Source organism: Streptomyces sp. NPDC007162, assembly GCF_040634175.1.
Classification (GTDB): domain Bacteria; phylum Actinomycetota; class Actinomycetes; order Streptomycetales; family Streptomycetaceae; genus Streptomyces.
This window is the reverse complement of sequence record NZ_JBEYFC010000012.1, coordinates 1-42282: the sequence shown is the minus strand read 5'-3', so window position 1 is coordinate 42282 and position 42282 is coordinate 1. Positions and strand designations below refer to the sequence as shown.

Annotated in this window: 38 protein-coding genes and 2 pseudogenes; 18 read left to right on the top strand and 22 right to left on the bottom strand. The window is 72.1% G+C overall.

Annotated features, from left to right (window positions below; genetic code table 11):
* The coding region (locus ABZ646_RS02955) for a lysophospholipid acyltransferase family protein (protein ID WP_360512303.1) at positions 1-1043 on the top strand (1043 nt) is incomplete at its 5' end.
* 58 nt (positions 1044-1101) lie between these two features.
* Here ABZ646_RS02955 and ABZ646_RS02950 read toward each other — a convergent pair.
* The 3 genes from ABZ646_RS02950 to ABZ646_RS02940 form a co-directional block, all read right to left on the bottom strand.
* Entirely contained in the window at positions 1102-2349 is a 1248-nt protein-coding gene (locus tag ABZ646_RS02950; RefSeq protein WP_360512301.1) for a DUF5667 domain-containing protein, read from the bottom strand.
* Between the two features lie 234 nt (positions 2350-2583).
* Complete coding sequence (locus ABZ646_RS02945) at positions 2584-3363, bottom strand: ECF subfamily RNA polymerase sigma factor, BldN family (protein ID WP_360512299.1); 780 nt, start codon at positions 3361-3363, stop codon at positions 2584-2586.
* A gap of 525 nt (positions 3364-3888) precedes the next feature.
* The gene (locus ABZ646_RS02940) at positions 3889-4812 is read right to left on the bottom strand and encodes an HAD-IB family hydrolase (protein WP_360512297.1); all 924 of its coding nucleotides are present in this window, start codon (positions 4810-4812) and stop codon (positions 3889-3891) included.
* A 139-nt stretch (positions 4813-4951) separates the two neighbouring features.
* Here ABZ646_RS02940 and ABZ646_RS02935 point away from each other — a divergent pair, with 139 nt between their 5' ends.
* From ABZ646_RS02935 to ABZ646_RS02895, 9 genes are all read left to right on the top strand, one after another.
* Entirely contained in the window at positions 4952-5236 is a 285-nt protein-coding gene (locus ABZ646_RS02935; protein WP_360512295.1) for a glutaredoxin family protein, read from the top strand.
* A gap of 281 nt (positions 5237-5517) precedes the next feature.
* Positions 5518-6273 (top strand): redox-sensing transcriptional repressor Rex, encoded by a 756-nt coding sequence (locus tag ABZ646_RS02930; RefSeq protein ID WP_360512293.1) that lies wholly within the window; start codon positions 5518-5520, stop codon positions 6271-6273.
* Positions 6270-7970 (top strand): glutamyl-tRNA reductase, encoded by a 1701-nt coding sequence (locus tag ABZ646_RS02925; RefSeq protein WP_360512291.1) that lies wholly within the window; start codon positions 6270-6272, stop codon positions 7968-7970. Before ABZ646_RS02930 ends, ABZ646_RS02925 begins: the two co-directional genes overlap by 4 nt.
* Positions 7967-8926 carry a hydroxymethylbilane synthase gene (gene hemC / locus ABZ646_RS02920; protein WP_360512289.1) on the top strand — a complete coding sequence of 320 codons (960 nt, stop codon included), beginning with the start codon at positions 7967-7969 and terminating at the stop codon, positions 8924-8926. The genes ABZ646_RS02925 and hemC overlap by 4 nt, the downstream gene beginning before the upstream one ends.
* A complete protein-coding gene (locus ABZ646_RS02915; protein WP_132890427.1) occupies positions 8923-10629 on the top strand; it encodes a bifunctional uroporphyrinogen-III C-methyltransferase/uroporphyrinogen-III synthase in 1707 nt (568 codons plus the stop codon). Before hemC ends, ABZ646_RS02915 begins: the two co-directional genes overlap by 4 nt.
* 286 nt (positions 10630-10915) lie before the next feature.
* Entirely contained in the window at positions 10916-15142 is a 4227-nt protein-coding gene (locus tag ABZ646_RS02910) for a hypothetical protein (protein WP_360512287.1), read from the top strand.
* A gap of 469 nt (positions 15143-15611) precedes the next feature.
* The gene (locus tag ABZ646_RS02905; RefSeq protein ID WP_360512286.1) at positions 15612-16265 is read left to right on the top strand and encodes a hypothetical protein; all 654 of its coding nucleotides are present in this window, start codon (positions 15612-15614) and stop codon (positions 16263-16265) included.
* A 78-nt stretch (positions 16266-16343) separates the two neighbouring features.
* Positions 16344-17246, top strand: coding sequence for a glycine betaine ABC transporter substrate-binding protein (locus ABZ646_RS02900; RefSeq protein ID WP_360512284.1), 903 nt, complete (start codon positions 16344-16346; stop codon positions 17244-17246).
* Between the two features lie 34 nt (positions 17247-17280).
* On the top strand, positions 17281-17640 hold the full coding sequence (locus ABZ646_RS02895; RefSeq protein ID WP_360512282.1) for a hypothetical protein: 360 nt from the start codon (positions 17281-17283) through the stop codon (positions 17638-17640).
* Between the two features lie 65 nt (positions 17641-17705).
* On the opposite strand, the gene ABZ646_RS02890 is transcribed toward ABZ646_RS02895, so the two are convergent.
* From ABZ646_RS02890 to ABZ646_RS02880, 3 genes are read right to left on the bottom strand one after another with little or no spacing between them, the layout of a single operon-like run.
* A complete protein-coding gene (locus tag ABZ646_RS02890) occupies positions 17706-18077 on the bottom strand; it encodes a roadblock/LC7 domain-containing protein (RefSeq protein WP_360512280.1) in 372 nt (123 codons plus the stop codon).
* A gap of 40 nt (positions 18078-18117) precedes the next feature.
* The gene (locus tag ABZ646_RS02885; RefSeq protein WP_360512278.1) at positions 18118-18912 is read right to left on the bottom strand and encodes a hypothetical protein; all 795 of its coding nucleotides are present in this window, start codon (positions 18910-18912) and stop codon (positions 18118-18120) included.
* Positions 18909-19271 (bottom strand): hypothetical protein, encoded by a 363-nt coding sequence (locus ABZ646_RS02880; protein WP_360512276.1) that lies wholly within the window; start codon positions 19269-19271, stop codon positions 18909-18911. Before ABZ646_RS02880 ends, ABZ646_RS02885 begins: the two co-directional genes overlap by 4 nt.
* 163 nt (positions 19272-19434) lie before the next feature.
* Here ABZ646_RS02880 and ABZ646_RS02875 point away from each other — a divergent pair, with 163 nt between their 5' ends.
* Positions 19435-19800: a hypothetical protein gene (locus tag ABZ646_RS02875; RefSeq protein ID WP_360512274.1), complete on the top strand. Its 366-nt coding sequence runs from the start codon at positions 19435-19437 to the stop codon at positions 19798-19800.
* Between the two features lie 72 nt (positions 19801-19872).
* Entirely contained in the window at positions 19873-20865 is a 993-nt protein-coding gene (gene hemB / locus ABZ646_RS02870; RefSeq protein ID WP_360512272.1) for a porphobilinogen synthase, read from the top strand.
* Positions 20866-20967: 102 nt separating this feature from the next.
* On the opposite strand, the gene ABZ646_RS02865 is transcribed toward hemB, so the two are convergent.
* Positions 20968-21237, bottom strand: coding sequence for a hypothetical protein (locus ABZ646_RS02865; protein WP_360512270.1), 270 nt, complete (start codon positions 21235-21237; stop codon positions 20968-20970).
* A gap of 263 nt (positions 21238-21500) precedes the next feature.
* On the opposite strand from ABZ646_RS02865, the pseudogene ABZ646_RS02860 reads away from it, so the two are divergent.
* Positions 21501-22699: pseudogene (locus tag ABZ646_RS02860) on the top strand (PLP-dependent aminotransferase family protein).
* A gap of 9 nt (positions 22700-22708) precedes the next feature.
* Here ABZ646_RS02860 and ABZ646_RS02855 read toward each other — a convergent pair.
* From ABZ646_RS02855 to ABZ646_RS02845, 3 genes are read right to left on the bottom strand one after another with little or no spacing between them, the layout of a single operon-like run.
* Entirely contained in the window at positions 22709-23482 is a 774-nt protein-coding gene (locus tag ABZ646_RS02855; protein ID WP_360512268.1) for a DUF4253 domain-containing protein, read from the bottom strand.
* Between the two features lie 46 nt (positions 23483-23528).
* A complete protein-coding gene (locus tag ABZ646_RS02850) occupies positions 23529-23777 on the bottom strand; it encodes a DUF397 domain-containing protein (RefSeq protein ID WP_360512266.1) in 249 nt (82 codons plus the stop codon).
* Entirely contained in the window at positions 23774-24601 is an 828-nt protein-coding gene (locus ABZ646_RS02845) for a helix-turn-helix transcriptional regulator (RefSeq protein WP_360512264.1), read from the bottom strand. The genes ABZ646_RS02850 and ABZ646_RS02845 overlap by 4 nt, the downstream gene beginning before the upstream one ends.
* 112 nt (positions 24602-24713) lie before the next feature.
* Between ABZ646_RS02845 and ABZ646_RS02840 the strand changes: the two are divergent.
* Positions 24714-25112 (top strand): annotated as a pseudogene (locus ABZ646_RS02840) (ATP-binding protein); the annotation flags it as partial.
* A 158-nt stretch (positions 25113-25270) separates the two neighbouring features.
* Positions 25271-25543 (top strand): hypothetical protein, encoded by a 273-nt coding sequence (locus tag ABZ646_RS02835; RefSeq protein ID WP_360512262.1) that lies wholly within the window; start codon positions 25271-25273, stop codon positions 25541-25543.
* Between the two features lie 50 nt (positions 25544-25593).
* On the opposite strand, the gene ABZ646_RS02830 is transcribed toward ABZ646_RS02835, so the two are convergent.
* The 6 genes from ABZ646_RS02830 to ABZ646_RS02805 form a co-directional block, all read right to left on the bottom strand.
* On the bottom strand, positions 25594-26796 hold the full coding sequence (locus ABZ646_RS02830; RefSeq protein WP_360512260.1) for an acetylhydrolase: 1203 nt from the start codon (positions 26794-26796) through the stop codon (positions 25594-25596).
* A gap of 30 nt (positions 26797-26826) precedes the next feature.
* Positions 26827-29079, bottom strand: coding sequence for an FtsX-like permease family protein (locus ABZ646_RS02825; protein ID WP_360512258.1), 2253 nt, complete (start codon positions 29077-29079; stop codon positions 26827-26829).
* On the bottom strand, positions 29076-29762 hold the full coding sequence (locus tag ABZ646_RS02820; RefSeq protein WP_360512256.1) for an ABC transporter ATP-binding protein: 687 nt from the start codon (positions 29760-29762) through the stop codon (positions 29076-29078). Before ABZ646_RS02820 ends, ABZ646_RS02825 begins: the two co-directional genes overlap by 4 nt.
* Positions 29759-30283 (bottom strand): PadR family transcriptional regulator, encoded by a 525-nt coding sequence (locus ABZ646_RS02815; protein WP_360512254.1) that lies wholly within the window; start codon positions 30281-30283, stop codon positions 29759-29761. Before ABZ646_RS02815 ends, ABZ646_RS02820 begins: the two co-directional genes overlap by 4 nt.
* Positions 30284-30361: 78 nt before the next feature.
* Positions 30362-31186, bottom strand: a complete 825-nt coding sequence (locus ABZ646_RS02810; protein WP_360512252.1) for a DUF2690 domain-containing protein — start codon at positions 31184-31186, stop codon at positions 30362-30364.
* A complete protein-coding gene (locus ABZ646_RS02805; protein ID WP_360512250.1) occupies positions 31183-31980 on the bottom strand; it encodes a peptidoglycan-binding protein in 798 nt (265 codons plus the stop codon). The genes ABZ646_RS02810 and ABZ646_RS02805 overlap by 4 nt, the downstream gene beginning before the upstream one ends.
* Positions 31981-32240: 260 nt before the next feature.
* Between ABZ646_RS02805 and ABZ646_RS02800 the strand changes: the two genes are divergently transcribed.
* On the top strand, positions 32241-32681 hold the full coding sequence (locus ABZ646_RS02800; RefSeq protein WP_360512248.1) for a peptidoglycan-binding protein: 441 nt from the start codon (positions 32241-32243) through the stop codon (positions 32679-32681).
* Between the two features lie 32 nt (positions 32682-32713).
* Here ABZ646_RS02800 and argS read toward each other — a convergent pair whose 3' ends face one another.
* Positions 32714-34474, bottom strand: coding sequence for an arginine--tRNA ligase (gene argS, locus ABZ646_RS02795; protein ID WP_360512246.1), 1761 nt, complete (start codon positions 34472-34474; stop codon positions 32714-32716).
* Between the two features lie 369 nt (positions 34475-34843).
* On the opposite strand from argS, the gene lysS reads away from it, so the two are divergent.
* Positions 34844-36577: a lysine--tRNA ligase gene (gene lysS, locus ABZ646_RS02790; RefSeq protein ID WP_360512244.1), complete on the top strand. Its 1734-nt coding sequence runs from the start codon at positions 34844-34846 to the stop codon at positions 36575-36577.
* Positions 36578-36649: 72 nt separating this feature from the next.
* Here lysS and ABZ646_RS02785 read toward each other — a convergent pair whose 3' ends face one another.
* The 3 genes from ABZ646_RS02785 to ABZ646_RS02775 form a co-directional block, all read right to left on the bottom strand.
* Positions 36650-37948, bottom strand: a complete 1299-nt coding sequence (locus tag ABZ646_RS02785) for a DUF2637 domain-containing protein (RefSeq protein ID WP_360512242.1) — start codon at positions 37946-37948, stop codon at positions 36650-36652.
* A 99-nt stretch (positions 37949-38047) separates the two neighbouring features.
* Positions 38048-38938, bottom strand: a complete 891-nt coding sequence (locus ABZ646_RS02780; protein ID WP_360512240.1) for a DUF3558 domain-containing protein — start codon at positions 38936-38938, stop codon at positions 38048-38050.
* Between the two features lie 132 nt (positions 38939-39070).
* The gene (locus tag ABZ646_RS02775) at positions 39071-39928 is read right to left on the bottom strand and encodes a DUF3558 domain-containing protein (RefSeq protein WP_360512238.1); all 858 of its coding nucleotides are present in this window, start codon (positions 39926-39928) and stop codon (positions 39071-39073) included.
* A gap of 228 nt (positions 39929-40156) precedes the next feature.
* On the opposite strand from ABZ646_RS02775, the gene ABZ646_RS02770 reads away from it, so the two are divergent.
* Positions 40157-41350: an RtcB family protein gene (locus ABZ646_RS02770; RefSeq protein ID WP_360512236.1), complete on the top strand. Its 1194-nt coding sequence runs from the start codon at positions 40157-40159 to the stop codon at positions 41348-41350.
* Between the two features lie 12 nt (positions 41351-41362).
* Here ABZ646_RS02770 and ABZ646_RS02765 read toward each other — a convergent pair whose 3' ends face one another.
* Together ABZ646_RS02765 and ABZ646_RS02760 are read right to left on the bottom strand one after the other, a co-directional pair.
* Positions 41363-41545 (bottom strand): hypothetical protein, encoded by a 183-nt coding sequence (locus ABZ646_RS02765; RefSeq protein ID WP_360512305.1) that lies wholly within the window; start codon positions 41543-41545, stop codon positions 41363-41365.
* Positions 41542-42282, bottom strand: a 741-nt coding sequence (locus ABZ646_RS02760) for an SDR family NAD(P)-dependent oxidoreductase (RefSeq protein ID WP_360512235.1), incomplete at its 5' end; no start/stop codon positions are given. The genes ABZ646_RS02760 and ABZ646_RS02765, both read right to left, overlap by 4 nt.

The window sequence follows — 42282 nt, the reverse complement described above, 5'->3', positions numbered from 1 at the left end:
AGCGGCCGGCCCGGCGCCGGGGCGCGGGAGGCCGGCGCAAGGGCGGCGGTGAGCAGCCGGCGGCGCGTGAGTCCGGGGCGGGACGCGCGCCGGGTGCGGTACGTGAGGTCCAGCCCCTCGCGGGGCGGATCCCCGCGCAGGAGGATGTGCAGGTGACCCGGGAGAACCCTGAGACGGGTGCGGAGCAGCCGCCGCACGACGAGGCCGGCCTGGAGCGGCGTGTCGCGCGCGGACTGGCGTTTCTGCGGCGGCGGCTGACCGGGGACTACGAGGTCGACGACTTCGGCTACGACGAGGAGCTGACCGACCAGGTCCTGATGTCCCTGCTGCGGCCGGTGTACGAGAAGTACTTCCGCGTCGACGTGAAGGGCATGGAGAACATCCCGGCCGAGGGCGGTGCGCTGATCGTCGCCAACCATTCGGGGACGCTGCCGCTGGACGGCCTGATGATGCAGGTGGCCGTGCACGATCACCATCCGGCGAATCGTCACCTCAGGCTGCTCGCGGCGGATCTGGTGTTCGTGCTGCCGGTGGTGAACGAACTGGCGCGCAAGCTCGGGCACACGCTCGCGTGCGCGGAGGACGCCGGGCGGCTGCTGGGGCAGGGAGAGCTGGTCGGGGTGATGCCGGAGGGGTTCAAGGGCATCGGGAAGCCGTTCAGCGAGCGGTACAAGCTCCAGCGGTTCGGGCGGGGCGGCTTCGTGTCGACCGCGTTGCGGCAGGGGGTGCCGATCATTCCCTGCTCGATCGTGGGGGCGGAGGAGATCTACCCGATGATCGGCAACGCGAAGACGCTGGCTCGGGTGCTGGGGATTCCGTACTTCCCGCTGACGCCGACGTTTCCCTGGCTGGGGCCGGTGGGGGCGGTGCCGTTGCCGACGAAGTGGACGATTCAGTTCGGGGAGCCGATTCGGACCGACGGGTATCCGCCGGAGGCGGCGGAGGATCCGATGCTGATGTTCAACCTGACGGATCAGGTGCGGGAGCAGATTCAGCACACGCTGTACAAGTTGCTCGTGCAGCGGAGGTCGGTGTTCTTCTGAGGCGTTGCGACAAAACCCCGCGCCCCCGAACGGGGACGCGGGGAGGGTGCGGCGTTGGTCAGTTGCCGGTGTTCTCGCCGTCGATGCCCAGGCCCGGGAGCAGGCCGGGCAGGAGTGGCGGCAGGGTGACGTCCGGGGCGCTGGACGCGGTCTTCGACGGGGACGGGGTGCTCGTGCCCGTCTTCGGGGGGTCCAGGAGGCCGCCCGTCGCACCGCCGATCAGCCCGTCGTCGGTGCTGCTGCCGGAGGCCGAGCCGCTGGGGGTGCCGGTGCTGGACTCGCGGCCCGTGGACGAGCTGCCGGAGGACGACGGGGCCGTCGACCGGTGGCGGCCGGGGGAGCCGGTGGACGCCGTGCCCGAGCCCTGGCTGCCGGTGCTGCCGCCGGCGTGCCGGGGCGGCTGGGGGAGCAGGGACTGCAGCGGGCCGACCTCTTCGTCTATGGCGGCGAAGACCGACGTCACCTGCTGGCTGACGTCGCCGAGCTGGACCGGGAGCCGCTCGCGCAGGGCGCCCCAGGCCTGACGGTGGGACTGGGCGAAGGCGGACAGGGCCTGGATGGGTCCCAGCGAGTCCGGGTCGCGTTCGTAGGCCTCGTGGAGCAGGCGGTGGCCCTCGGTGACGTCGTGCTGCATGCCGGACAGCGTGCGCCGGATCTCGCCGATCGACTCGTGGTCGAGATGGCCGCCGCGGTCCCGCTCCATCAGCCGGCGGGCCTCCATCAGCCGGGTCGAGGCCTGGTCGAGGTAGGTCTGACCGCGCTGGTCGTCACCGTCGGACAGGTAGTTGAGCTTGAAGTCCTCGATGCCGCGTTTGAGGCCGTACAGCGAGTCGCCGGGCAGGGCGTCGGAACTGGCCGCGGCCACCCCGCCGAAGGCTCCGGCGGCCACGCCGACGCTCAGGCCGCCCGCGGCGAGCCCCTTGGTGAGCCGGGAACGCGGTCGCAACCTGCCCAGCGGACTGGCCCGGTGTGCTCCCTTCGCACTGTCGGAGCGCTGCCCGGGCACCGCCGCGTCCGCCGCCCCGCCCAGGGTGCCCTCCGCCAGCATGGCCTCCATCGCGGCCACCAGCCGGGCCCGCTGCACGACCTTGACCTCGGGGTCGAGCTCCGGTTTGGGCAGCGCGGTGAGCCCTGTCGCCAGGGCCAGCAGTTCGCCGTGCTCGGTCGGTTCAGCCCGGTCCGGTGTGGCCGGTGCGTCGCCCACCGGTCCCTCGGACCGCTCGGCCGCCGGGTCCCGGTCGGGCTGCTCCTCCAGGGCCTGGGCGAAGGCGTTCGCCCGCCGGTGTGCCGATACGTTCGCGATCACTGGCGGCACCTCCTCTCGTCATGACGGTCGACTCCCCAGGGGGTCCTGAGGGTTGCACGCCCTCGACCGGACCACACGATCGTGTGATCAGGGACTTGCTGGACGTGACCACAGGGAGCCTGTATCCCGCACAACGAGCGGCTCGGCACTTGGGTTACGGACGAGCGGAGATCGGCTGAGAAAGACAACGGGCTTTGACGGAACGTGAGTTGACCGTCGCCCGGGGTGGCCGTCTCAGCGCGCGTCCTCCGGGAGGAGGCGGGCGAGAGTGCGCACGGCCCGGTACTGGAGGGTCTTGATGGCGCCCTCGTTCTTGCCCATCACCCGGGCGGTCTCGGCCACCGAGAGACCCTGGAGGAAGCGGAGCGTCACGCACTCCTGCTGCTGGGGGTTGAGGCGTCGTACGGCGTCGAGCAGCGCGGCGTTGGAGAGGGACTCCAGGACGGAGTCCTCCGGGGAGCGCTCGACCTCGTTGGCGTCGAGCATCTCGCCGGTGGTGACCTCCAGGCGGAAGCGGCTCGACTTGAAGTGGTCGGCGACCAGGTTGCGGGCGATGGTGACCAGCCAGGCGCCGAAGTCGCGGCCCTGCCAGGTGAAGGTGCCGATGCGCCTGAGCGCGCGCAGGAACGTCTCGCTGGTGAGGTCCTCGGCGGTCGCCTTGCCGCCCACGCGGTAGTAGATGTAGCGGTAGACGGTGTCGCTGTACTGGTCGTAGAGGCGGCCGAAGGCGTCGGACTCGCCGGCCTGGGCGCGCTCCACGAGGTCCATCATCCGGGCACTGTCGCTGTCCGCGGCCGGACGGCGGGCGGGGGCGGTGGTGCCGGTCGAACGGCCGCGTCTGCCGACCGCGGCGCCGCCGTCGGCCAGTGCGTAGCACGGGCCCACGGGGGCGGCGGCGAAGGCGGGGACGGCAGACGCGGTGGGGACGAGGCCGCGCAGCGTCTCTTTGACCGTCGCGACCGTTGCGCGCAGCGTAGCCAGGCCCGAGGCGTCAACCCCGACGTGTGGGTACACGGGACTCCCAGAGGCAGAGCTTTCATCACGTGCAGTGCGGAACCGTTCACCCGTCGTGGCGACGGAGGGGTACCGGTTTGCGTCTGAGGAGAATAACGCTTCGTACAGGCCCTGCTACACCGAGTTGCTCAAATCATCGATTGCGTCGCTTCTCTTACCGATTTGAGCCGGTTCAAGTGCCGCAGAGTGACTGTTTGTTGATCAGAAAGGTGCGTGTTCCGGCGGAGTCGAGGGCGTGTGGGGGCAGCCGCGCGATAATTCGGGCGCGCGAGGTTTGGCGCCCTGTCAGGGCCACGGGAAACGGCGCGAGCAACACGTGCCGCCGCGTCCGGGGCGGCGTCCGCCCCCACCACGGGGCCGCCTCGCACCGCGCCTGTCCCGGCGCCCGCCCGGGGGAGCATGGGGATGTTCCCGCTTCGGGTGGCGGTGCTCCTGCGCCGCCCGGGGGTGTGCCTGCCTCGTGCGGCGATGGTGGGGCCGGTCCCGGGCCCCGCTGCCGGCGTCGTCGGCTCGGTGCTGTCGGTGCTAGCGGCGTCGTCGGCTCAGGGCGATCGCTGCCGCTGTGCCGCCCGCGACCGCGCCCACGCCGGCCGCTGCCGGGATGCCCACCTTCGCCGCCTTGCGGCCCGTCCGGTAGTCGCGCAGGCGCCAGTCCATCTCGCGGGCGTGCTTGCGCAGCTTCGTGTCCGGGTTGATGGCATACGGGTGACCGACCAGGGACAGCATCGGGATGTCGTTGTGGGAGTCGCTGTAGGCCGCGCACCGGGAGAGGTCGAGGCCCTCGGCCGCGGCCAGCGCGCGTACCGCCTCCGCCTTGGCCGGCCCGTGCAGGGGCTCGCCGACCAGTTTGCCGGTGTAGACGCCGCCGACCGACTCGGCCACCGTGCCCAGGGCGCCGGTCAGCCCCAGGCGGCGGGCGATCACGCCGGCGATCTCCACCGGCGCCGCCGTGACGAGCCACACCTTCTGGCCCGCGTCCAGGTGGGCCTGGGCGAGGGCGCGGGTGCCGGGCCAGATGCGCTCGGCCATGTACTCGTCGTAGATCTCCTCGCCGATGGTCTGGAGCTCCGCGACCCGGTGGCCCTTGACGATCGACAGGGCCGAGTCGCGGGCGTCCTGCATGTGCTCGGGGTCCTCGACGCCGGCCAGCCGGAACCACGCCTGCTGCCAGGCGAACCTGGCGAGGTCGCGGGTCTCGAAGAACTTTCTTTTGTACAGGCCGCGGCCGAAGTGGAAGATGGCGGCGCCCTGCATCACCGTGTTGTCCAGGTCGAAGAACGCGGCGGCCTTGTCGTCGCCGAGCACCGGGAACTGCGGTTCCGCGGCCTCTTCGACGGGCGCCGGCGCTTCCTGGTTCTTGCGCGCGGCCTCTGCCGAGGCCTCGCCTGCCAACACGCTCCGCGCCGTGGCGGAGCGCCTACGGGGAGTGAGCCATCCGAGAGCGGCCATGTCGTGAGCATAGCCAGTCTGTTCGGTGGTTCCGGAGTCACGGGAGTTGGATGGGTGTGAACTCTCCGCGACCTGGCCGTTAAGCAAGGCGAGGAAGGCGTGCAGGAGGCGGCGGACATGCCCTGCCAGGGGCGGGACAATGGACGTCATGAGTCCCCTCTTCGGCCGGAAGGCGCCCGCGCCCCGTGTGCGGCTGGTCACCCTCATCCGTAAGCCCGGCTGCCATCTGTGTGATGACGCACAGGCCGTGGTCGAGAAGGTGTGCGGCGACCTCGACGTGCCCTGGGAGCACCAGGACATCACCCAGGATCAGCGGCTGCACGACCTGTACTGGGAGCAGATTCCGGTGGTCCTCGTCGACGGCGAACAGCACACCTTCTGGCGCGTGAACGAAGAACGGCTCCGCAAGGCACTGACCGACTAGTCCAAACCGGCTGCGAAGTCGCTTAGGATCGACGGCGGCGTGGTCTCGGGGGGCGGGATTCGTAAGGAGTGTGTGCGATTTTGCCCCCAACGGAGAGGGAGCGTGCGCGAGTGTGCGCCGGTTCCGTACGACCGCGCCGGGGGCGCGTGACCCCGGTCACGTTGGCCGGGCAAATCGGACACCATCTTTGTGCACGCGTTCACAAAGACATAGCCTGCTGTCGACGGGGCGGTCTGGGTAGGAGTGACCGTCCGCAGCCCCGCTCAACCCGTTGGAGCACCGTGGCAACTGGCCGAACTCACCGACCGGCGACCCGCAGCCGAGGGATCCCCGAGGCCACCGTCGCCAGGCTTCCGCTGTACCTCCGGGCGCTGACCGCACTGTCGGAGCGCTCGGTCCCCACGGTCTCCTCCGAGGAACTGGCCGCCGCCGCGGGGGTCAACTCCGCGAAGCTGCGCAAGGACTTCTCCTACCTGGGCTCGTACGGAACGCGCGGTGTCGGCTACGACGTCGAGTATCTCGTCTATCAGATCTCCCGTGAGCTGGGCCTGACCCAGGACTGGCCGGTAGTGATCGTCGGTATCGGTAACCTCGGCGCCGCTCTCGCCAACTACGGCGGGTTCGCCTCCCGCGGCTTCCGGGTCGCCGCCCTGATAGACGCCGACCCGGCGATGGCCGGGAAGCCGGTGGCCGGTATCCCCGTGCAGCACACCGACGACCTGGAGAAGATCATCCAGGACAACGGCGTCAGCATCGGCGTGATCGCCACCCCCGCGGGCGCCGCCCAGCAGGTCTGCGACCGGCTGGTGGCCGCCGGGGTCACCTCCATCCTGAACTTCGCGCCGACCGTGCTGACCGTCCCGGACGGCGTCGACGTGCGCAAGGTCGACCTCTCCATCGAGCTGCAGATCCTCGCCTTCCACGAGCAGCGCAAGGCCGGCGAGGAGCACGAGGGCACGGTGCCGCCCGTGACCGCCCACCAGGAGCCCGGCGAGCAGGGACCCGACGGGGACGTACCCGCCGTGATGCCGGCATGAGTCTCCTCGTCGTCGGGCTGAGCCACCGCAGCGCCCCGGTCAGCGTCCTGGAACGGGCCGCGCTCTCCGCGGACGCCCAGGTCAAGCTGGTCCAGGACACGGTCGCCGCCGAGCCGGCCACCGAGGCCGCGGTACTCGCCACCTGCAACCGCATCGAGCTGTACGCCGACGTCGACAAGTTCCACGCCGGAGTCGCCGAGCTGTCCACGCTGCTCGCCCAGCACAGCGGGGTCGGGCTGGACGAGCTCACTCCTTATCTCTACGTGCACTACGAGGACCGGGCCGTCCACCACCTGTTCTCGGTGGCCTGCGGGCTCGACTCGATGGTCGTCGGCGAGGGGCAGATCCTCGGCCAGATAAAGGACTCGCTGGCCCGCGCGCAGGAGCTGCACAGCGCCGGCCGGCTGATGAACGACCTGTTCCAGCAGGGCCTGAGGGTGGGCAAGCGCGCCCACTCCGAGACCGGCATCGACCGGGCCGGGCAGTCGCTGGTCACCTTCGGTCTTGAGCAGCTGGCCGCCGGTGCGGATGTGGAGACCTGGGCCACCGGCAAGAAGGCGCTGGTCATCGGCGCGGGCTCGATGTCCTCGCTGGCCGCCGCCACGCTGGCGCGGGCCGGGGTCGCCGAGATCGTGGTGGCCAACCGGACGTTCGACCGCGCGGAGCGGCTCGCGCAGATCCTCTCCGAGGGCGACGACACGGACGTGGCCGCCCGCGCGGTACCGATGGACGCGGTGCCGGGCGAGCTGACACGTGCCGACGTCGTGGTGTCGTGCACCGGGGCGACGGGGCTGGTGCTGACGGCGGAGGCGGTTGCCGCCGCCGTCGAGGGCCGGACCGGTGAGCCGGTCACCGAGATCGACGTACCGTCCGCGCCGAAGCAGCCGCTCGCCGGCCCGAGCCTCGGCGCCGACGAGAACTGCCCCCTCGACCTCGCCGCCGAGCAGAGTGGTTTCTCCGTGCTGGGCGAGGCCGCCGTCGCCGGCATGGCCGCCGCCGAGCTGGAGCAGCACGCGGCCTGGGTGGACAACGGGACGGTGGACATCCGGGAGACCGGGCGCCGTACCCCGCAGGCCGAGATCGAGGCGGAGGCCGAGCTGATCGGCGCGCTCGCCGCGACCGCGGCCCGGATCGGCCGGATCCCCGAGCGGCGCAGGCCGGAGCCGGTCGCCGGGTTCGTCCGGCCCGCGCCCGCGCTGTTCCTCCTCGACCTTGCCATGCCCCGGGACATCGACGCCGCCGCGCACCGGCTGGCCGGGGTGCGGCTGGTGGACATCGAGTCGCTGGCCGAGGCGTCGGCGGACGCCCCGATGGCCGCCGACGTGGACCAGGTCCGCCGTATCGTCTCCGACGAGGTGGCCGCGTTCGGCGCCGCGCAGCGGGCCGCGCACATCACGCCCACCGTGGTGGCGCTGCGGACCATGGCCGCCGACGTCGTCGCGGGCGAGATCGCCCGCCTCGACGGGCGCCTGCCCGACCTGGACGAACGCCAGCGCGGGGAGATCCGCCAGGCGGTGCACCGGGTCGTCGACAAGCTGCTGCACGCGCCGACCGTACGGGTCAAGCAACTCGCGGCCGAGCCCGGCGGCGCCGGGTACGCGGACGCGCTGCGGACCCTGTTCGACCTCGACCCGGAGACGGTGGCTGCCGTCTCCCGGGCCGTGGACAGCACGACCGAGAAGGACCGACCGGTATGAGTGACATTCCACTGCGACTGGGGACCAGGCGATCCAGACTCGCCATGGCCCAGTCCGGGCAAGTGGCCGAGGCCGTGAGCCAGGTGACCGGACGGCCCGTCGAGCTCGTCGAGATCACCACCTACGGCGACACCTCCCGCGAGCACCTGGCGCAGATCGGCGGCACGGGTGTCTTCGTGACCGCCCTGCGGGACGCGCTGCTGCGCGGCGAGGTCGACTTCGCGGTTCACTCGCTGAAGGACCTCCCGACCACCCAGCCGGCCGACCTGGTGCTGGCCGCCGTACCGGTGCGCGAGGACCCCCGGGACGTGATCGTCGCCCGGGACGCGCTGAAGTTCACCGACCTGCCGCGCGGGGCGCGCATCGGCACCGGTTCGCCGCGCCGTACGGCCCAGCTCAACGCGTACGCCCGCGCGCACGCGCTGGACATAGCGACCGTCCCGATCCGGGGGAACGTCGACACCCGGATCGGATACGTGCACGCCGGCGAGCTCGACGCCGTGGTGCTGGCCGCGGCCGGACTCAGCCGCATCGGCCGCATCGACGAGGTGACCGACTTCCTGTCGGTCGACACGGTTCTGCCCGCCCCCGGCCAGGGGGCACTGGCGATCGAGTGCGCCGCGGACAACGCGTCGCTGATCGCCGCGCTCGGGGAACTCGACGACCCGTTCACGCGGGTCGCCGTGACCGCCGAGCGATCACTGCTCGCCGCCCTGGAGGCCGGCTGCTCCGCCCCTGTGGGCGCGCTGGCCGACCTTCTGGCCGACGGGCAGATTGTCAAGGAAATGCGCCTGCGGGCAGTCGTCGGCACGACCGACGGCACCCGGACGGTGCAGTTGTCCACCACCGGTCCCGTGCCCGAGACATACGACCAGGCGACGGCGCTCGGTCGCGAACTCGCCTCCGAGATGCTTGCCCAGGGCGCGGCCGGTCTGATGGGGGAGCGAGCACAGTGAGCCCCACCAACCTTCCCGCCGGCCTCGATCACGGGCACGTCACCTTCCTGGGTGCCGGACCCGGGGATCCGGGACTGCTGACCTTGCGTGCCGTGGAGGCACTGTCCAGCGCGGACGTCCTGGTCGCCGAGCACGACGTGCTCGACGTGATCAGGAGCCACGCCAGGCAGGGCGTCTCCGTCGTGCCCACGAATCCGGATCCGTCGTCGGACCCGTATCCGGGCACAGGCGCGCCTCAACTCACGGTTGTTGACGGAGCGTCAACGACCGCTTCCCTCCCGCCCGCGCGGGATGCGGCTCATCTTGTCATGGAGGCCGCGCGGGGTGGCAGGCGGGTCGTCCGTGCGGTGTCCGGGGACCCGGGACTTGATACGTACGCGACCGAGGAAATGCTCGCCTGCGCCGCCGCCGGTGTGCCCTTCGAGGTCGTGCCCGGTGTTGCGGCGGCGGTGGGTGTGCCGGCGTACGCCGGTGTGCCGCTGAGGGACGCGCAGGGCGCGGACGTCCGCTTCGTGGACGCCCGTACCGCCTCCGACCGGTGCTGGACCGAGGTCGGTGCCTCGGACGGCACGGTCGTGGTCTCCACGACGCTCGACTCGGTGGCCGCGGCCGCCGGTGAGCTGGTGGCCGCCGGACGCAAGCCGGACACCCCGCTGACGGTCACCGTCGCCGGTACGACGACCCGGCAGCGCACCTGGACCGCCACCCTCGGCACCATCGCGCAGACGCTGAAGCAGGCGAAGGTGCTGCCCTCGCCGGACGGCGGCCGGCCGGTGATAGCCGTGGTCGGTGAGCGGTCCGCCGCCGCGCAGCGCGACCAGCTGTCGTGGTTCGAGTCCAAGCCGCTGTTCGGCTGGAAGGTGCTCGTGCCGCGGACGAAGGAACAGGCGGTGTCGCTCTCCGACCAGCTGCGGTCGTACGGGGCGGTGCCGCACGAGGTGCCGACGATCGCCGTCGAGCCGCCGCGCACGCCCCAGCAGATGGAGCGGGCGGTGAAGGGGCTCGTCACCGGACGGTACGAGTGGATCGCGTTCACCTCGGTCAACGCCGTCAAGGCGGTCCGGGAGAAGTTCGAGGAGTACGGGCTCGACGCGCGTGCCTTCGCGGGCATCAAGGTGGCCGCGGTCGGCGAGCAGACCGCCAAGGCGCTGGTCGCCTTCGGGGTGAAGCCGGACCTGGTGCCGAGCGGGGAGCAGTCGGCCGCCGGACTCCTCGAGGACTGGCCGCCGTACGACCCGGTGTTCGACCCGATCGACCGCGTCTTCCTGCCGCGCGCCGACATCGCCACCGAGACCCTGGTCGCCGGGCTGATCGAGCTGGGCTGGGAGGTGGACGACGTCACGGCGTACCGCACCGTGCGGGCGTCGCCGCCGCCGGCGGAGACCCGGGAGGCGATCAAGGGCGGCGGGTTCGACGCCGTGCTGTTCACGTCGTCCTCGACCGTGCGGAACCTGGTGGGTATCGCCGGCAAGCCGCACAACGTGACGGTCATCGCCTGCATCGGTCCCGCCACGGCCAAGACCGCCGAGGAGCACGGGCTGCGGGTGGACGTGATGGCTCCGGAGCCGTCCGTCGCCAAGCTGGCCGAGGCGCTCGCCGAGTTCGGGCTGCGCCGCCGGGCGAGTGCCCGCGAGGCCGGGGACCCGGTGACCCGCCCGAGCGAGCGGCGGCCGGGGGCGCGGCGACGGCGGACGACGACCTGACGCCGGGCGCGAGGTACGGGACACCAGGAAACGGGCGGGGGTGCGCTGGGTGGCGCGCCCCCGCCCTTTCCTGAATTCCGGCGGTCGTGTTTTCCCAAGCGAATTGCCGTCGCCCCGGCGGCCCACTACTTTAACTCGCAAGGAAACCGCTTGCTCGATTGAGCGTTCCCGTGATGTGCGGAAACGATTACTCATTGGTAAAACCCTTCGGTAACAGGGGAGTTGGGCCTCGCCTGTCCACTGGGAACGTTTTCGGCGGGAACGCAGGCAGACGTGAGGTGGAACCGTGGGCCGTCCCGAACGACCGGTGGATCCCGACGACGGGCCGGTACCGCGTTTCGCGAACGAACTGAGGGCGCTGCGCAGAGCGGCCGGTTCGCCGTCGTACCGGACGATGGCCAAGCACACCGGTCTGTCGGTGACCGCCCTGTCGCGGGCCGCGTCCGGGGAACGGCTGGCGTCGGCGGCGGTGGTGCGGGCCTACGCGCGGGCGTGCGGGGCCGATCCGGAGGAGTGGGAGCGCCGCTGGGAGGCCGTGGCCGAGGAGGCGCGCTCCCCGTCGGCGCGGGACGGCGACTCGCCGTACCAGGGACTCGCCCGGTTCGACTACGGCGACCGGGACCGTTTCTTCGGCCGGGAGCGGCTGGTCGAGGAGGCTCTGGAGCTGGCGGTGGAGCACCGGTTCGCGGTGCTGGTGGGCACCTCGGGCAGTGGCAAGTCCTCGCTGCTGCGAGCCGGGCTGCTGCCCCGCCTGGAGGCGCTCGCGCGGGAGCGAGGCAGCGGTGCGGAGCCCCGGGGAATGGAGTTCCGCGGTGTGGAGTTCCGGCTGATCACGCCTGGGCCCCGGCCCGCCGCCACCCACGACAGGTTTCTGGACCCGCCGCCGGACGGACCCGAACGGTTCGTGGTGGTGGACCAGTTCGAGGAGATCTTCACCCTGTGCCGGGACCGGGCCGACCGCTGGCGGTTCGTGGACCGGCTGCTCGCCGCCCGTGAACCCGGCGGCCGGCTGCGCGTGGTCGTCGCGGTGGGCGGCAGTTTCCACAGCCTGTGCACCGCGCACGCCGGCCTCGCGGAGGCGTTACGCACCACGGCGCTGACCGTGCGTCCGATGAACCGGGCCGAGTTGCAGGAAGCCGTCGTCCGGCCGGCCACGGCGGCCGGACTGCGGGTGGAACGCGAACTCACCGCCCGGATCATCGAGGAGGCCGCGGACCAGCCCGGCGCGCTGCCGATGCTGTCGCACGCCCTGCGGGAGACCTGGCGCCGACGGCGCAGCGGTGTCCTGACCCTGGCCGCGTACGAGGCGGCGGGCGGCATCCACGGAGCGATCGCCGCGGCGGCCGAGGAGGTCTACGGCGGCCTGACCGCCGCCCAGGCCGCCACCGCCCGCCGGTTGCTGCTGGCGCTGATCGAGCCGGGCGCAGGCACCGCGGACACCCGCCGCCCGCTCAGCCGCGCGGACCTGCGCGAGTGGCCCGACCCCGAGGTGCCCGAAGTCCTCCAGCGGCTCGCCCGCGCCCGGCTCGTCACCCTCGGCCAGGAGAGCGTCGAACTCGCCCACGAGGCCCTGATCACCCGCTGGCCCCGACTACAGGCGTGGATCGACGCCAACCGCGAACGGCTGGCCGAGCACCGCCGTCTCAGCGAGGCCGCCCGGATCTGGCAGGAACGCCGTTACGACTCCGGCAACCTCTACCGGGGCACCCAACTCACCGTCGCCGACGTGCTGTTCGGCCGCGGTGTCAGCGACCACGACCTCACCGGACGGGAACGCGCCTTCCTCAGCGCCTCCCGGGTCGCCCGCCGCATGGAAGGCTGGACGGCGGGCCGGACCCGCAGCCGGATGCGCGGGCTGGCCGCGGCCCTCACCGTGGTCCTCGTGGGCCTGCTCGTCGCCGGGCAGCTGGCCTGGCAGCGCGGCAACGCGGCCGATCTGGAGCACCTCCGCGCCGGCGCCCTGCAGGCCGCCGCCCTCGCCGGCCGGACCCAGTCCACCGACCCCCGCACCGCCGCCCTGCTCAGCGTCGCCGCCTGGCGGCTGGCCCCCTCCCCGGTCAGCCGCGCCGCCCTGCTCAGCGCGCTCGCCGAACCCGAGGACGACGTCTTCACCGGGCCGGTTCCCGGCGAGAGCGGCGGGGCCTTCCTCACGGACTCCGGCCGCACCCTGCTCGTGGCGGGCGCCGGCTCCTGGTCCACGTGGGACGTGACCGGGCACCGGCGCACCGGGTCCGGGACCCTGCCGGACGCCCAGGTGACGGCGGCCGACCCCACGGGCCGCACCGTGCTGCTGGCCGGGCCCGGCGGGCGGCGCCTGTGGCAGCTGCCCGGGGCCACCGGCCGACGCGTGCCGGTCGGTGGCCGGGTCCTCGGCTTCGGGGCGGACGGGCACAGTTACGTCGTCAGGGAAGCGGGGGCCGACCCCGGTGTGCGGCTGAGCGCGGCGGACGACGGCCGCACGCTCTTCCGGACGGCGGCGCGCGACGCGTATCCGGTGCCCTCGCCGGACCACCGGCTGGTGGCCGTCTGCCGTCCCGGTCGGCCGCCGGAGGTGTGGGACACCGCCCAGGGGGCCGTGCGGCACGGCGGCTGGCAGGGCGTGCGGACACCGGACTGCTCGTCCGGTGCCGTCGCTCTGGGCGCCGGCGGCACCCGGCTCGCCGCGGCCTCCGGCACCGGCGTGGGCGTCTGGGACACCACCACCGGGCGCCGGCTCGCCGACCTCACCGGGCCGGGCGTCCGGCACCTCGCCTTCACCGCGGACGGGGCGTCGCTGGCGGCGGCCGGGCCGGACGGGGTGACGGTATGGCGGATCTCGGCACCGGGGATCCCGGTGCTGCGCCAGCCGGTGCCCGGCGGCCCCGTCACGGACCTCGCCTGGGACGTGGACGGCTCGGTCCTGCGCTGTCTGGCGGGCAGCACCGTACACACCCTCGACCTGTCCGGCGCACTGACCGCCCGGTGGCGGACCCGGCCCCTCGACGCCGTACTGCTCAGCCCGGACGGCCGGTTGCTGGCAGCCGTGGAGCGGACGGCGACGGGGTACCGGCTGCGCCTGGTGCGAACCCGTACGGGCCGCACGGTCGCCGAACTCCCCTTCTCCACCAGCTCCCTCGCTTCCTCCCGCGTCCTGCTGGCCTTCAGCCCGGACAGCCGGGCCATCGCCTACGGGGCGGTCGCTGCGGCGAGGCTCGCACCGAGCGGTCCGGCGACGGACGGTGCGGCGGCGGACGGTGCGGCGGCGGGGAGTGCGGCGAGTGGGGCCGTCCCTTCGGCCGGGGCGAGCGGTGCGCTGAGCGGGGTCGGGTCGGTGGGGGGTGCACCTACGGCCGGGGCGGGCCGGTCCCTGCCGACCGCCGGGGCGGGCGGTGCCGTGCCCGTCGCTCGGTTCACGGTGCGGGACACCTCGTCCGCCGCCCATGCGGGGACCTCCTTCGACGTCACTGGGCCCGCCACCGCCACGGCCCGCGCCATCGCCCTCACCCCGAAGGGCCGGCGACTGCTGGTCGGCTGGGCCGAGCCCGCAGGCACGATCGTCCCGCAGATGTGGGACACCGCCCGCCGGACCCGGGCGGCCGGCCGGGACGTGGGTGAGGCGGCGGTGCGGGCGGCCATGTCCTCCGGGTTCTCCGGCCGGACCGCCGTACCGCCGGACGGCCCGAACCCCCGCGCACCGCTCACCGAGGGACGCGGCACCTACGACCTCGCGCTCAGCCGCGACGGCAGGTATCTCGCGACGGGCGGGGCCTTCGGCACGGTCACCGTGTCGGACACCGGCAGGGCCGACGGTCCCGTGGCGGTGATCCCCGGACCCCCCGCCACCACCGGCTGCGCCCCCTGCACGCGGATCACCGCCCTCGCCTTCAGCCGGGACGCGACCACCCTCGCCGTGGCCTACGGCTCCGGCGCCCTGCGCCTGTGGGACCTCACCCTGGACCGGCTCCTGGGCGGCAGCCCCACCACCCCTGGCGATGTGATCGACTCCCTGGCGTTCGGACCCGACGGTTACCTCTACGCCGCCGGCCCGCATGTGTCCGTCCAGGCCTACGCCATCGGCCCCGCCCAGGTCGCCGCCCGGCTGTGCGCCCGTGCCCGCGGGACCCTGACCGTCGCGGAATGGCGGCGCTACCTTCCCGACGTGCCCTACCGGCGGGTCTGCGAGGGACCTGGTCCGGACGACGGATCCCCGCGGCCCGCGGCCGACGCGGGCGCCGGTACGGCCACCGTGCTCGCCGAGCCGACCCGGAAGCCCCCCGCGGCGACCGCGTCCCCGGCAGCCGCCGCCACCCGGACGCCCTCCCCGCTCCCCGACCCCCGCCCCTGGTCGTCACACGGCCGGGGCCGACACCTCCCGAACCCCCACCGGACGGCAGCCGGCCCGTCGACCGCCGGCCGGTCACGCGAGCGCGGACCGCGCGGCCACCGCAGCGACGACCGCCCTGCCGGTCACGGCCCGCCCGGCGCCCGGACGGACGCTGACCGACCCGGCGGCCACCGGGCGAGCGGCGGCTGACTTCACGACGGGGCACGGCGCCGTGGGCCGCGTTGCGGTCGAGCGGACGTCGACCGTCCGGGCGGGGCCGAACGGGAGGGAGCCGTCTCTTCGGTGGGCCCGGCGGGCAGTGGGTCGGCGGTCGGGCGGGTGCTGACCGGTGTGGCGGTGCCGGGTGGGTTCGTGTCTGGTTTGTCGGTTGCGGGCGGGTGGGGGCGGTCTGTCGTGGCGTACCCGGCGGTAGGGTCTCCGGTCGCGTTGTTTACCCCTCTGACCTGGGTTGATCAACAATTCCGCCGCTCCCACAGTGGTTGCCGGACGGTCCGCTCCGCCGCCGGTGACCTCCCCCCGGTGCGGCGGCGGAGCGGTCGCCGGGCCGGCCCTCACACCCCCGAGGGCCGGCCAGAGAAAGACACGCACGTGCAATTCCCCGACCGTGTCAGCCGCGGTTCTCCCCGCAGGGGGAAGCCGGCACCCACTGGAGTACTCGATGCGATTCCCGCTCCGCACCACCGCCCCCTCCCGCCGGCCGTCCCGCCGCCTCGCCCGCAGCGGAGGCGCCGTCGCCGCACTCGCCCTCGGTGCCTCCCTCATGGCGGTCCCCCAGTCGTACGCCGCCAGCTCGCCCACCACCAGGGAGCTCCTCGACGCCTGCAGCTGGGCCGACCTGTGCGAGTTCCACCCGCAGAGCTACTCGACGTACACCGGCCCCAACCACCAGGTCGGCTCCACGGCGTACAACTGCGCCAGTCAGACCAACCAGCACCGCATCGACTGGTCCGACACGACCGCCTCCACCAACTCGGTCGGAGTGTCGATCACGGCGACCGCGAAGTTCTGGGAGGTCTACGAGGTCTCCGTCGAGACCAGTTACCGGCACGACTGGACCACCTCGCACACCGACACCGAGAGCGACACCGTCAACATCCCGGCCGGCTACAAGGGCTGGATCGAGCGCGGCACCGCCAAGCAGAAGGCCACCGGCTGGTACGAGATCCACTTCGGCAAGCGCTACTACGGCCACTACATCTGGTACGTCAACGACTACGTGTCGACCGGGTTCAACAACGACAACCCCAAGGCCGGCTACGTCAACTTCAAGGACGCCAGGATGACCTCCGGCGAGCGCGCCGCGCACTGCTGAACCCCCACAGGACAGCGGGCGGCCCCGCGTGGGCCGTGAGCCGTGCCGGGTCGCCCGCACCAAGCGAGAGGTCGTTCCGTGAAGCCAGACGATCCGGTCCGGCGCCGACGCCCGCGTGCCGTCGTCGCGGCCGTCCTGTGCTCGCTGCTGTTCCTGGCGGGCTGCGGCGGCGCGCCGAACGCGGACGGCCCGACCGCCTACGCCGACGGCGAGGGCCCGACGGTGATCGGCACCGACGGTTCGGCCGAGAGCCGGGTCGTGGCGGCCCTGTACGAGGAGCTCCTCGCCGACGCGGGGGTGCGGGTGCGCAGGGCGGGCACCCGTTACGCCTCGCCCGCCGACACCGCGCGGGCGGTGGTCGCGGGCCGCCTGGGCCTGGCCCCCGCCTACGAGAGCACGATGCTGCGCGCCCTGCCCGGGGGTCAGACCGTCGCCGGCAACATGGCGGCGACCCTGAGCACGGCCCTGCCCCCGGGCGTCGTCGCCCTCCCGCCGGCCGAGGCGGAGAACGGAGTCGTCCTCGCCGTCACCCGGGCCACCGCCCACCGGTACGGCCTGCGCACCCTCGCGGACCTGGGCAGAGCCGACGTCCGCGGGGGCCGCCGCACCCTCGGCGGCCCCGCCGCCCACGATCCCGACGCCCCATCGGCCGCCGCGCTGGAGAAGGCGTACGGCGTCCGGCTCACCGAGGCCGGTACCTCGGCCACCGCCGACGTCCTGGTCCTGCGCGGCACCGACCCCGCGATCCCCGGGGACGGCCTGGTCGTGCTGACCGACCCCGAGAGCACCGTGCCCCCGGAGCACGTCTTCCCGCTCATCGGCGCCCCGTACGCGGGCCTGTCCGCACGCAAGGCCCTGGCCCGTCTCAACTCCCGGCTCACCACGGTCCGGCTGGCGGCCCTGGCCGCATCCGTCGAATCCGGCGCCTCGCCGTCGCAGACGGCGCGGAAGTGGCTGCGGTCCAACGGCCTGGCCGACTGACGCCCCTCCCCTCCCCCGGAAAGGCACGAACGACATGGGTAACATCCGCCGAAAGCTCACCGTCGCCGCGCTCGCCGTGGCCTCCGCCGTCGGCGTCCTCGCCACGCCGGTGACCGCGAGCGCCGCCGACGCCAGCGTCCAGCTCAGGGTCTGCAACGACAACGGCGCGGCCCTGAGGTTCTACCTCGTCGGCTACAACGACCACGGCGACTGGGTGGGCTCCCGGTTCTGGGACGTCCCGGCCAACGCCTGCAGCACGGCCGCGGACTACTGGTGGCGGACCGACCGGTCCGTCGAGTTCCACTACGTCCGCCCGCCGGCCGGCTGGTCCTGGCACCAGGTGTACGTGCCGAAGGGGCACGACGGCAGCACCTGGACGTTCCACCAGTCGTAGGCACGGCCGTTCACCGACCGCTCAGGGCCCGGCGCACCCACCGGGCCCTGAGCCGTGCCCCGGGGTCAGGCCGGGTCGTGGTCGAGGACCTTCTTCAGGTCCGTGACCGTCGTGGGGATCTCGCGGTCGAAGGCGAGGCCGTCCAGGCCCTCGTCCGTGACCACCGCGAGCAGGGCCCGGTCGCCGACCGCGGTGACGACGACATGGCCCGCGCCGCACTGGGCCGTGACCTGGCGCAGGGCGCCGGTGTGGGCCTGGTCGGCCAGGCGGTGACCGAGGGAGAGGGCGGCGGAGGCCACCGCGGCCATGGACTCGGGATGCGTCCTGTCGGCGTCACTGGCCACCACCAGCCCGTCGACGGTGGCCAGGATGGTCTCGGACACGCCCATCACCCGGTCGCGCAACGAGACGAGGATGTCCTGGACGGGGTCGTCCATGATGGCTTCTTCCTGTGGTGCGTGGGCCGTTGCCCCGGAACTAGCGCTTGCGGCGGGGGAGCGGGGTCGCCGACGGTCGCGGTTCTGCCGCCGAGGTGTGGGGTGGGGTGCGCGGGGCCGTGCTGGGCCGGACGGCGGCGGCGGCCGCCGGGGGCTGGAGGAGGCCGAGGGCCAGGAGGTCGCGGAGGTCCAGCATGACCGCGAACAGGCCGCGGCCGAGGGCGAAGGCGATGTCCCGAGGGGTGCGCCGGCCGTCGGCCGCGGTCAGGACGGCCCGGTGGCGGGGGGAGAGGCGGGCGATGCGCGCCGGGTCGCCGGCTGCCGGGGCCGGTGCCAGGCGGTCACGGGCGAAGCGGGCGGTGGCGCCGCGTTCGTTCGCGAGCAGCCGGATGCGGCGGGACGTCTCGGCGACCATGCGGGCGGGCGGTACCGCCGTGCCCGTGTCGAGGTGGGGGCGGGGTTCGGCCGCCTCCCAGCCCTCCGGCCGGGTCAGGGCCAGCGCGAAGGCCGCGTCGAAGAGGGCGGCCTGGCCGGTGATCTCCAGTTCCGCGGCGCCGAGAAGCCCCTGGGCGACCAGTTCGCGGGCCAGGTGGGCGGGGTCGGTGCCGGTGGCCCGGACGGCCGTCCAGTCCTCCTCGGCGATCCGGCGGGACTTGAGGAGGAGGACCTCGATGCCCGGGGCGGCCGGCGTCTCCATGGCCACGACCAGGCCGTCGCGGACGTGGATGACCCCGCCGGGGCTCCCCGCGACGAGCACGGTGGCGGAACCCTTCCGCGTGTGCAGGGCGGCCAGGAACGCGGGGACGTTGCGGGCCGGTGCCGTCTCCGCGGTCATACGAGCAGCCGGCCCGTGTGCTCGGCGAGGTCGCGCAGCACCCAGGTGATGTTCGTACGGTCCCGGTCCACCAGGGCGAAGAGCAGGAGCGGGTCGCCGCCCCGGCGGTCGACCACGGTGGTCACGTGGTGCTGGGTGGCGGTGGTGACGACGATGCTCTCCAACTCGCCGCTCGCGCCCGCCTGGTCGAGGTGCGTGATCGCCAAGTGGGCGGTGGCCTGGGCGTCCTGGGCCGCGAGGGTGGCGCCCTCGGCGCCGTGCTCGGCGTAGGCGAGGCCGGTGACGCCGTCCAGGAGGGCGGCCGCGGTCACCCCGGGCGTCCCCGCGACGTCGCGCAGGACGGAGTCGAGCGAAGCCATGAGTTCCCCCTCCTGAGGCTCGTTCCGCACAGTACTTTATTGCCAACTCTTGCAACACCGGCCAAAGATGATGCTTATTCAGACTCGGAAAGGTCGAGGAGCAACCTGGTCCGGACCTGTTGCGTCCGAGTCGACCCACGTACGGAAGATCGAGGGCACCAGCGTGAACATCGAGACAACGCTCAAGGAAGCCATGAGCATCGACGGCGCCCTCGGGGTCGCCCTCGTCGACTACGAAAGCGGCATGTCCCTCGGATCGCTGGGCGGCGGTCCGCACCTGGACCTGGAGCTGGCGGCGGCCGGGAACACCGAGGTGGTCAGGTCCAAGAAGCGCACCCTGAAGTCCATCGGCCTGGACGACGAGATCGAGGACATCCTGATCACGCTCAGCGGCCAGTACCACCTGATCCGCCCGCTGCCCAAGGCCGGCGGCTCGCTCTTCCTCTACCTCGCCCTGGACCGCGGCCGCAGCAACCTCGCCCTGGCCCGGCACGGCCTCAAGAAGCTGGAAGCCGAGCTGGAGATCTGAGCCTGCCGGCCGCCGGGGGCGCCGACGGGGCGTCGGCAAAGGTCCGCGTGGTGCGGGCGTAGCGTAGAGGGCATGACGAAGTACGGCTCTTTTCCCGGTTCGCGTCCCCGGCGGCTGCGGACCAGCCCCGTCATGCGGCGCATGGTCGCCGAGACCCGGCTGCACCCCGCGGACTTCATCCTCCCGGCGTTCGTCCGGGAGGGCGTGAGCGAGCCCGTGCCGATCGCCGCCATGCCCGGCGTCGTACAGCACACCCGGGACACCCTGAAGAAGGCGGCCGCGGAGGCCGTCGAGGCGGGGATCTCCGGGATCATGCTGTTCGGCGTGCCGGAGGAGGCCAAGAAGGACGCCCTCGGCACGCCCGGCACCGATCCGGACGGGATCCTCCAGGTCGCGCTGCGCGACGTGCGGGCCGAGGTCGGGGACGACCTGCTCGTGATGTCCGACCTGTGCCTCGACGAGACCACCGACCACGGGCACTGCGGAGTCCTGGACGCCGAGGGCCGCGTCGACAACGACGCCACCCTGGAGCGGTACGCCGAGATGGCCCAGGTGCAGGCCGACGCGGGCGCCCATGTCGTCGGGCCCAGCGGCATGATGGACGGGCAGATCGGCGTCGTCCGCGACGCGCTCGACCAGATCGGCCGCGAGGACGTCGCCATCCTCGCCTACACCGCGAAGTACGCCTCCGCCTTCTACGGCCCGTTCCGCGAGGCCGTCGGCTCCTCGTTGAAGGGCGACCGCAAGACCTACCAGCAGGACCCCGCCAACGTGCGGGAGTCCCTGCGGGAACTGGCCCTGGACCTCGAGGAGGGCGCCGACATGGTGATGGTCAAGCCGGCCGGCCCCTACCTGGACATCCTCGCGCGGGTGGCCGACTCCGTGGACGTGCCGGTCGCCGCCTACCAGATCTCCGGCGAGTACTCGATGGTCGAGGCCGCCGCCGAGAAGGGCTGGATCGACCGCGAGCGGGCCATCCTGGAGACCCTGACGGGCATCAGGCGGGCCGGGGCGCAGAACATCCTCACCTACTGGGCGGTGGAGGCCGCGCGGCTGCTGCGCTGAGCGGGCCGCCCTCGCTTCTCCCGGGCGGGCGCGATCAAGTCGCTTTCGGAGTCGGGTTGTTGACGAGCGATTGTCGACCGGCCAGGACGCAGGTGCGACGGGTCACGGGTGGGGCGGGGCCGCGAGTTCGGCGGGGTGTGAGCGGGGGCGGGAGCCGGTGTCGGCGGACCAGCGGGCTCTGGTGCCGGTGCGACCGGAGTGGGCGGTGCCGGTCGGGGCGCCGGGGTGGACGAGGGAGGCGGCGGACGGGCCTTCGTCGCGTACGCCCTGTCCGTCGCGGCAGCCGGTGAGGGTGCTCGCGGCGACCAGCACCAGGACGGCCGCCGCGAGGAGACGGCGGCCGCGGGCCGGGGCAGAGTGCGTGGCGGACATGCGGAAGCTCCCTTGACGTTCTCGGCGTGGTCGGCGGTCCTGAAGCATCCTCAGCCTGTGCTGCGGCCCGCCCGCATCACCAGACTTCGCGGGCGATTCGGGACGCCCGTACCCGGCCCACCTCGCTGACCTGCCACGTTCCCGGCACCTGGGACGGCGGTCCGGGACGTCCGCATCGCGGAATCACAGGTGTAGACGACACGTACCTCTCTACGCTCCCGCCAGGACGAGGATCAAGACGAGGACCAGCCAAGGAGCCGCCCATGACCGTCACGCCCGCCCCCGCCCCCGCCGCGCAGCCCCCGCTCGCGGCCCGCAGCCGCCGCGTCGGCGGTTCACCCGTGCGGGACATCCTGGCCGTGACCGCACGCCCCGAGGTCATCAACTTCGCGGGCGGCCTGCCCGCCCCGGAACTGTTCGACCGGGAGGGCATAGCGGCCGTCTTCCGCGCGGTCCTGGAGGAGACTCCGGAACGGGCGTTGCAGTACTCCACCACGGAGGGCGAGCCCATGCTGCGCGCCGGACTGGCCGCCCGCCTCAGCGCGCAAGGGCTCCCCACCGACGCCGACGACCTGCTGATCACCACCGGTTCCCAGCAGGCCCTCTCCCTGCTGGCGACCGCGCTCGTCGACCCCGGGGACACCGTCCTGGTCGAAAGCCCCTGCTACCTGGCGGCACTTCAGGTGTTCGGACTGGCCGGCGCGCGCGTGCTGCCCGTCCCCTGCGACGCCGACGCGTCGACCCCGCCGCCCTGGCCGAACTGATCCGCACCGAGCGGCCCAAACTCCTCTACCTCGTCCCCACCTTCCAGAACCCCACCGGCCGCACCATGCCCGCCGCCCGCCGCGCCGACCTCGCCGAGACGGCCGCCCGGCACGGCCTGTGGATCGTCGAGGACGACCCCTACGGCGAACTGCGCTACGACGGCGAGCGCGTCCCCTGGATCGCGTCCCGGCCCGGCGCCGAGGACCGTACGGTCCTGCTCGGCTCCTTCTCCAAGGTCATGGCCCCCGGTCTGCGCCTCGGCTGGCTGCGCGCCCCCGACACGCTGCGCCGCGCCTGCGCCGTCGCCAAGCAGGCGGCCGACCTGCACACCCCGACCCTCAACCAACTGGCCGCCGCCCGCTACCTGGACGTCCTGGACGGCCACGTCGCCAAGGTCCGCGCGGTGTACGGCGAACGCCGGGACGCCATGCTCGCCGGCCTCCCCGACGCCCTCCCGGCCGGCTCCGTCTGGACCCGGCCCGAGGGCGGCATGTTCCTCTGGGCCCGGCTCCCGGAGCCGTACGACACCACCGCCCTGCTGCGGCGCGCGGTCGACCACCTGGTGGCCTACGTCCCCGGCGAACCCTTCTACGCCGCCGACCCCGACCGCGCCACCCTGCGCCTGTGCTTCGTGACGCAGACTCCGGAGGAGATCGGGGAGGGCCTGCGCCGACTGGCCGGGGCCCTCAGGGGCTAGCGGGGCCGGTCAGTCCCACCAGAAGTGCCAGTACCGCTCGCCGACCAGCTGCTCGGCGTACGACGAGAGGGTGTCGTCGTCGCCGGGCAGCACGGTGTAGGGGCAGAACGCGAAGTGCTCGGCGGCGATCGCCTCCGCCGTGTCCAGGTCGGTGGGCGGGGCGGCGACGGAGACGGCGAGGTGGTCCAGGCCGAGGGCCACCACCCGTATCCCGAACCGCTCCTCCCAGGAACGCAGCACCGAGCACAACCGGGCCACGTCCTCCTCGAAGTTCACCGGCCCGCTCCAGCCGATCGCCGCCGGTATGTCCGCGCTGCGCCGCGCCGACACCAGCGCCAGGTGCGGCTCCTTGAGCCAGGGCCGCCCCTGGCTGAGCGCGTCCGCGACCTCGGCGGCCCGTGTGTCCGGGTCGGCGACCAGTGCGGTGGCGGGGGCAAGACCCGGCCACTCCTCGCCCTCCGGCGGGTCCTCCTCCCAGGAGTCCTCCAGCACGTCCTCGGCGTCGTGGTCCCCGGGGTACGACGTCTCGCCGGGCGCGAAGTCCCAGTCGTCCAGCTCGGACACGTCGACCAGGACCGGCAGCAGGCCCGCCCGCCCGGCCTGCGCACCCAGCGCCGTCCAGGTGCCGGGCCCCGCGGGCTGACCCGCGTACCACAACAGGGGTTCGTGCCAGGGCCCGCAGAGCGTCGCGTCGATCAGTCTCCCGGGCGGGAGCCGCAACCCCAGGGACCGACCACTCGGATCGGTCGCCAGCTTGGGCAGCGGGTTGGGAAGAGTCGCCATGGCAGTGAACTGTAGAGCCGCCCACTGACAACGCCGCCCGGCAAGGTCACTTGAGGGACGCGGTGAAGGCGGCCCAGGGGGCGGGGCCGAGCGCGAGGGCCGGGGCGCCGGGGGAGGGGTCGTTCTTGGAGTCACGGACGTGGACGACGTGGGGGCAGGCGGCGACTTCGACGCACGCGCCGCCCTCGCTGCCGCTGTAGCTCGACTTCCGCCAGGCGAGGGCGACTTCGATGCACTGGCCGCCTTCGCTGCCGCTGTAGCTCGACTTGAACCACTGAAGTGCCTCGGTGCTCATTGCTCTCCTAGCAAGCGGTCAAGCAGGCCCATCGAGTCCTGGGTTGTCAGGGCCTGGGTCCGCAGCATCGCATACTTGCGCGCCAGCCTGGAGACCTCGTCCGGGTCGGATACCCACTGACTGCCACGCTGGGACTCGGCGTACGCGAGGTGCTGGTGGTCCGGGGTTTCGAGGAGGGTGAAGGGCCCGTCGACCCCGGCGTGGTAGGGGCTGCTCAGAAGCAGGAACTGCAAGGACACGCAGGGAAGTTCGGCGACCTCGCGCAGATGGCGGAGCTGGGCCGTGCGCACCTGCGGTCCACCGAGTGTCATCAGCAGCACCGGTTCCCAGACGACGAAGCTCAGCGTCGGCGCGTTCCTGCGGTGCAGGATCTCCTGGCGCTCAAGCCGGGCAGCCGTCCGCGTCTCGACCTCGTCCCCGTCGTAGGCGGGCACGCGATTGCGCAGGACGGCCCGCACATAGGCCTCGGTCTGGAGCAGCCCGGGGAGGACCGCGTTGTCGTACCAGGACAGGGCGATCGCCTCGCGTTCGTGCTCCATGTAGACCTCGGCCCACATCGGGAACTGGTCGACGTCCGGCAGGTTGGCCACCCCCGCCGTCAACACGCCCTTGGTGTCCAGCACTTCGTCCAGCCGGGCCGCCGTGTCCGGTTTCAGTGCCCGTCGGCCCTGTTCGATGGACGCGATCGTCTGGTCGTCGAGGCCGACCCGGAGGCCCAGCTCGGTCTGGGTCAGACCGGCCGCCCGGCGGGCCGTGCCCAGCTGCTTGCCGAGCATCTTCAACGACGTCTGGTTCTTCGGCCGCGGCGGCTTCTTCGCGCTCATGTCGGTCTCAATCCCCTGGGGCACGCGTACGTCACCGGCACGGAGCCGTACAAAAATTCCGTACGGGTCTACTCCCTGCACCAGACTAGTGACTCTGAGCGACATTCGTCCCGTGAACGACCGAAACGAACTCCTCTACCCCCGGGAACAGTTCTACGCCCGGGAGCGCCGATCCGTGCCCGCCGCCAGGCGGTTCGCCGCGCAGTCGCTCAGGTGCTGGGGTCTGGCGGACTGGGCCCGCGCCGCCGACATGTCGCTGTGCGTGAGCGAGTTGGCCACGAATGCCCTCCTGCACGGGGTGCCGCCCGGCCGTGGCTTCCTGCTGCGGCTGCGGTACGACGGCGAGGTCCTCCGTGTGGAGGTGCACGACAGCGGACCGGGCTTGCCGACGCCCACCGAGCCGTCGGACGACGCGGACGAGGGCGGCCGCGGGCTGCTGCTGGTCGGGGCCCTCGCCGACAAGTGGGGGGTGGCGGAGCGGGAGCTCGGCAAGGTGGCGTGGGCCGAGTTCGAGGCCGCGCGTGAGGCGGCGGACGGCAATCTCTCGGCCTTCGTCGCCCGGGCCATAAGGGATCAGTTGTCGACAGACGCGATGGCGCTCTACGTCGAGGACAGCGCCCGTATCGGAGACGACCTGGACGACCTGTACAGCGCGGCGGAGGACGACCTGTGCGGCAACTGAAGCGTGGCCAGGGGTGGACCGGCCACGTGGCCGAGCTGCACCCCGGCGCGGTCCTCTGCGCGCTGCTCGACACGTCGGGAGAGCGGAGGGAATCGCTGGTGACGGTGCGGGTGACGGCTCCGCTCAGAGGAGTGGTCCTCGCCCCCGATCTCTACAACTTCCGGCTGGGGCGGTTCGAGCAGGGGAAATACCACGGGGACGTTCCCGGCGAGCAGATGGAACGTGTGGACGTCGCGTTGCGGGCGGTGCTCAGTCTCTGACGGATGCCACCGCGACCAGTTGGTCGGCCCGGCACCTGGTGGCGCACGCCTCATGGAAGGAACTTCACCTCTGGGAAGGCCGCGCTCGGGCCGTCGAGGAGATGCCTCCCGCGGTGGCGCAGGTGCAGGTCGAAGAAGGCCGGCGGATAGGCCTGTTGGATCCGTACCGACCGGACCGGGTCGAGGGTGCCGATCCAGTCCTGGATCTGCTGGTCGGTCATGCAGAGGATCTTGCCCGCCTGCGGGATCAGCGTCGCGTTGTCGCCGTATGAGTTGTGGACGGCCCCGTCGGCCTGGATGTCGAGCCGCCAGCCGCGAAGGTGCGTCCAGAACTCGGCGACGTCCGGCATGGCGGCCCGGGTGAACACGGCGGTCATCATCATGAACGGCCGGTCCAGATCGGTGGTGATGGTCGGCTGCATCGGGCCGTCGATGCTGAGTCCGGCTCGGACGCGCCGGTCGGCGAGCATGGTGAGTGCGGTGGCGGTGCCACCCTTCGACCAGCCGAACGCGCCGATGCGCCGGGGGTCGAGGGCGCCGAGCAAACCCTGGGGCAGTGGCTTGTCGTCGACGTCGGGGTTGCGGCCGGCTGCGACCCCCTCCACGCAGTCGAGCAGGAACCGGAGGTCCGCCGCGAAGTCCCTCGGGAACATCGGGACGTCGCCCGGGGTGACCACTTGGCCGTCGGGGAACTCGGTGAACGTGTCGTAGGTGTGGTCGACGGTGACCACCACATACCCGTGGCTGGCGAGTTCCTGGACCATGACGGTGTGGTCGCCGCGGTGGCTGCCCGAACCGTGCGAGTACACGATGACGGGCAGGCGGTGGCCCATGCGATGCACGGGAGCACCCACGTGCCCGGCGGTGAGTGGGCCGATGGCGGGGTCGAGGGGGAAGCCGGAGTCTGTCAGGAACGCCCGTAACGCGCCCTCGGTCATCCAGGGGGCGCGCGGCAGGTCCACCGCCCTGCGGGCGGGGTACCAGACGCTGGCCATCAACTCGCGGTGACGCCCCGGGCCGGCCACGGGATCCGGGCGTGAGGTGTCGACGAGGTGGAGCGGCACCGTGCCCACCGGATGAGGCCCGGTGGGCGGAGGCAGGGTGAGTCGCGCCGGGCCGGAGGCGGTCGGAGCCGCCCACGCGTGGGACGCGAGGCCGAGCGGCACGGCCGTCCCGATTCCAGCGGTCAGCGCCGCCCGGAGCATGCGCCGGCGCGTCATTGGTGGTCGGCTGTTGGACGCCGTGATGGTCATGAATCCTCCCGAGTCCGGGTTTCTGGCGTGTCAGCCGTTGCGGGCGGTCTCTGGGCCGGTGACGCGTCTGAGCAGGGGGAGAGTCGAGGCGATGATGCCCAGCGAGGCGACGAGGCCGAGAGTGACGAGTGCGTAGTACGCCGCGCCCGGGGACACCAGGTCGTAGCGCATCTGCGATTTCAGGAACAGGGCAGAGGCGGCGAAGGCCGTACCGATCGAGATCGCGGCCACGGCCAGCAGTGGCAGTGTGCTCTCCAGGCCGATCACCCGTTGCAGCACTCCCAGCGGCGCACCGGTGAGCCGCAGCAGTGCGAACGGGCGTCGGCGATCCGACAGGCCCGCCACCACGCTCACCGCCAGGCTGCAGCCTGCGATCGGCAGGGTGGTCAGCAGCACCACGTCGGCCAGTTGCCGCCAACCGGCCAGCTCTTGCTGCAAGTCGGTGCCCCAGTCGCCCACTGTTTGGGCCTGGTGGTGCGGATAGGCGGTGGTGAGCAGCGTCCGTACGCGTTCCATGGCGGCTGTCGACCCGTCGGTGGCCACGTAGACCAGTTGTACGGGCAGCTTGGCGACGGCTGCGGTGCTGATCGCGGCGGCGGGCCACGGCAAGCTCGGATGCGATTGCAGGCTGACGAACGCGTAGAAGTCGACGGCCGTGACGCTCGCTCCGGCCGGGCAGCGGCCCACCATGGGAGTCCCCGCCAGGTCGGAGCAGGTCACCAGGGCCGGCGCCTCCGGGGGCGGATCGCCTGGGTGGACTGTCCGGTGCACCACCTTGCCCACACCGTCGGGGTTCGCGTGGACGACGGCTACCCCCCGCACGCCCGGGATCGCCCGTACCTCGGTGAGCAGCCGTGTCGGAATGGCCCCGGCCAGCGGCGCCTCACCATCACCGCCGGCCTCCACCACCGTCCGGGTCTGCCGGTCGCCGCCCAGCGTGCCGCGGTAGTCGTTGATGGTGCCGATGATGCTGACGGTCGCGGTGGTCACGAACAGGGCCAGGACGAGGCCGCTGACCGCGCGGAAGCCGGCCTTCGGGTCGTCGGCGAGCCGGCGCACCGCGATCAGGGCGGCCGGGCGTCGGGTGCGCCGGGCGACGACCCGGGCAGCGGTCATGGTCAGCCACGGCCCGGCGATCACCAGGCCCAGCATCACCACCAGGAAGCCGGGGAGGTAGGCCGCCGTCTGGCCGTTCCCGGTCGCCGGGCGACGGCCGACGAAGACGAAGTACGCCAGTTCGGCCAGGCCGGCCAGCAGCGGGATCAGCCGCCAGGCACGTGGCGGGCGCGGGGTCACCCGGCGGGTCACGCCGAGCGGGGAGATGGTGACCCGGCGCAGGGCGAGGCGTGCCGCGATCGCCGCCGCCACCGGCACGCCGACGATGACGCCGAGGACCTGCGGGGCGCTGAGCGTCAGATCCGAAAGGAAGAACCGCTGCTGCCCGGTGAGCGGAAGGGTGGCGACCAGCGGGCGCAGCGCGGCATAGAGCCCGAAGCCGACAACCGTCCCGGCGGCCGCCGCCAGCGCGGACTCCACCGCCGAGAGCAGCGACACCTGCCGGGGAGTGGCGCCGACCAGCCGCATCGCCGCGTACCGCTGTTCGCGCGTGGCGGCGGACAGCCGGGTCGCGGTGGCGATGAAGATGAGTACCGGGAAGATCAGTGCCCCGGCCACCACGGAGGAGATGAGGGTCAGTGCGTCGCCGCGCACCGCGTTGTCCCAGCACGCGTTGTCACAGGGGGATGGCCGGCTGGTGGCGATGGTGGTGACCGCTCTCGCTCCTGGTGCGCCCTTGATCTGGGCGGGGGTTCGGCCGATGACGGCGATGAGTGAGTCCGGGGAGGCCAGAGCGGCGTCGCCGATCGTGCCGGTGAGCCGGCCGGGGAAGCGGTCGCCCAGCTGGTCGGCCGGGGTGGCGCGGATCAGCTTGGCCAGCGCGGGTGAGGCGTAGTACTCGCCCGGCGCCGGCAGGCGCGTCAGGCCGGGCGGGACGGGCGAGGTCGAGCCGGTCGCGGCGACGTCGACCTCGGTGAGGGACTTCCCGTCGTAGTAGTCGCCGTGCGGCCACCACCACAGGGAGTCCGTCGAGGCCCGCTCGGTACGGCTCGCGGCGCCGGTGTCGAGCCACACCTGCCGCTGGTTCGTCCGCTCGACGGCGTTCATGCTGGCGAAGGTCGACAGCAACAGCCCGACGCCGATGGCGACCGCGGCGGCGATCATGGCCAGCCGGGCGAGCGCCTCTCGGCCGCCACTGACCGCGAGGCGGAGGGCGAAGGCGATCACGAGGCCATCCGTCCGGTCGTGAGCAGGCTGGCCCTGCCGTCCCGGACCATGGCCTTCTGGTCGGCGTACGCGGCGACCCGGGGTTCGTGGGTCACCAGGACGACGGCGGTGCCCTCCTCGTGGGCCGCGTCCACCATCAGCTCCATCACCTGCTCGCCGGTCAGGGAGTCCAGCGCCCCGGTCGGCTCGTCGGCGAAGAGCACCTTGGGCCGGGCCACCAGGCCGCGGGCCAGCGCCACCCGCTGCGCCTGACCTCCCGACAACTCCCCGGAGCGGCGCCGCTCCAGGCCGTCCAGGCCCAGCCGGGCGAACCAGGGCCGGGCCTCGGCGAGGGCAGCCGCCCGGCGCTGGCCGGAGAACAGCAGCGGCAGGGCGACGTTCTCCTCGGCGGTCAACTCGGGGACGAGCTGACCGAACTGGAAGACGAACCCGAAGACGTCGCGGCGCAGCGCGCTGCGATCCGCCTCGTTCATGGTGTCGATGCGGCGTCCGTCGAAGTGCACCTCGCCGGAGTCCGGGGTGAGGATGCCTGCCAGACAGTGCAGCAGGGTGGACTTCCCCGAGCCGCTCGGGCCCATCACGGCGAACACCTCGCCGGCCTCCACGGCCAGGTCGGCACCGCGCAGCGCGGGGGTCTCACCGAAGGACAGGGTGAGATCGCGGGCCTCTATGAGGGCGGTCATGGACGCACCTCCTCCGCGAGCGCGTCCATCCGGGCCGCGGTCACCTCGATCCAGTGCAGGTCGGCCTCCAGGTGGAACAGGCCGTGGTCGGCGAGCAGGACGTCCACGAGCGTGCCGGTGCGGCGCAGCTGGGTCAGTTCGTGCATCCGCTGCAGGTGGGCGGCCCGCTGGGTGTCGAGGTACTGCTGGGCGTCCCGGCCGAGCATCAGGGCCAGCACCACCTTGGTGAACAGCACGGTCTGCAGATTGGGCTCGGGGGCCACCGGCTCGGTGAGCCAGGTCTCGAACTCCGTCGCCCCGGCCTCGGTGATCACGTAACGCTTGCGCTCGGGGCCGACCCCGGGCTCCGCCTCGCCGGCCATGACCTTCCCGTCCCGCGCCAACCGGCCGAGCGTTGTGTAGACCTGCCCGTACGGCAGCGGCTTGCCGCGGTTGAAGAAGGTGTCGTAGTCGCGCTTGAGGTCGTAGCCGTGGCTCGGCTCTCGCTCCAGCAGCCCCAACAGGGTGAGAGGAACACTCATGCGAGGACCATACACCGGGGATATACTCTGAGTGTATATCTGCTGAGAGTTCTTTCTGGTCCTCCGTGCGCCTCGGCGTCACCGCGCCACTGAGGTGACGCACTCCCGCTCGGTGTCCCCCGCGGGGCGGAAACAGGTGCGGATCGTGGTTCCCGGGGCGGTCGCCGTCATCGGGGTGTACACGAACGCGTCCACGTCGGCGGCCGTCCTGATCTCGGCGCCGTGTACGCGGCCGTCCGCCGTCACCTCCAGCCGGTCACCGACCCGCGTCCCCCACATCCGCGCCCAACTCGCCCCGCACTCCTTGCTGTAGCGCACCTCCAGCCAGGCGCCGCCGGCCGTGTGACGGGTGGCCAGTGTGACGGGGGAGGCGGCGCACCGCATGCCCATCGGGTTCCGGCCCTCACAGGCCGCGCCACGGCAGCGCGGGGCGGACGAGGCGGGATCCTGGGACCGGGGCGCCTCCGCGGACGCCCGCGCATCGCCCTCGGCGCCCGGTCGCAGCAGTGCGACCGCCACCGCCACCGCGCCCACTGTCACGGCACACACCGCCGCCAGCACCGCCACGGCGACGACGCTCCGGTGCCCGGCGAGACGGGAGGCGGGGGCAGGAGCCGCGGTGGGCGACGCACCCGTGGCCGCAGGCGCAGGCTTCTCCTTGCCCCGGCCGCTCCACTCCGACTCCGCGATCTCCCACAGCGCCAGGCAGCGCCCGTCCGGTTCGCCGGCCAGTCGGCACAGTTCCTGGACCGCCTGGCGCGGGGGCAGGGACTTGCCGTTGAGATAGCGCTCCCAGGACGACTTGCTGAACGCCGTCTTCGTCGCCAGGGCCGCCAGGCTCAGGCCGGTGCGGGCCCTCAGCTCCCTCAGCGAGGCGGCCAGCCGGGTCCGCTCCGGGGTCATCCCCGCAGCGCCTTCCAGGTGCGCGGGCCCACGATGCCGTCGCCGATCAGCCCCGCCCGCTTCTGGAACCGCACCACCGCGCCCCGCGTCAGCGGGCCGAACATGCCGTCGATGCCGCCTGGCGAGACACCCGCCCGACGCAGCAGACACTGCACCTCCACGACGTCCGGCCCCGACTGGCCGTACCCCACGGTGGCGTCCAGGGTCCGGCTGTTGCCCGCGTACCAGGCGCCGTCGACCTGCCGCAGACGGCAGCTGTACGAGGGGGTCGAGGCCGGTGCCGACGCGGCCAGCGGAGCCGTCCGCGCCGTCCGGTCGTCGGCGCCGGAGCGCCCGGTGAGCCACGAGGTCACCAGGACGGCCGTCGACACCGCGAGCACCAGGGCCACCGCCCCGGCCGCGAGCGCGATCCGCAACGTCCGCACGGAGAGCCGTATCTCACCGGCGGGATGCCGCTCGGGCTCGGGCTCGGGCTCGGGTGCCGGTGGTCCGGCGGCCGGTACGGCGGTTCTCCCGCGGCCCTTCCCGTGCTCCCACGCCTCCGCCGCCACCTCGTGCAGGGTCAGCAAGCGGGTCGGGTCGTCCCCGCCGATCCGGGCCAGTGCCTCCACGGCCTCCGCGGGCGGCAGCGACCGGCCGCCCAGATACCGTTCCCACGACCTGGCGCTGTACCCCGTCCGCGCGGCGAGCTGCCGTACGCTCAGCCCGCTGTGGTCCTTCAGCCGGCGCAGACGCACCAGCAACTGCCGCACGCGCGGATCCAGTTCAGCGGGCAGTTCTTTCCAGCGCGACATGTACCCCCCGGATGCGGTCCGGAACCGTGGTCAGCGGCCCTCGCTCCGACGCATTCTGCATGAGCATGGCCACCCCTGTACGGCCGTCCCGTCACTCCGTCCCATGGGAGGGCGTCGGCGCAGGTCAGAGAGGGTGACGTCCCAGCGGGCCGCCACTTCGCCAACAGCCGTGGCGGGGCCGGCCGGGCGGGCCGCACCGTGGTGGCGGCACCGGCTCGCCGAACGGGTCGGATGCCGACCACGACCTGAAAGAGGAACGCATGCGACCGAACGTTCTGACCCGGACCCTCGTCGGAGTCACCGCCGTCGCCGGCCTCGCCGCCGGTTCCCTGGCGACCGCCGGCACCAGCTTCGCCGCGCCGGTCTCGCAGCCCGCGGTGAGCGCGCGGGCCGCCACCCTGGCCTCCTACGAGAACTTCGGGCTGACCACCGCCGAGGCCAAGAACGTGCAGAACTTCCTGGCGGACTACTGGGGCTACACCGACGGCATCGACGGTCAGCTCGGCCCCAACAGCTGGAAGGCGTTCCAGCGCTGCCTCGCCACGTACTGGGGCTACACGGGTGCCATCGACGGCGACCCCGGCACCAACACGATCAAGGCGCTCCAGCGCCTGCTGAAGGCCGACTACGGGTACACCGGTGCCATCGACGGCATCGCCGGCTCGGGCACCCGCGCGGCCTTCAAGCGCTTCGCCGCCTGACAGGCGTCACACGCGCACCATCATCCGGACGCTCAGAGGCGCTCGGGCGTCCGGATGCCCAGCAGGGACATGCCCTGGTGCAGGGTGCGGGCCGTCATGTCGCAGAGGAACAGGCGGTTCTCCACCTGGGCCGGGGTGCCGGCCTTGAGGACCGGGCACTTGTCGTAGAACGAGGTGTACAGCGAGGCCAGCTGGTACAGGTACGCGGCCAGCTTGTGCGGGGCGTACTCCGCCGCCGCCTCGAAGACCGTGTCACCGAACGCGTCCACGTGCAGGCCGAGCGCCCGCTCCGCCGCGTGCAGTTCCAGCTCCGGGTGCGCGGCGGGCCGGACCTCCCCGGCCTTGCGGAGGATCGACTGGATCCGGGCGTACGCGTACTGGAGGTACACGGACGTGTCGCCGTTCAGCGAGACCATCTGGTCCAGGTCGAACTTGTAGTCCCGGTTGGCGGAGGTCGACAGGTCGGCGTACTTCACCGCGCCGATGCCGACCTGCTGCGCCCGCTCCTGGATCTCGTCCTCGGTGAGGTCCTGCGCCTTCTCCCGGACGACCTGGGCGGCCCGCTGCACCGCCTCGTCCAGCAGGTCCTCCAGCCGTACGGTCTCACCCGCACGCGTCTTGAAGGGCTTGCCGTCCGCGCCCAGCACCGTGCCGTAGCCCATGTTGTGCGCGGTGACGTCGTCGGTGAGCCAGCCCGCCCGCCGCGCCGTCTCGAAGACCATCTTGAAGTGCAGGGACTGCCGCACGTCCACGACGTAGATGAGGGACGTGGCGTGCAGGTCCCGGACCCGGTTGCGGATCGCCGTCAGGTCGGAGGCCGCGTAGCCGAAGCCGCCGTCGGCCTTCTGCACGATCAGCGGGACCGGCTGGTCGTCCTTGCCCCGGATGTCGTCGAAGAAGACGACCAGCGCGCCCTCGGAGCGGACCGCGACACCCGTCTCCTCCAGGATCCGGGCGGTCTCCGGCATGCCGTCGTTGTACGCCGACTCGCCGACGATCTCGTCGTCCCGGACCTCCATGTCCAGCTTCTCGAAGACCGAGTAGAAGTAGACCTTCGACTCGTCCACGAACCGCTGCCACAGGTCGAGGGTCTCCTTGTCGCCGGACTGCAGGGCGACCACCCGCTTGCGGGCCCGCTCCTTGAACTCCTCGTCCGTGTCGAAGACCGCCCGGGACGCCTTGTAGACCCGGTTCAGGTTCGACATGGCCTGCTCGCCGTCCGTGTCGGTCTCCGCGGACAGCTGGTCCGGGTTCTCGATCAGGTACTGGATGAGCATGCCGAACTGGGTGCCCCAGTCGCCGATGTGGTGCCGGCCGATCGTCCGCTCGCCGGTGAAGTCGAGCATGCCGCGCAGGGCGTCGCCGATCACCGCGGAGCGCAGGTGGCCGACGTGCATCTCCTTGGCGACGTTCGGCTGGGCGTAGTCGATGACCGTGACGCCGGGGGTCGCCTTCGGCGGGACGCCGAGCCGGTCGCCGTCCGCGTACCGGGCGGCGAGGTTCTCGGTGATCGCCTGGTCGGAGAGGGTGATGTTCAGGAAGCCGGGGCCGGAGACCTCGACGTCCTGGATCAGGGCCGCGCCGGTGACGATGTGCGAGACGACCTGCGTGGCCAGCTCCCGGGGGTTGGCCTTGGCCTTCTTGGCGAGGGCGAGGATGCCGTTCGCCTGGTAGTCGGCCCGGTCGCTGCGTCGCAGCAGCGGATCGACGGCGTCGGCTTCCGGCAGGGCGGAGGCGAGGGCGTCGGTGAGCTGCTGGTTGACGGAGTCGCTGAGGGACGTGACCGGGGCCATGGGGTGGGAGCCGTTCTCCTCGGGGGGCTTGGTAGACGAGACCAGTATTTCACGGGGGGTAAAGGGGTTTTTGCGGCTACGGGGCGGGGGCTCGGTGCCGCGGCCGGGTGCGAGTGCGTCGTGGCTCGTCGCGCAGTTCCCCGCGCCCCCCAGCGGCGGCTGCGCCGCCGGCCGGTCGCGCCCGCGCGGCGGAGCCGCATGTCGGTACGGCCCCGCGCGCAGACAGGGTCGCGGTTGGTGCAACCTCGCGGTCCTTACGGGGCTCTTGGGTTATGGCGTTTTCATGGAAGGGGCGGTCCCTGGGACAATGGAACCGCCAGCCGTGCGACCGTACCGGCTGCCCCGTGTCTGAAAGAAGGACGTGCCGACGTGGCTCAGAGCACCGAGACCACCGACTGGGTCTCCCGTTTCGCGGATGAGGTCATCGAGGAGTCGGAGCGTCGGGCCCCGGGCAAACCGGTCGTCGTCGCCTCCGGGCTGTCCCCGTCGGGGCCGATCCACCTCGGGAACCTCCGCGAGGTCATGACCCCGCACCTCGTCGCCGACGAGGTCCGGCGGCGCGGGCACCAGGTCCGGCACCTGATCTCCTGGGACGACTTCGACCGGTACCGCAAGGTGCCCGCCGGCATCGCCGGGGTCGACGAGAGCTGGGCCGAGCACATCGGCAAGCCGCTCACCTCCGTGCCCGCCCCGCAGGGGTCCGCGTACCCGAACTGGGCCGAGCACTTCAAGGCCGCGATGACCGAGTCGCTGGCCGAGCTGGGCGTGGAGTTCGACGGGATCAGCCAGACGGCGCAGTACACCTCGGGCGTCTACCGCGAGCAGATCCTGCACGCCATGAAGCACCGCGGTGACATCGACGCGATCCTCGCGCAGTACCGGACCAAGCCGAAGACCGGCAAGAAGCCCCAGCAGAAGGCCGTCGACGAGGCCGAGCTGGAGGCCGAGGAGGGCTCGGGCGCGGCCGCCGAGGACGACGGCTCCTCCGGGTCCGCCGGGTACTTCCCGTACAAGCCGTACTGCGGCGGCTGCGGCAAGGACCTGACCACCGTCACCGCCTACGACGACGACACCACCGAGCTGACCTACACCTGCACCGAGTGCGGTTTCTCGGAGACCGTCCGGCTCAGCGAGTTCAACCGCGGCAAGCTGGTCTGGAAGGTCGACTGGCCGATGCGCTGGGCCTACGAGGGCGTGATCTTCGAGCCGAGCGGCGTCGACCACTCCTCGCCCGGGTCCAGCTTCCAGGTGGGCGGCCAGATCGTCGGGATCTTCGGCGGGCAGCAGCCCATCGGGCCCATGTACGCGTTCGTCGGCATCAGCGGCATGGCCAAGATGTCCTCGTCCCGGGGCGGGGTGCCCACCCCGGCCGACGCGCTGAAGATCATGGAGCCGCAGATCCTGCGCTGGCTCTACGCCCGCCGCCGGCCCAACCAGTCCTTCAAGATCGCCTTCGACCAGGAGATCCAGCGGCTCTACGACGAGTGGGACAAGCTGGACGCGAAGGTCGCCGAGGGGACCGCGCTGCCCGGTGACATCGCCGCGCACTCGCGCGCCGTGCGGACCGCCGGGGGCGAGCTGCCGCGGACGCCCAGGCCGCTGCCGTACCGGACGCTCGCCTCCGTCGCCGACATCACCGCCGGGCACGAGGACCAGGCGCTGCGCATCCTCGGCGAGCTGGACCCGGAGCAGCCGCTGGACTCGCTGGCGGAGGTGCGGCCCCGGCTCGACAAGGCCGAGGCCTGGATCAACACCCAGGTGCCGGCCGACCAGCGGACCATCGTCCGCGAGGAGCCCGACGCCGAACTCCTGAAGTCCCTCGACGAGGCCTCCCAGCAGTCCGTACGACTGCTGCTCGACGGACTCGCCGAGCACTGGTCGCTCGACGGACTCACCCACCTCGTGTACGGCGTGCCCAAGGTCCAGGCCGGGTTCTCCGCGGACGCGACGCCGAAGGAACTGCCGCCGGAGATCAAGACCGCCCAGCGTTCGTTCTTCGCGCTGCTGTACCACCTGCTGGTGGGGCGTGACACCGGGCCGCGGCTGCCCACGCTGCTGCTCGCGGTCGGGCAGGAGCGGGTCCGGCACCTGCTCGGAGCGTAGGCCGGCATGAATCCGGCATGAAAAAGGGGCTCTCCTGGACGGGAGGGCCCCTTCTTCATGCCGTGGTGCGGCCTACGCGATGTGGTCGTCCTGCAGTTCCGCCGTGTGGCGGTTGGTGAAGCGGTTGACCATACGGTCGGCCTCGCGCTGCGGGAGCGAGATGCCGTAGGTCGCCTCCACGTCGCCCCTGAACTGGCCGGAGCTGGGGTAACCGCCGTCGATCGACTTCTTGAAGACCAGGTAGAAGTCTTCCTCGGTCGGCTCGGTGCCGCCGCCCTCGCCCAGCTCACGGGTGCGGCCCGGACCGGAGGGGATGGGGAAGCTGCCGGTCGTCTCCGAGGGCGACTCCTCGGGGAGGGGCTGCTGCTCCTGGGCGAGCTGCTCCTGCTGGTACTGCTGCTGCTGGTACTGCTGCTGCTCGTACTGCCAGGCGGCGTACTCCTCCTCGGTGTACTGCGGCTCGTAGGGCGGCTCATAGGTCGGGTCGTAGCCGCCGTGGTACTCGATCTGCTGGGGGTTCCTGGCGTGCAGCCAGGGGTTCACCTCGGGGTCCGGTTCCGGGTCCGGCACCGGGCCGCTGTACGCGGGCTGCTGCTCCACGCGGGGTGCGGGCGCGGGGGCCAGCTGGGGACGCTGTTCACCCTGCGGCGCCGCAGGGGCGGCAGCGGGGGCCGGTGCCGCCGCCGGGGCCGGGAGGAGTACCGGGATCTCTATGCCTGCCGCCGCCAGGCCCTCCGGGGCGGTGTCCGCCAGGGGGACGCCGTAGCGGGCCAGGCGCAGGGGCATCAGGGACTCCACCGGGGCCTTGCGGCGCCAGGCGCGGCCGAAGCGGGAACGGAGCCTCGCCTGGTAGACGAGACGTTCCTGCTCCAGCTTGATGACCTGGTCGTAGGAGCGCAGCTCCCACAGCTTCATGCGGCGCCACAGCAGGAACGTGGGGACCGGCGAGAGCAGCCAGCGGGTGAGGCGGACCCCCTCCATGTGCTTGTCCGCCGTGATGTCGGCGATCCGGCCGATCGCGTGCCGGGCCGCCTCGACGGCCACCACGAACAGGATCGGGATGACCGCGTGCATGCCCACGCCCAGCGGGTCCGGCCAGGCCGCCGCGCCGTTGAAGGCGATCGTCGCGATGGTCAGCAGCCAGGCCGTCTGCCGCAGCAGCGGGAAGGGGATGCGGATCCAGGTCAGCAACAGGTCCAGGGCGAGCAGGACGCAGATACCCGCGTCGATGCCGATCGGGAAGACATACGCGAAGTTCCCGAAGCCCTTCTTGATGGCCAGCTCACGGACGGCCGCGTACGAACCGGCGAAGCCGATGCCGGCGATGATCATCGCGCCGGTCACGACCACACCGATGAGAACGCGGTGCATCCGAGTCAGCTGCATTGGCGCGGCCACCCGTACTCCCCTCCCCTTGCGTGTTGTTGCGCGCAACAGGGTGGCACATGTGTACGGCGCACGTGTTGCCGGTCAGCTCTTCTTGGCTGACGACTTGGAGGGCGAAGCGGAAGCGGAGGGTGACGCGGATGCACCCTTCGAGGGGGTCGCGGACGGCGAACTCGCGGGCGCAGAAGCTCCGTTGGCGTTCGAAACCGACGCCACCGCATCCTTCGCGGCCTGCACCGCCGCCTTCGTGAGCGTGTCGGCGTCCGGTGTCTTCTCGCCGGCCAGACCCGCGCCGTTGTAGTCGACGGTGACGACCACGTTCGCGACGCGTGCCACGACCGTCTGCTGCTTGAACGCGCCTTCCTTCTTCTTCAGGTCGTAGCGCACGGCGGTGGCCTGGTCACCGGCCCCGCTCACCGGCTCCGACTTGGTGTTCTTGGCGCCCGCCACGGACTGGGCCTCCCGCACCTGGCTGGTGTAGTACGCCTCGGCCTGCTGGTCGCCGCTGCCACGGCCGGCGTCCGAGTCGAAGCGCAGGAAGGAGACGTTCAGCCAGCGGAACTGGGAGCCCTTCACGCCGTTGTTGTCCAGGCTGCTCCAGGAGCAACTGCCGCGCGTGGCCACATCGTCCGATGTGCCCTCCTTGCCCGACTTTACGCCCTGCGGCACGAGCGAGGTGAGCGTCTGCTTCGACAGCACCGCGCACGGCTCGGGCAGCTTCTGGTACTTGGCGGCCTGGACGGTCGGGGAGGCGGCCGTGGCACCGGCGGGCGCGGTGGCGGTGTTCGTCGAGCCGCCGCCGGTGCCCTGCGCCGCGTCGTCCGAGCCGGAGGAGGAGCAGGCCGACGCGAACAGCGCCACGGCGGGGACGGCGGCCGCGCAGACGAGGGAGCGGCGGAGGCGCCCGGCCCGTCGCTCTGCGTTCCGTTCGTTCCGGGCGCGCTGGTCGTCTCGCTGGACTGCTACTCGCTGCATGGTTCCTTCACTCATACGTTCGGGGTTCCTGCGGTCGGATCGGGTCCGAGGGGCCACGGTACGCGGTGAGGAAGCTGTGCGGTTTTGGTTCGCGCGCTTTGCGGGCGCGGTGCGCGGGGCGTGTCCGGGGCGTCAGCTGTTGAGGGCCTCGGCCAGTCGCGCGGCCAGTTTCTGCGCCCTGTCCTGCATTTCCTTGCTGTCCGGGACCGTTCCGGTGGCCATCGGCTGCTCCTCGTACTCGATGGTCACCACGACGTTGGACGTGCGGAACACCACAGTCACCGTCCGCTGTTCGGCCGTCGAACCGGAGCCGCTGAGCTGGTCGTCGAGGTAGGCCTGGTCGCCGAGGTCGGTGAGGACGCGGGGCTGGATATCGGCGGAGGCGACGGACGCGGAGGCTGATCCGGTCGATCCGGCCGTTCCGGTCGAGTCTGCGGAGGACGACGAGGGCGAGGCGGACGAAGAGGAGGAGGGGGAGGGCGACGGGGACGCGGACGTCGAGTCCGACGGGGACTCCGACTCCGTCGCGGTCGGGGGCGTCGACTCGGGGATGTCCGCCGCCGTCTCCAGCTGCGTGTAGATGGTCTGCGCCTCGTTGTCGTCGCTGACCGCGTTGTCGTACGACACCACGCGCTCGAAGTCGACGGACAGCCGGTCCGTGGCGTCGGTGGACTCGACCTTCCAACGGCAGCCGACCTTGCGGTCCGTGTCGTAGGTGAGGGAGGCGTCGCCCTGGTACGCCTTGTCGCGCTGGTCCGGGTCGGCGATCTGCGCGATGCCGGGGAGCAGCGAGTCCAGGGTGTCGTGGCTGACCGCGCCGCAGGGCTCGGGCAGGGTGCGGTACTTGCCCGGCTGGGCGGCGACGGTGGCGGTGCCCGTGTCCGCGTTCTTGTCGGTGGTGTCGGCCCCGCCGCTGGAACCGCTCGTGCAGCCGGCCAGCAGAGCCGCGAGAAGGGCGGCGGTGCCGGTTACGTACGCCTTCCGCTGCACGGTCAGGCTCCTTTCCGTTCACTGGGTCGCTCGGTCCTGCACCAGTGCCCCCACCTGTTAATCGCTTGCCGCAGTGGGGCGCCCCCTGGAGACAATGTGTATCGCACGCACTGCTGTGAACGCCGGTCCCTTGTCCGATTTCGGTGACCTGAGCGACGCATTTGCGTTCTGATCCATTTATTCGTTTCGTCCTTTTTGTTGTGTTGTTCGCGGGGGAATGAGGAAGTCATGTCATACGTGGAGATGCCGGGCGCGAAGGTGCCGATCCGGATGTGGGCCGACCCGGCGACCGTCGAGGAGGGTGCGCTCCAGCAGCTGCGCAACGTCGCGACCCTGCCGTGGATCAAGGGCCTCGCGGTGATGCCGGACGTCCACTACGGAAAGGGCGCGACGGTCGGGTCGGTCATCGCGATGCGCGGGGCGGTGTGCCCGGCGGCGGTCGGCGTCGACATCGGCTGCGGCATGTCGGCCGTGAAGACGTCCCTCACGGCGAACGACCTGCCGGGCGACCTGTCCCGGCTGCGCTCGAAGATCGAGCAGGCGATTCCGGTGGGCCGGGGGATGCATGCGGATCCGGTGGAACCGGGGGACTTCCACGCGCTGGCCATGGCCGGGTGGGGGGAGTTCTGGGGGCGGTTCGACGGGGTGGCGGACGCGGTCAAGTTCCGTGAGGGGCGGGCGCATCAGCAGATGGGAACGCTCGGATCGGGCAACCACTTTGTTGAAGTTTGCACAGATGTGACCGGTTCTGTGTGGCTGATGCTGCACTCCGGTTCCCGCAACATCGGCAAGGAACTAGCCGAGCACCACATCGGCGTGGCGCAGAAACTTCCGCACAACCAGGGCCTTGTCGACCGCGACCTCGCCGTCTTCGTCGCGGACACACCGCAGATGGGGGCCTACGAGCACGATCTCTACTGGGCTCAGGAATATGCGAAGTACAACCGGTCGATCATGATGGCCCTCCTCAAGGACGTGATCCGCAAGGAGTTCAAGAAGGCCAGGGTCACCTTCGAACCCGAAGTGAGCTGCCACCACAACTACGTGAGCCGCGAGCGGTATGAAGGCATGGACCTGCTCGTGACCCGTAAGGGAGCGATCCGCGCCGGATCCGGCGAGTACGGGATCATCCCCGGGTCCATGGGTACGGGCTCGTACATCGTGAAGGGCCTCGGTAACGAGCTGTCCTTCAACTCCGCCTCGCACGGAGCCGGCCGGCGCATGAGCCGCAACGCGGCCAAGCGGCGCTTCTCGACGAGGGACCTGGAGGAGCAGACCCGGGGTGTGGAGTGCCGTAAGGACTCCGGCGTCGTGGACGAGATTCCGGGCGCCTACAAGTCGATCGACCAGGTCATCGACCAGCAGCGGGACCTGGTGGAGGTCGTGGCCAAGCTCAAGCAGGTGGTCTGCGTGAAGGGTTGACCGCGTGGTCCGTCACTTCGCGTGGCGGACCGCGTAGATCATGATGAAGGCTATGAAGTGGATGCCGAAGAGGAAGTAGGCCAGGAAGTACCAGACCTGGCGTTCGTCCTTGGTCTCCTGGGCCAGGCGGGCCTGTTCCAGGTTCTCCAGGGCCTTCGCGGGGGCGTCCTCCGGGGGCGCGGGTTCCGGAGTCACAGCTCTCGGTGGACCTTGGTGTTCGAGGCCTGGGCGCGGGGGCGCAGGACCAGGAGGTCCACGTTGACGTGGCTCGGGCGGCTCACCGTCCAGGCGATGGTCTCGGCGACGTCGTCCGCGGTCAGGGGTTCGGCGACGCCTTCGTAGACCTTCGCCGCCTTCTCCTCGTCGCCGCCGAAGCGGGTCAGTGCGAACTCGTCCGTCCTGACCATGCCCGGTGCGATCTCGATGACCCGGACCGGCTTGCCGACGATCTCCAGGCGCAGCGTCTCGGCGAGGACGTGGGCGCCGTGCTTGGCGGCGACGTAGCCACCGCCGCCCTCGTAGGTGCCGTGGCCCGCGGTGGAGGAGACCACGACCACCGTGCCGTCGCCGCTGGCCTCCAGCTTGGGCAGCAGGGCCTGGGTGACGTTCAGGGTGCCGATGACGTTCGTCTCGTACATCGTGCGCCAGTCGGCCGGGTCGCCGGTGGCCACCGGGTCGGCGCCGAGGGCGCCGCCGGCGTTGTTCACGAGGACGGCGATCGTCCTGAACGCCGTGGCGAACTCGTCCACGGCCGCGCGGTCCGTCACGTCCAGGGGGTAGGCCGTGGCCTCGTGCCCCGCCTCCGTGAGCTCCTTGGCCAGGGCCTCGATGCGGTCCTCGCGGCGGGCGGTGAGGACGACGCGGTAGCCGGCGGCGGCGAGGCTGCGGGCGGTCGCGGCACCGATTCCGCTGCTCGCGCCGGTGACTACCGC

Coding starts and splice junctions, on each gene's coding strand:
- ABZ646_RS02940 (WP_360512297.1), bottom strand. CDS start 4,812: ATGGCCGCTCTCGGATGGCTCACTCCCCGTAGGCGCTCCGCCACGGCG.
- ABZ646_RS02935 (WP_360512295.1), top strand. CDS start 4,952: ATGGACGTCATGAGTCCCCTCTTCGGCCGGAAGGCGCCCGCGCCCCGT.
- ABZ646_RS02925 (WP_360512291.1), top strand. CDS start 6,270: ATGAGTCTCCTCGTCGTCGGGCTGAGCCACCGCAGCGCCCCGGTCAGC.
- hemC (WP_360512289.1), top strand. CDS start 7,967: ATGAGTGACATTCCACTGCGACTGGGGACCAGGCGATCCAGACTCGCC.
- ABZ646_RS02905 (WP_360512286.1), top strand. CDS start 15,612: ATGCGATTCCCGCTCCGCACCACCGCCCCCTCCCGCCGGCCGTCCCGC.
- ABZ646_RS02895 (WP_360512282.1), top strand. CDS start 17,281: ATGGGTAACATCCGCCGAAAGCTCACCGTCGCCGCGCTCGCCGTGGCC.
- ABZ646_RS02890 (WP_360512280.1), bottom strand. CDS start 18,077: ATGGACGACCCCGTCCAGGACATCCTCGTCTCGTTGCGCGACCGGGTG.
- ABZ646_RS02885 (WP_360512278.1), bottom strand. CDS start 18,912: ATGACCGCGGAGACGGCACCGGCCCGCAACGTCCCCGCGTTCCTGGCC.
- ABZ646_RS02880 (WP_360512276.1), bottom strand. CDS start 19,271: ATGGCTTCGCTCGACTCCGTCCTGCGCGACGTCGCGGGGACGCCCGGG.
- hemB (WP_360512272.1), top strand. CDS start 19,873: ATGACGAAGTACGGCTCTTTTCCCGGTTCGCGTCCCCGGCGGCTGCGG.
- ABZ646_RS02865 (WP_360512270.1), bottom strand. CDS start 21,237: ATGTCCGCCACGCACTCTGCCCCGGCCCGCGGCCGCCGTCTCCTCGCG.
- ABZ646_RS02855 (WP_360512268.1), bottom strand. CDS start 23,482: ATGGCGACTCTTCCCAACCCGCTGCCCAAGCTGGCGACCGATCCGAGT.
- ABZ646_RS02850 (WP_360512266.1), bottom strand. CDS start 23,777: ATGAGCACCGAGGCACTTCAGTGGTTCAAGTCGAGCTACAGCGGCAGC.
- ABZ646_RS02845 (WP_360512264.1), bottom strand. CDS start 24,601: ATGAGCGCGAAGAAGCCGCCGCGGCCGAAGAACCAGACGTCGTTGAAG.
- ABZ646_RS02830 (WP_360512260.1), bottom strand. CDS start 26,796: ATGACCATCACGGCGTCCAACAGCCGACCACCAATGACGCGCCGGCGC.
- ABZ646_RS02820 (WP_360512256.1), bottom strand. CDS start 29,762: ATGACCGCCCTCATAGAGGCCCGCGATCTCACCCTGTCCTTCGGTGAG.
- ABZ646_RS02815 (WP_360512254.1), bottom strand. CDS start 30,283: ATGAGTGTTCCTCTCACCCTGTTGGGGCTGCTGGAGCGAGAGCCGAGC.
- ABZ646_RS02810 (WP_360512252.1), bottom strand. CDS start 31,186: ATGACCCCGGAGCGGACCCGGCTGGCCGCCTCGCTGAGGGAGCTGAGG.
- ABZ646_RS02805 (WP_360512250.1), bottom strand. CDS start 31,980: ATGTCGCGCTGGAAAGAACTGCCCGCTGAACTGGATCCGCGCGTGCGG.
- ABZ646_RS02800 (WP_360512248.1), top strand. CDS start 32,241: ATGCGACCGAACGTTCTGACCCGGACCCTCGTCGGAGTCACCGCCGTC.
- argS (WP_360512246.1), bottom strand. CDS start 34,474: ATGGCCCCGGTCACGTCCCTCAGCGACTCCGTCAACCAGCAGCTCACC.
- ABZ646_RS02785 (WP_360512242.1), bottom strand. CDS start 37,948: ATGCACCGCGTTCTCATCGGTGTGGTCGTGACCGGCGCGATGATCATC.
- ABZ646_RS02780 (WP_360512240.1), bottom strand. CDS start 38,938: ATGCAGCGAGTAGCAGTCCAGCGAGACGACCAGCGCGCCCGGAACGAA.
- ABZ646_RS02770 (WP_360512236.1), top strand. CDS start 40,157: ATGTCATACGTGGAGATGCCGGGCGCGAAGGTGCCGATCCGGATGTGG.